This is a genomic window from Mesorhizobium sp. M1050 (assembly GCF_040318715.1).
GTDB lineage: Bacteria > Pseudomonadota > Alphaproteobacteria > Rhizobiales > Rhizobiaceae > Mesorhizobium.
Genome location: NZ_JAMYMV010000029.1, coordinates 1 through 54,316 on the forward strand (window position 1 = coordinate 1; position 54,316 = coordinate 54,316).

58 protein-coding genes, 1 tRNA gene and 2 pseudogenes (1 of these 61 cut by a window edge) are annotated in these 54,316 nt (G+C 60.7%); 35 read left to right on the forward strand and 26 right to left on the reverse strand.

The features are described from left to right. Positions 1–148: 148 nt before the first annotated feature. Positions 149–238: transfer RNA gene (locus NKH57_RS17185), tRNA-Ser, on the reverse strand. Between the two features lie 541 nt (positions 239–779). Here NKH57_RS17185 and NKH57_RS17190 point away from each other — a divergent pair. Further along, entirely contained in the window at positions 780–944 is a 165-nt protein-coding gene (locus NKH57_RS17190) for a hypothetical protein (RefSeq protein ID WP_023757824.1), read from the forward strand. Between the two features lie 498 nt (positions 945–1,442). On the opposite strand, the gene NKH57_RS17195 is transcribed toward NKH57_RS17190, so the two are convergent. After that, a complete protein-coding gene (locus tag NKH57_RS17195) occupies positions 1,443–1,646 on the reverse strand; it encodes a hypothetical protein (RefSeq protein ID WP_352945629.1) in 204 nt (67 codons plus the stop codon). A gap of 466 nt (positions 1,647–2,112) precedes the next feature. Here NKH57_RS17195 and NKH57_RS17200 point away from each other — a divergent pair, with 466 nt between their 5' ends. From NKH57_RS17200 to NKH57_RS17245, 10 genes and pseudogenes are all read left to right on the forward strand, one after another. Next, entirely contained in the window at positions 2,113–3,339 is a 1,227-nt protein-coding gene (locus NKH57_RS17200) for a septal ring lytic transglycosylase RlpA family protein (RefSeq protein ID WP_352945631.1), read from the forward strand. A 103-nt stretch (positions 3,340–3,442) separates the two neighbouring features. Next, complete coding sequence (locus NKH57_RS17205; protein ID WP_352945633.1) at positions 3,443–4,609, forward strand: D-alanyl-D-alanine carboxypeptidase family protein; 1,167 nt, start codon at positions 3,443–3,445, stop codon at positions 4,607–4,609. A gap of 143 nt (positions 4,610–4,752) precedes the next feature. Beyond that, positions 4,753–5,427: a dTMP kinase gene (tmk, locus tag NKH57_RS17210; RefSeq protein ID WP_023757828.1), complete on the forward strand. Its 675-nt coding sequence runs from the start codon at positions 4,753–4,755 to the stop codon at positions 5,425–5,427. Beyond that, a complete protein-coding gene (locus NKH57_RS17215; RefSeq protein ID WP_352487497.1) occupies positions 5,424–6,479 on the forward strand; it encodes a DNA polymerase III subunit delta' in 1,056 nt (351 codons plus the stop codon). The genes tmk and NKH57_RS17215 overlap by 4 nt, the downstream gene beginning before the upstream one ends. Before the next feature lie 140 nt (positions 6,480–6,619). Further along, positions 6,620–8,170 carry a methionine--tRNA ligase gene (metG, locus tag NKH57_RS17220; protein ID WP_352945636.1) on the forward strand — a complete coding sequence of 517 codons (1,551 nt, stop codon included), beginning with the start codon at positions 6,620–6,622 and terminating at the stop codon, positions 8,168–8,170. After that, positions 8,170–8,979 carry a TatD family hydrolase gene (locus tag NKH57_RS17225; protein ID WP_352835787.1) on the forward strand — a complete coding sequence of 270 codons (810 nt, stop codon included), beginning with the start codon at positions 8,170–8,172 and terminating at the stop codon, positions 8,977–8,979. The genes metG and NKH57_RS17225 overlap by 1 nt, the downstream gene beginning before the upstream one ends. Beyond that, a complete protein-coding gene (locus NKH57_RS17230; protein ID WP_352608712.1) occupies positions 8,976–9,797 on the forward strand; it encodes an MBL fold metallo-hydrolase in 822 nt (273 codons plus the stop codon). The genes NKH57_RS17225 and NKH57_RS17230 overlap by 4 nt, the downstream gene beginning before the upstream one ends. Before the next feature lie 387 nt (positions 9,798–10,184). Next, positions 10,185–10,492, forward strand: a pseudogene (locus NKH57_RS17235) (ISNCY family transposase); the annotation flags it as partial. A 96-nt stretch (positions 10,493–10,588) separates the two neighbouring features. Next, positions 10,589–12,613 carry an ABC transporter ATP-binding protein/permease gene (locus NKH57_RS17240; protein ID WP_352945726.1) on the forward strand — a complete coding sequence of 675 codons (2,025 nt, stop codon included), beginning with the start codon at positions 10,589–10,591 and terminating at the stop codon, positions 12,611–12,613. 111 nt (positions 12,614–12,724) lie between these two features. Next, positions 12,725–13,696 (forward strand): SDR family oxidoreductase, encoded by a 972-nt coding sequence (locus NKH57_RS17245; RefSeq protein ID WP_352945639.1) that lies wholly within the window; start codon positions 12,725–12,727, stop codon positions 13,694–13,696. A 246-nt stretch (positions 13,697–13,942) separates the two neighbouring features. Here NKH57_RS17245 and NKH57_RS17250 read toward each other — a convergent pair whose 3' ends face one another. Continuing rightward, a complete protein-coding gene (locus NKH57_RS17250; protein ID WP_352945641.1) occupies positions 13,943–14,449 on the reverse strand; it encodes a YciE/YciF ferroxidase family protein in 507 nt (168 codons plus the stop codon). 239 nt (positions 14,450–14,688) lie between these two features. Between NKH57_RS17250 and NKH57_RS17255 the strand changes: the two genes are divergently transcribed. Next, complete coding sequence (locus NKH57_RS17255; protein WP_352945643.1) at positions 14,689–16,401, forward strand: HAD family hydrolase; 1,713 nt, start codon at positions 14,689–14,691, stop codon at positions 16,399–16,401. 16 nt (positions 16,402–16,417) lie between these two features. On the opposite strand, the gene NKH57_RS17260 is transcribed toward NKH57_RS17255, so the two are convergent. From NKH57_RS17260 to NKH57_RS17270, 3 genes are read right to left on the reverse strand one after another with little or no spacing between them, the layout of a single operon-like run. Then, positions 16,418–18,697 carry a xanthine dehydrogenase family protein molybdopterin-binding subunit gene (locus NKH57_RS17260; protein WP_352945645.1) on the reverse strand — a complete coding sequence of 760 codons (2,280 nt, stop codon included), beginning with the start codon at positions 18,695–18,697 and terminating at the stop codon, positions 16,418–16,420. A gap of 3 nt (positions 18,698–18,700) precedes the next feature. Continuing rightward, positions 18,701–19,723, reverse strand: coding sequence for an FAD binding domain-containing protein (locus tag NKH57_RS17265; RefSeq protein WP_352945647.1), 1,023 nt, complete (start codon positions 19,721–19,723; stop codon positions 18,701–18,703). A gap of 1 nt (position 19,724) precedes the next feature. Beyond that, on the reverse strand, positions 19,725–20,342 hold the full coding sequence (locus tag NKH57_RS17270; RefSeq protein ID WP_352945649.1) for a (2Fe-2S)-binding protein: 618 nt from the start codon (positions 20,340–20,342) through the stop codon (positions 19,725–19,727). Between the two features lie 164 nt (positions 20,343–20,506). Here NKH57_RS17270 and NKH57_RS17275 point away from each other — a divergent pair, with 164 nt between their 5' ends. The 5 genes from NKH57_RS17275 to NKH57_RS17295 all read left to right on the forward strand — a co-directional run bounded on the left by NKH57_RS17275 (position 20,507) and on the right by NKH57_RS17295 (position 24,496). Beyond that, a complete protein-coding gene (locus tag NKH57_RS17275; RefSeq protein WP_023757844.1) occupies positions 20,507–20,683 on the forward strand; it encodes a hypothetical protein in 177 nt (58 codons plus the stop codon). A gap of 372 nt (positions 20,684–21,055) precedes the next feature. Beyond that, the gene (locus NKH57_RS17280) at positions 21,056–22,000 is read left to right on the forward strand and encodes an HlyD family secretion protein (protein WP_352608856.1); all 945 of its coding nucleotides are present in this window, start codon (positions 21,056–21,058) and stop codon (positions 21,998–22,000) included. Continuing rightward, positions 21,997–23,595: a DHA2 family efflux MFS transporter permease subunit gene (locus NKH57_RS17285; protein WP_352945651.1), complete on the forward strand. Its 1,599-nt coding sequence runs from the start codon at positions 21,997–21,999 to the stop codon at positions 23,593–23,595. Before NKH57_RS17280 ends, NKH57_RS17285 begins: the two co-directional genes overlap by 4 nt. An 87-nt stretch (positions 23,596–23,682) precedes the next feature. After that, positions 23,683–24,000 (forward strand): plasmid stabilization protein, encoded by a 318-nt coding sequence (locus tag NKH57_RS17290; RefSeq protein WP_352945728.1) that lies wholly within the window; start codon positions 23,683–23,685, stop codon positions 23,998–24,000. A gap of 52 nt (positions 24,001–24,052) precedes the next feature. Beyond that, the gene (locus NKH57_RS17295) at positions 24,053–24,496 is read left to right on the forward strand and encodes a PPC domain-containing DNA-binding protein (protein WP_352945730.1); all 444 of its coding nucleotides are present in this window, start codon (positions 24,053–24,055) and stop codon (positions 24,494–24,496) included. A gap of 38 nt (positions 24,497–24,534) precedes the next feature. Here the strand turns inward: NKH57_RS17295 and NKH57_RS17300 are convergent, their stop codons facing one another. Both NKH57_RS17300 and NKH57_RS17305 read right to left on the reverse strand, forming a co-directional pair. Then, entirely contained in the window at positions 24,535–25,791 is a 1,257-nt protein-coding gene (locus NKH57_RS17300) for a DUF763 domain-containing protein (RefSeq protein WP_352945653.1), read from the reverse strand. Between the two features lie 95 nt (positions 25,792–25,886). After that, positions 25,887–26,495: a cysteine hydrolase family protein gene (locus tag NKH57_RS17305; protein ID WP_352945655.1), complete on the reverse strand. Its 609-nt coding sequence runs from the start codon at positions 26,493–26,495 to the stop codon at positions 25,887–25,889. A 303-nt stretch (positions 26,496–26,798) separates the two neighbouring features. On the opposite strand from NKH57_RS17305, the gene NKH57_RS17310 reads away from it, so the two are divergent. Then, entirely contained in the window at positions 26,799–27,218 is a 420-nt protein-coding gene (locus NKH57_RS17310) for an HD domain-containing protein (protein WP_352945657.1), read from the forward strand. A gap of 124 nt (positions 27,219–27,342) precedes the next feature. Here the strand turns inward: NKH57_RS17310 and NKH57_RS17315 are convergent, their stop codons facing one another. Continuing rightward, positions 27,343–28,236, reverse strand: coding sequence for a LysR family transcriptional regulator (locus NKH57_RS17315; protein WP_352945659.1), 894 nt, complete (start codon positions 28,234–28,236; stop codon positions 27,343–27,345). 152 nt (positions 28,237–28,388) lie between these two features. Here NKH57_RS17315 and NKH57_RS17320 point away from each other — a divergent pair, with 152 nt between their 5' ends. The 3 genes and pseudogenes from NKH57_RS17320 to NKH57_RS17330 all read left to right on the forward strand — a co-directional run. Beyond that, a complete protein-coding gene (locus NKH57_RS17320) occupies positions 28,389–28,772 on the forward strand; it encodes a DUF1330 domain-containing protein (RefSeq protein WP_352945661.1) in 384 nt (127 codons plus the stop codon). A gap of 103 nt (positions 28,773–28,875) precedes the next feature. Continuing rightward, positions 28,876–29,718 carry an SDR family oxidoreductase gene (locus NKH57_RS17325; protein ID WP_352945732.1) on the forward strand — a complete coding sequence of 281 codons (843 nt, stop codon included), beginning with the start codon at positions 28,876–28,878 and terminating at the stop codon, positions 29,716–29,718. Between the two features lie 102 nt (positions 29,719–29,820). Further along, positions 29,821–29,979 (forward strand): annotated as a pseudogene (locus tag NKH57_RS17330) (transposase); the annotation flags it as partial. Positions 29,980–30,006: 27 nt separating this feature from the next. Here NKH57_RS17330 and NKH57_RS17335 read toward each other — a convergent pair. The 4 genes from NKH57_RS17335 to NKH57_RS17350 form a co-directional block, all read right to left on the reverse strand. Further along, on the reverse strand, positions 30,007–30,411 hold the full coding sequence (locus NKH57_RS17335; RefSeq protein WP_352945663.1) for a DUF427 domain-containing protein: 405 nt from the start codon (positions 30,409–30,411) through the stop codon (positions 30,007–30,009). 130 nt (positions 30,412–30,541) lie between these two features. Next, entirely contained in the window at positions 30,542–31,438 is an 897-nt protein-coding gene (locus tag NKH57_RS17340; RefSeq protein WP_352945665.1) for an alpha/beta fold hydrolase, read from the reverse strand. Continuing rightward, positions 31,435–31,620, reverse strand: coding sequence for a hypothetical protein (locus NKH57_RS17345; RefSeq protein WP_352627213.1), 186 nt, complete (start codon positions 31,618–31,620; stop codon positions 31,435–31,437). The genes NKH57_RS17340 and NKH57_RS17345 overlap by 4 nt, the downstream gene beginning before the upstream one ends. A 76-nt stretch (positions 31,621–31,696) precedes the next feature. Further along, positions 31,697–31,891 carry a DUF2934 domain-containing protein gene (locus tag NKH57_RS17350; protein WP_352945667.1) on the reverse strand — a complete coding sequence of 65 codons (195 nt, stop codon included), beginning with the start codon at positions 31,889–31,891 and terminating at the stop codon, positions 31,697–31,699. Positions 31,892–32,192: 301 nt separating this feature from the next. On the opposite strand from NKH57_RS17350, the gene NKH57_RS17355 reads away from it, so the two are divergent. Next, complete coding sequence (locus NKH57_RS17355) at positions 32,193–32,453, forward strand: hypothetical protein (protein ID WP_352627210.1); 261 nt, start codon at positions 32,193–32,195, stop codon at positions 32,451–32,453. Between the two features lie 142 nt (positions 32,454–32,595). After that, positions 32,596–33,294: an MgtC/SapB family protein gene (locus NKH57_RS17360; protein WP_352945669.1), complete on the forward strand. Its 699-nt coding sequence runs from the start codon at positions 32,596–32,598 to the stop codon at positions 33,292–33,294. A gap of 36 nt (positions 33,295–33,330) precedes the next feature. Here the strand turns inward: NKH57_RS17360 and NKH57_RS17365 are convergent, their stop codons facing one another. The 3 genes from NKH57_RS17365 to NKH57_RS17375 all read right to left on the reverse strand — a co-directional run bounded on the left by NKH57_RS17365 (position 33,331) and on the right by NKH57_RS17375 (position 35,646). Beyond that, positions 33,331–34,617, reverse strand: a complete 1,287-nt coding sequence (locus NKH57_RS17365) for an Nramp family divalent metal transporter (protein ID WP_352945671.1) — start codon at positions 34,615–34,617, stop codon at positions 33,331–33,333. Positions 34,618–34,705: 88 nt separating this feature from the next. Beyond that, positions 34,706–34,870 (reverse strand): DUF3309 family protein, encoded by a 165-nt coding sequence (locus NKH57_RS17370; protein WP_023757858.1) that lies wholly within the window; start codon positions 34,868–34,870, stop codon positions 34,706–34,708. Between the two features lie 158 nt (positions 34,871–35,028). Beyond that, on the reverse strand, positions 35,029–35,646 hold the full coding sequence (locus NKH57_RS17375) for a flavodoxin family protein (RefSeq protein ID WP_352835534.1): 618 nt from the start codon (positions 35,644–35,646) through the stop codon (positions 35,029–35,031). A 135-nt stretch (positions 35,647–35,781) separates the two neighbouring features. Between NKH57_RS17375 and NKH57_RS17380 the strand changes: the two genes are divergently transcribed. Both NKH57_RS17380 and NKH57_RS17385 read left to right on the forward strand, forming a co-directional pair. Next, positions 35,782–36,015, forward strand: a complete 234-nt coding sequence (locus tag NKH57_RS17380; RefSeq protein ID WP_352945673.1) for a hypothetical protein — start codon at positions 35,782–35,784, stop codon at positions 36,013–36,015. A 365-nt stretch (positions 36,016–36,380) separates the two neighbouring features. Beyond that, positions 36,381–36,524: a hypothetical protein gene (locus tag NKH57_RS17385; protein WP_352729592.1), complete on the forward strand. Its 144-nt coding sequence runs from the start codon at positions 36,381–36,383 to the stop codon at positions 36,522–36,524. Between the two features lie 19 nt (positions 36,525–36,543). On the opposite strand, the gene NKH57_RS17390 is transcribed toward NKH57_RS17385, so the two are convergent. Then, positions 36,544–37,152 (reverse strand): alpha-ketoglutarate-dependent dioxygenase AlkB, encoded by a 609-nt coding sequence (locus NKH57_RS17390; RefSeq protein WP_352945675.1) that lies wholly within the window; start codon positions 37,150–37,152, stop codon positions 36,544–36,546. A gap of 344 nt (positions 37,153–37,496) precedes the next feature. On the opposite strand from NKH57_RS17390, the gene NKH57_RS17395 reads away from it, so the two are divergent. Both NKH57_RS17395 and NKH57_RS17400 read left to right on the forward strand, forming a co-directional pair. Next, positions 37,497–37,973, forward strand: coding sequence for a GFA family protein (locus NKH57_RS17395; protein ID WP_352945677.1), 477 nt, complete (start codon positions 37,497–37,499; stop codon positions 37,971–37,973). Between the two features lie 32 nt (positions 37,974–38,005). Continuing rightward, a complete protein-coding gene (locus NKH57_RS17400; RefSeq protein ID WP_352835550.1) occupies positions 38,006–38,227 on the forward strand; it encodes a KTSC domain-containing protein in 222 nt (73 codons plus the stop codon). 25 nt (positions 38,228–38,252) lie between these two features. On the opposite strand, the gene NKH57_RS17405 is transcribed toward NKH57_RS17400, so the two are convergent. Then, positions 38,253–39,140, reverse strand: a complete 888-nt coding sequence (locus NKH57_RS17405) for an isocitrate lyase/PEP mutase family protein (protein ID WP_352945679.1) — start codon at positions 39,138–39,140, stop codon at positions 38,253–38,255. Positions 39,141–39,218: 78 nt separating this feature from the next. Between NKH57_RS17405 and NKH57_RS17410 the strand changes: the two genes are divergently transcribed. After that, positions 39,219–39,455, forward strand: a complete 237-nt coding sequence (locus NKH57_RS17410) for a hypothetical protein (RefSeq protein ID WP_352945681.1) — start codon at positions 39,219–39,221, stop codon at positions 39,453–39,455. A gap of 229 nt (positions 39,456–39,684) precedes the next feature. Next, the gene (locus NKH57_RS17415) at positions 39,685–39,849 is read left to right on the forward strand and encodes a hypothetical protein (RefSeq protein ID WP_352945683.1); all 165 of its coding nucleotides are present in this window, start codon (positions 39,685–39,687) and stop codon (positions 39,847–39,849) included. A 74-nt stretch (positions 39,850–39,923) separates the two neighbouring features. On the opposite strand, the gene NKH57_RS17420 is transcribed toward NKH57_RS17415, so the two are convergent. The 7 genes from NKH57_RS17420 to NKH57_RS17450 all read right to left on the reverse strand — a co-directional run bounded on the left by NKH57_RS17420 (position 39,924) and on the right by NKH57_RS17450 (position 48,600). After that, entirely contained in the window at positions 39,924–40,388 is a 465-nt protein-coding gene (locus tag NKH57_RS17420; RefSeq protein WP_352608239.1) for a DUF2231 domain-containing protein, read from the reverse strand. A gap of 207 nt (positions 40,389–40,595) precedes the next feature. Then, positions 40,596–41,846, reverse strand: coding sequence for an NAD(P)/FAD-dependent oxidoreductase (locus tag NKH57_RS17425; protein ID WP_352945685.1), 1,251 nt, complete (start codon positions 41,844–41,846; stop codon positions 40,596–40,598). 2 nt (positions 41,847–41,848) lie between these two features. Beyond that, positions 41,849–42,559, reverse strand: a complete 711-nt coding sequence (locus tag NKH57_RS17430; protein WP_352945687.1) for a methyltransferase domain-containing protein — start codon at positions 42,557–42,559, stop codon at positions 41,849–41,851. Further along, positions 42,556–43,623 carry a type III polyketide synthase gene (locus NKH57_RS17435; protein ID WP_352945689.1) on the reverse strand — a complete coding sequence of 356 codons (1,068 nt, stop codon included), beginning with the start codon at positions 43,621–43,623 and terminating at the stop codon, positions 42,556–42,558. The genes NKH57_RS17430 and NKH57_RS17435 overlap by 4 nt, the downstream gene beginning before the upstream one ends. 211 nt (positions 43,624–43,834) lie before the next feature. Beyond that, positions 43,835–44,839: a L,D-transpeptidase family protein gene (locus NKH57_RS17440; RefSeq protein ID WP_352945691.1), complete on the reverse strand. Its 1,005-nt coding sequence runs from the start codon at positions 44,837–44,839 to the stop codon at positions 43,835–43,837. Positions 44,840–45,004: 165 nt separating this feature from the next. Next, positions 45,005–46,192 carry an acetate/propionate family kinase gene (locus tag NKH57_RS17445; protein ID WP_352945734.1) on the reverse strand — a complete coding sequence of 396 codons (1,188 nt, stop codon included), beginning with the start codon at positions 46,190–46,192 and terminating at the stop codon, positions 45,005–45,007. Next, a complete protein-coding gene (locus NKH57_RS17450; protein ID WP_352945693.1) occupies positions 46,189–48,600 on the reverse strand; it encodes a phosphoketolase family protein in 2,412 nt (803 codons plus the stop codon). Before NKH57_RS17450 ends, NKH57_RS17445 begins: the two co-directional genes overlap by 4 nt. A 324-nt stretch (positions 48,601–48,924) precedes the next feature. Between NKH57_RS17450 and NKH57_RS17455 the strand changes: the two genes are divergently transcribed. From NKH57_RS17455 to NKH57_RS17475, 5 genes are all read left to right on the forward strand, one after another. Then, positions 48,925–50,916 (forward strand): protein-L-isoaspartate(D-aspartate) O-methyltransferase, encoded by a 1,992-nt coding sequence (locus NKH57_RS17455; RefSeq protein WP_352945695.1) that lies wholly within the window; start codon positions 48,925–48,927, stop codon positions 50,914–50,916. A gap of 80 nt (positions 50,917–50,996) precedes the next feature. Further along, entirely contained in the window at positions 50,997–51,203 is a 207-nt protein-coding gene (locus NKH57_RS17460; protein ID WP_023757876.1) for a hypothetical protein, read from the forward strand. A 32-nt stretch (positions 51,204–51,235) separates the two neighbouring features. Continuing rightward, positions 51,236–51,478 carry a hypothetical protein gene (locus tag NKH57_RS17465; protein ID WP_352945697.1) on the forward strand — a complete coding sequence of 81 codons (243 nt, stop codon included), beginning with the start codon at positions 51,236–51,238 and terminating at the stop codon, positions 51,476–51,478. A 55-nt stretch (positions 51,479–51,533) separates the two neighbouring features. Continuing rightward, entirely contained in the window at positions 51,534–52,001 is a 468-nt protein-coding gene (locus tag NKH57_RS17470) for a YbhB/YbcL family Raf kinase inhibitor-like protein (protein WP_023757878.1), read from the forward strand. A gap of 104 nt (positions 52,002–52,105) precedes the next feature. Further along, entirely contained in the window at positions 52,106–52,267 is a 162-nt protein-coding gene (locus NKH57_RS17475) for a hypothetical protein (protein WP_023757879.1), read from the forward strand. Between the two features lie 61 nt (positions 52,268–52,328). Here the strand turns inward: NKH57_RS17475 and NKH57_RS17480 are convergent, their stop codons facing one another. Continuing rightward, the gene (locus NKH57_RS17480) at positions 52,329–52,760 is read right to left on the reverse strand and encodes a hypothetical protein (protein WP_023757880.1); all 432 of its coding nucleotides are present in this window, start codon (positions 52,758–52,760) and stop codon (positions 52,329–52,331) included. A gap of 181 nt (positions 52,761–52,941) precedes the next feature. Between NKH57_RS17480 and NKH57_RS17485 the strand changes: the two genes are divergently transcribed. Then, positions 52,942–54,316 carry the 5' portion of a multicopper oxidase domain-containing protein gene (locus NKH57_RS17485; RefSeq protein ID WP_352945700.1) on the forward strand. Its footprint extends 500 nt past the window's final position, so only the first 1,375 of its 1,875 coding nucleotides appear in the window; the start codon lies at positions 52,942–52,944; the stop codon falls past the right edge of the window.

Sequence of the window (54,316 nt, forward strand, 5' to 3'; positions counted from 1 at the left end):
TTTCAAGGGTTGTCCATTCGGACCGGACCGAGGAGACTGGAGTTACCAAGCTGCAGCACTCACCGGAGGGTCCGAATGGACAACCCTCTGAAAGCTCACACTTAGGTACAGACTGTTGCCCATGTCTCCGGGCTGGACAAGGGTTGACTGGCGGAGGAAGTGGGATTCGAACCCACGGTGAGCTTGCACCCACGCCGGTTTTCAAGACCGGTGCCTTAAACCGCTCGGCCATTCCTCCATCGTGATTTTTCATCACTTAGGCTTGCTCGTCCGGCCGGTTTTGACCTGTTGGCACCGGATTGGCACCGAAGGCGTTGCCGACTGGTTCGTGCTTCATTCCTGTAGTGCGGCATTGAGGGCTGCGTCAACCACCGCTGCGGTGCCTTCCAACTGCCCGGCATCATGGGCGCATAAATATTCAGCGTACCGACGGATTGCGTGACCGCCACTGGGACGTCCCGGGCGCTGATCGATCGGCTTGGCCCGGATCACGGTTCCATGCATTGGGATCTCGTCGGGCTCTTCGGCTGCTTGGCGTGTAAGGCCGCGGGCCGGCCGGCGTTCTTCACACGCATTCCCGACTGCGAAGGCCAAACAGAGGGTGCGCAATCAGGACTGGAAGCCGACATTCGATCAAACCAAAACGGCCTAACGGAACATTAGCGATCTCTAACGGTTGTGCTTGCGGCAGGCGATGCTCGGCCCATCATTGCTGAAGATCGGGATGCGCAACGTCCGATCGGCTCCGCAAGTGGCGCGGGTTCCGGGGAGGGCATAAGATGAAAGACACGCCGGTAACAACCTACGTTGTCAGCGTGTTCGAGAAGCCGCATTGGCGGACCGTGCTGACCACCAAGGACAAGGCCAAAGCCCTGGCGATGGCCAAGGAGATCGGCGACAAGGTGCGAGTTCAAGAAATTACGCCGAAGCCGAAGAAGCGCTAAGCGGCCCGCCCCCATAGGCGATCCAAAGGGGCCCGCAATCCAGCCCGAAACCCTAATCGATGAAAAGCCCGCCACGGGAGCGACCTGCGGCGGGCTTTTGGAGTGGCTACATCCCTAAGGAATCGACCGCTTGTAGTCGTATTGTGAACTGCGAGATCGCGTTAGCCTATGGTGTGATCGCGGAAGGGAGGCGAGCACTGGTGCGGTTAGTGACCCATAATGGGTCAATCAATTTGGCACCGCAATTGCTTCGGGCGATTGTGGGTGGGGAAGGGCCCGTCGCTTCGCAAATGAGGCGGCGGGCCTTCGCTTAAGCGGTCTCGTCGATGCGGCCTGGACTTGTTACGGCCGCGAGGGTCGCGCGCCGCAGATAGCCACAAGCCACTTTCCGGAAAGCGAGCGGCTTGCAACTTCAGCAAGACGATAATGGCCGGCAACCTACTCACGTTGGAGATGGCGCCGGCCAAACAAATCGAGCCGAGTCGTGGTCGCGGAAGGCTAGCGCGTCGATTGTTTCTTGGCTTGTGCGGCGACTGCACAGAGGAAAGCCAATGCTGCCGCATCGCAGGCCGTTCGTGATGGGCCCTTAGCGAAAAGAACGGCGTCCGCAGCGCGTAACGTCAAGCCATGTTTTTTGGCGAAAGAGCTAACTTCGTAAGGCTGATCTTCTTCAGATCGATGGATGCCGAAATCGTAATTCATGCGCTATATCCTCCCGGTTCGCTACCTTTCCCTCCTCGCCCAGAGGCTAAATTAACAGCCGGTGTGTCCCGCGAGCTAGCAATTAGGGGTTGTGTAAAACGATATAACTCCGCCCCGGCTACATCTTGTTGTTGTCGATGACGCCGGCCTCGCCGTCGAGCAAGGAGGTGGTCACTTTGAGCGACTTCCGAACCATGAGGCCGGCGCCTTCGCCATTCATTGCGTCGACAATGTGGGCTGGGTAGGCAGCGACGCAAAGCCGTTACTTTTCGGGGTGCTCGGCATGGCGGCGGCGCCACATTCTTGACCGGTTCTGGCCACAATCGGTTAATATCGTGATAAACAATTCCTGCGCACAAGGGATCGGGGTTCAAGGCGTCTTTTATATTCGTCGAGTACGTGTTTTGGCATCCTCTGATGCTTGAACGCGGCGTCCTAGGTCGAGACTGAAGGGGACATCAGGAAAATGCAGGCTGTGACGCACACGCGCCTTCGTCGCGCTGCCACAGTTGCGTTGTTTGCCGTTTCGGCCGCCTTGCTGTTGGCGTGCGCGTCGCAGCCTGAGCCGAAAGCGATGGTCTACAAGAAGACCCGCTCCAAGGAATATTTTTCCGAATCCGAATATGGCGTGAAGGCAAGCCCGCGCGTGTTCTCCAAGAACGGTCGCATGCAACGCGGCGGCGGCCGTGATCAGCTTGGCAAACCCTATCAGGTTCGCGGCAAGTGGTATTACCCCCGGGAAGACAAGCGCTACGCCAAGGTCGGCCTGGCCTCCTGGTATGGCGACGCCTTCCACGGCCGGCTTACCGCCAACGGCGAAGTCTACGACATGACCCACCTGACAGCGGCGCATCCGACCATGCCGCTGCCAAGCTATGCGCGCGTCACCAATCTCAAGACCGGCAGTTCGGTCATCGTTCGCGTCAACGATCGCGGCCCGTATCACGAAGGCCGCATCATCGATGTGTCGGAGCGCGCCGCCCAGATGCTTGACTATGCCAACACCGGCACCGCTCAAGTGAAGGTCGAATATGTCGGCCGTGCACCGCTTGACGGTGATGACGATCAGTATTTGATGGCCTCCTACCGCCCCGGCAACAGGGCGCCGGATCCGTCGGATGGATTGCCGAGCGGCGTCATGGTGGCGATGAACGGACCGTCGCCAAGTCTGCCTGCCGGTGCTGCTGCCGTGCCGTTTCCGGGTCAGTTGACCGATTCCGGTGTCGCCCAGCCGGACATGTCGGCGCAGGCGCCGGATTACGTCGATCTGACGCTGCCCGAATTCGGCCCGATCGTGCCGGAGCGCCCGGAAATCAATTTGCCGCGGCAATCTCCGTTTGCCGTGGCCTCGCTGTCCTATGCGGACGAGCGGGTCGAACGCGCCTCCAATGCGTTCGCCGCACTGGGTGGCGATGGTATGTCGCCGGCCGATGTCCTTCAATCATGGAAGCGACAGCCGCAGGGTTCGGCTACCGATTACGTCGCTGCCGGTTCGTTCGAGGATGTAGCGGAGGCCAAGCGCATTGCCGCTCAGCTCGCCGCATTCGGCAAGATCGAGATCCAGCGCTCGGAACTCGATGGCGAGGATTGGTATTCGGTCAATCTCTATCCCGATGGCCACAGCAATCTGGATGATTTGCTGCAGGCAGCATGGTCGCATGGCGCGCCGGATGCGCTGGCTGTGCGCAACTGAGCGGAGGCCATGCCGGATTTCCACTGTGCGGTTGATCCGGCCCGCAAAAGGCCTGATACTTTTTGCTGGCTTGCCGGCCGTGCCGGCCAATGGGTCGAACATCATGCAATTGCGCTTGCTCCAGCCTCTCGCCGGGCTTCTGGTTTTTGGCCTGCTGCTGTTTTCGCAGGCTCCAGTGCGTGCGCAGCTGTTCGAGACCAAGGCCACGCAGGTCTTCATGATCGATGCCGAGACCGGGACGGTGCTGTTTTCGAAGGATGCCGACAAGCCGATACCGCCGGCCTCAATGGCCAAGCTGATGACCATGGAAGTGGTGTTCAACGCCATCAAGTCGGGCCGCCTGAAGCTCGACGATACGTTCGTGGTCAGCGAGAACGCCTGGCGCAAGGGTGGCGCGCCTTCGGGAACATCGACGATGTTCGCCAAGCTCAAGTCGGCGGTCCGGCTCGAGGACCTGATTCAGGGCGTGGTCGTACAGGCGGCCAATGACGGCTGCATCGTCATCGCCGAAGGTATGTCCGGGTCCGAGGATAATTTCGCCGCGCAGATGACCGAACGCGCCCGCCAGATCGGCCTCAAGAGCTCGACCTTCGTCAATTCGACCGGCCTGCCGGCGGATGGCCAGCAGACGACCGTACGTGAGCTGGCGCAGCTGGCCGTGCACCTGTGGCGCGATTATCCGGATTTCTATCGCTACTATGGCCAGAAGGATTTTACCTGGAACAAGATCTCGCAGAGGAACCGCAATCCGCTGCTGGCGATGGACATCGGCGCCGACGGCCTGGCGGTCGGTGCCAGCGAGACGTCGGGTTTCGGCATCGTCGGTTCGGTCAGCCATAACGGCACGCGGGTGATCGCGGCGATGAGCGGCCTGGCCTCCGACAAGGAGCGCGCCGAGGAGGCGCGAAAGTTGCTTGACTGGGGCGTTCGCTCCTTCGAGAAGACTGAAATCTTCGCAAAGGATGAGATCGTTGGAGAAGCCCAGGTTTTCGGCGGCGCCAAATCGGGGGTGACGCTGAAGGCCAAGGGTCCGATCGACATCTTCCTGCCGATCACCAACCGCGACAAGCTGACGGCCAGGATCGTCTACAACGGCCCGGTCGCAGCACCCGTTGAAGAGGGGCAGCCGGTGGGCGCGTTGCGGGTCTGGATCGGCGATACGCTCAGTCAGGAGACACCGCTTTTCGCCGCCGAATCCATCGGCGTCGGTACGCTGCCGCAGCGCGCGCTCGATGCCGTCAAGGAGCTGGCGGTCGGCTGGCTGCGCTAAATGCATGTCGCTCAAAAGTGGCCCCGGTTTTGGGGGCAACGATATGCACAAAAGCAGAAAATCGACGGCATGGACGTTTCGTCGAACGCGGACTATCTAGAGCGCTACAAGCCCATTCAAGCATGGACAAGAAGGCCTCTCGGTTGGCACGCGGATTTTTCATCACCTTCGAAGGCGGCGAAGGGGCAGGCAAGTCGACGCAAATCGAGCGGCTGGCCAGGAAGATGCGCGCCAAGAAATACGATGTCCTCCTTACCCGTGAGCCGGGCGGCTCGCCGGGTGCCGAAGCGGTCAGGCACGTGCTGCTTTCGGGGGCCGCCGAACCGTTTGGGCCGAAGATGGAAGCGCTGCTTTTTGCGGCGGCGCGGTCCGACCATGTCGAACAGGTCATCCGACCGGCGGTCGAGCGTGGCTCCATCGTGCTTTGCGACCGCTTCCTGGATTCCTCCCGCGTCTACCAGGGCGTCACCGGTGGCATCGATCCAGCGTTCATGAATGCGCTGGAGCAGGTCGCCATCAATGGCATGATGCCCGACCTGACGCTGATCTTCGACATCGATCCGGCCGAAGGCCTGAGACGCGCAACACTGCGACGCGGCGCCGACGCAGACGCCGACCGCTTCGAAAAAGAGACGCTGGCGATTCATCAGGCCCGCCGCGAAGCGTTCCTGGCGATCGCCGCGGCCGAGCCGGAGCGCTGTATCGTGATCGACGCGGCCGCCGAGCCGGATGCGGTTGAGAATGTCGTCACCGCTGCCGTGTTCGCGGCGCTGGCGTCAAGAACGCCGGCGCGCAACATGCGGGCGACGCCAGCATGATATTCGAACGTATCGCGCCGGAGCAGCACGACACACTGGACGGCGTGCCCGAACCATCCGAAACGCCACGCCTGGTCGGACACCGGCAGGCCGCCGATATGCTCACCGCCGCCTATCGCGCGGGAAAGCTGCCGCATGCGCTGATCTTCTCCGGACCGATCGGCATCGGCAAGGCGACGCTTGCCTTCCATCTTGCACACCATCTCCTGAAGCACCCTGATTTCGCGCTGGCGCCGGAAAGCCTTGCCACGCCCGATCCGGCGTCGTCGCTGTTTCGCCAGATCGCCACCGGGGCGCATCCTTCCGTCCTGCATCTGACCCGGCCGCTTAACGACAAGACCAAGAGTTTCAAGACAGTCGTCACCGTCGATGAAATCCGCAAGGTGAGCCGCTTCCTGTCGCTGACCTCGCATGACGGCAGCTACAGGGTCGTCATCGTCGATCCGGCCGATGACATGAACACCAATGCCGCCAATGCCTTGCTGAAAAACCTTGAAGAGCCGCCGGCACGAACGCTGTTCATCCTGATCGTCCATGCTCCGGGCAGCCTGCTGCCGACGATCCGGTCGCGCTGTCAGGTGGTGCGATTGACGCCACTCGACGCCGACGACCTGATGGCGGTGCTGGAAACGACTGAGCCATTGCCGCCTGACGATCCGGCTGCGCGGGCGGCTTTGGTCGGCCGGGCAGGGGGTAGCGCGCGCAATGCCATCCTGTTGACGCAGTATGGCGGGCTGGAGATCGCTTCCACGCTCGACGCTCTCGTTACCGGAAGAAAGAGCGATGTCGGCGGCGCCTTCCGCCTTGCCGAAGCCGTCGCCGGCCGCGACCAGGCGATCCAGTTCGATATCTTCAACCGCCGGGCGCTTGACCTTTTGTCGGACGCGGCAAGCCAGGCGGCGCTGGCGGGCGACCTCGCGCGGGCCAAAACCCTGTCGGACACTTGGCATGAGGCGCTGGACGCTATATCTGAGACCGACACCTACAATCTCGACAAGAAGCAACACGCCTTGACCATGATCGACCGCCTGAATTCTGCAATGCGAATGTGACGGCCTTTTTGATGCATGCCGTTGCCCCTGGAAGCGGGGCCACTTTTGGACGGCATGCATGGCAGCGGGATGGCAATCGCCCCCCCGATGCGATATCCACCGCCACGCCTTTCCTTTCAGACATTCATGACGGTTCATTCATGTCACGCGACAAATTCTACATCACCACCCCGATCTTTTATCCGAACGGCAAGCCGCATATCGGTCATGCCTATACGGTCATTGCAACCGACGCACTGGCTCGCTTCCAGCGCCTGGACGGCAGGGACGTCTTTTTCCTGACCGGCACCGACGAACATGGCCTCAAGATGCAGCAAACGGCCGAGAAGGAAGGCATTACGCCTCTGGCGCTCGCCGATCGCAATTCGGCGATTTTCCGCGAGATGACCGAGGCGATGGGCGGCTCGAATGACGAGTACATTCGCACGACAGAACCGCGACACTATGAATCGTGCCAGGCAATCTGGAAAGCGATGGCCGCCAATGGCGACATCTATCTCGACCGCTATAGCGGCTGGTATTCGGTTCGCCAGGAAGCCTATTTCGACGAAGGTGAGACGACGCTCGGCGAGGATGGCGTGCGGCGCGAACCGCTTGGCTCGCCCGTCGAATGGAATGAAGAAGAGAGCTACTTCTTCCGGCTTTCTGCCTATCAGGACAAATTGCTGGCCCTTTATGACAGCCAGCCTGATTTCGTCGGGCCGACCGAACGCCGCAACGAGGTGCTGAGCTTCGTCAAGTCCGGGCTGAAGGATCTGTCGATCTCCCGTACGACCTTCAAATGGGGCGTGCCAGTGCCAGGCGACGACAAGCATGTGATGTATGTCTGGGTGGACGCCTTGACCAATTACATCACCGCCGCCGGCTATCCCGACACAAAGGCCGGGAAATGGCAGTATTGGCCGGCCACGCATATCATCGGCAAGGACATTGTCCGCTTTCATGCGGTCTACTGGCCGGCGTTTCTGATGTCGGCCGGCATCGAGTTGCCAAGCCGCGTTTTCGCGCATGGCTTCCTGTTCAATCGCGGCGAGAAAATGTCGAAATCGGTTGGCAATGTCGTCGATCCATTCGCGATGGTCGAGCACTATGGTCTCGACCAGGTGCGCTACTTCTTCCTGCGCGAGGTGCCGTTCGGCCAGGATGGCAGCTACAGCCATGACGCGATCGTCAACCGCACGAACGCCGACCTAGCCAACGGACTCGGTAATCTGGCGCAGCGCTCGCTGTCGATGATCGCCAAGAACTGCGACGGCGTGGTGCCGCAGCGCGGCGACCTTACGGATGCCGATGGCGCGATGCTGGATCGGACCGTCGCCGCCCTGGATAGCGCGCGCAAGGCGATGGCCGAGCAGGCTATCCATCTGGCGCTGGCGTCAATCTTCGGGGTGGTGGCGGAGGCCGACCGATACTTCGCCGGCGAGGCACCGTGGGCGTTGAAGAAAACCAATCCGGCGCGCATGGAAACCGTGCTGTGGACGACCGCAGAGGTCGTGCGTCGCGTGGCGCTGCTGTGTCAGCCCTTCGTCCCGGGATCGGCCAACAAGCTGCTCGACCTGCTGGCGGTGCCGGCGCAGAGCCGCGATTTCGCACATGTCCACGCAGACTATGCGCTGGTGCCTGGCACCGCATTGCCACCGCCGGAAGGCGTGTTTCCGCGTTATGTCGAACAGCCGGACGCGAACATCTGATGCTCGTCGACAGCCATTGCCATCTGGATTTTCCGGATTTTGCCGAGGAGCGGGAGGCCATTGTCGCCCGCGCCAAGGCGGCCGGAATCGGCCGTATGGTGACGATCTCGACCCGTGTGAAGCGATTCCAGCAAATCATTGAAATCGCCGAAACTTTCGATGACGTCTACTGTTCGGTCGGCACTCATCCGCACAATGCCGCGGAAGAATTGGACGTGACGTCGGTCGAACTCGTACGGCTGGCCGCTCATCCAAAAGTGGTGGCGATCGGCGAGGCCGGGCTCGACTATTTCTACGACAAGGCGCCGCGCGATGTGCAGGCACGGGGCTTTCGCAATCACATCGCCGCGGCGCGTGAGACAGGATTGCCGCTGGTCATCCATTCGCGCGATGCCGATGAAGACATGGCAGCCATCCTCGAAGACGAAACAGGGAAGGGCGCCTTCCCGTTCATCCTGCATTGCTTTTCCTCAGGGCGCCGGCTTGCTGAAATCGGTGTTGCGCTCGGTGGTTACGTGTCGTTCTCAGGCATCCTGACCTTCAAGAATTCGGCTGAGTTGCGCGCCATTGCCGCCGATGTGCCGCATGACCGACTGCTGGTCGAAACCGACGCGCCCTATCTGGCGCCCGTGCCGTTTCGCGGCAAGCGCAACGAGCCGGCCTATGTCGCCCATACCGCCAAGGTGCTGGCCGAAACGATCGGCGTCAGCGAGGCTGAAATCGCCGCGCTGACAACGAACAATTTCTTCCGCCTGTTCGGCAAGATGCCGCGACCTCCCGCTTGGCCGAGCAAAGCACCTGAACGATGACCGACCGGCTGCGCCTCACCATTCTCGGCTGCGGCTCGTCGCCAGGCACGCCGCGCATCACCGGCGACTGGGGCAATTGCGATCCGGACAATCCGAAGAACCGCCGCATGCGCACCGCCGCACTGGTCGAGCGGATCGCGGCCAATGGCAGCCGCACAACCGTCGTTATCGACACCGGGCCGGATTTCCGCCAGCAGATGCTGCTGGCCGGCGTCAGGCGCATCGATGCGGTCGTCTATACGCACCCACATGCCGACCATATTCACGGTATCGACGACCTGCGTGGTTTCGTGCTCGATCAGCGCCAGTTGATCGATATCCACGCCGACAGCGCAACAATGCTTCGGCTGCGGGAGGCGTTTAGCTACTGTTTCGAGACGCCGCAGGGCAGTTCCTATCCGCCGATCGTCAAGCCGCATCTCATCGATCACGCCAGGGCATTGGTCATCGAAGGAGAGGGGGGTGCCCTCACCCTCGAGCCGTTGCCGCAGATCCATGGCGACATCATATCGCTCGGCTTTCGCGTCGGCGCGCTCGCTTATTGCCCTGATATCAGCGGCTTTCCGGAGGCCACAGCCGAACGGCTGCGCGACCTCGACGTGCTGATCATCGACGCGCTGCAGTACCGGACGCACCCAAGCCATTTCTCACTTGGCGAGGCGCTTGAATGGATCGAGCGGCTGGCACCAAGACACGCCGTGCTGACGCATATGCATGTGCCGCTCGACTACGCCGCGGTCATGGCTGAGACCCCAGCCAATGTCGAGCCGGCCTATGATGGAATGGTGATCGAAATCCCTTACGACTCAGCGCGATAGGAACAGCTCTTCACACCGATGCCGTGCAGACAGCAATGTATGCGGCGAAGGCTGCGGCGGTGGATCTTGTCGGCTTGGATCGGCTTCGACGGCGAAAAGCGGCTGTCCGTCAGCGTATGAAAAACATCGGGCTATTTCCAGCCTTACCTCAACGCGAAAGTTCCATAATCTATCTTATGCGACTTTCTGTTGTGGGCTGGCGCCTTCGCAGCAAAGTGTGGCGTGACTGGGAGCATTGTGAATGCCGTCATGCCTCTCGTCACCTTGTCGCAAGTCACCTTTGTCGCAAGATGAGCCGCAGCGCGTCTGACGCAGTCCAGGAGATCGCTACTGCCGGCTGAGTGCCCGTTCTGGGGGCGAAGTCATCTCAGGTTTCATCACCTGCGTCACACCCGCAGTTCAAAGGTGGGCGTTGAACGGGCAAATCAGACGGTGCAGGATCGGCTTGTGAAGGAGCTGCGCTTTGTGCCGAGTTCGTTGCGGATTTCATTCCTGTTCGGCAAGGCGCCCCGCAATCCTAGAGACATGAACCTTCGCCGATCGTGAGAATCTGAACGGCGCGATTTGCCGGAAGGAGTTCCGCGTCCGCGATGATCTGATGGCCGCTTGAGTTCCATGCAGGGCAGCACATCCCTGCCCTGCATGGGACATTCGACAAGCTGCGCTCGGTTCACAGATGGGAGATCGTGGAGAACAACCACACGCAAGGCTGTCGGCCCTTGATGCGGGCGATAGCTGGCATGTCGGCGGACATCATGAAACCTTTTAATTTTTGGCCCGTTATCGCGGTTATGTCCGGGGCCAAATTCAAGCGGAGATCGGTCGAGGGTGCCAAACCGCGCGGTGCTGAAAAGTCGCGCCCGGAAAGGGCCTCGGCGGTCGAAGCCGTGCCCGAGCCCGACGGCCAGGCCGCGCCCGAGGTCAACGGCCAGTCCGCACCGCCGCCGGAGGCTGTCGAACCCAGTCCAGAACTGACGCCCGAAGAGGCGGAGCAGGCGCGCAAGCGATATTTGCTGCGGCGCTTCTGGATCAGCGCGCGCGGCTACTGGGGCCGCAGCGGCGATCGGCTCGCCTTGCCGTTCACGATCGGACTGTTGATATTGATATGCGTCAACGTCGGCTTCCAGTATGGGATCAATCGCTGGAACCGCGCGATTTTCGACGCCCTCGAGCAGCGTGATGCCCACACCGTTTATGTTCTAAGCGCTGTTTTCGTGCCGCTCGTGCTCGGAAGCGGGAGCCTTGTCGTCGCGCAGGTCTACCTGCGCATGACGATCCAGCGCCGTTGGCGTTCCTGGCTAACCACCGCGGTCATCGCGCGCTGGCTGGCCAACGGCCGATACTACCAGTTGAACCTCGTCAGCGGCGACCACCAGAACCCAGAGGCCCGCATGACCGAGGATCTGCGCATCGCCACCGAATCCCCGGTCGATTTCACCGCCGGCGTCCTCAACGCGTTCCTGTCGGCCTCGACCTTTATCGTCGTGCTGTGGACCATCGGCGGCGCGCTCACCCTGCCGATCGGCGGCGAGAGCATCACCATCCCCGGCTTCCTGGTGATCACCGCAATGATCTATGCCGCCATCACCTCCACCTCGATGGTGGTCATCGGCCGCAACTTCGTCCAGCTGTCCGAGCGGAAGAACCAGGCGGAGGCCGAACTGCGCTACACGCTGACTCGCGTGCGCGAAAACGGCGAGAGCATCGCCTTGCTCGGCGGTGAGGAGGAGGAGCGTAGCGGCATCGACAGGAATTTCGGCCATGTGCTGAGGCAATGGGCGCTGCTGACCGGCCAGCACATGCGCACGGCGGCGGTGTCGCAGGGATCGAGCCTGTTCGCGCCGGTCGTGCCGATTTTGCTTTGCGCACCGAAGTTTCTCGAAGGCTCGATGACACTTGGACAAGTCATGCAGGCTGCCTCTGCCTTTGCCATCGTGCAGGGCGCATTCGGGTGGCTGGTCGACAACTATCCCCGTCTCGCCGACTGGAACGCCTGTGCTCGGCGCATCGCCTCGCTGATGATGTCGCTCGACGGGCTCGAGCGCGCCGAGCAGAGCGACGCGCTCGGACGCATCAGCCGCGGTGAAACCGAAGGTGGTGCCATACTGAGCCTGGACGATCTCTCCGTGACGCTCGACGACGGCACCGCAGTGGTCAAGGAAACCGAGGTCGCGATCGAACCGGGCGAGCGGGTGCTGGTGGCCGGCGAATCCGGTTCGGGCAAGAGCACGCTGGTGCGGGCCGTGGCAGGCCTGTGGCCGTGGGGTGGCGGCGGCGTCAATTTCCGTGCCGGCAGGCGCCTGTTCATGTTGCCGCAACGCCCCTACATCCCCTCCGGGACGCTGCGCCGCGCGGTTGCCTATCCCGCTGCCGCAGACAATTGGACGCTGGATAAGATCAACGCTGCCCTCGACAAGGTGGGGCTAAACTATCTCGCCGACAGGATTGAGGAGGACGCGCCATGGGACCAGATCCTGTCGGGCGGCGAGAAGCAGCGGCTCGCCTTCGCGCGTCTACTGCTGCACACGCCCGATATCATCGTGCTCGATGAAGCAACGTCGGCACTCGATGAGAAGAGCCAGGACAAGATGATGGAGATGGTCATCCACGAATTGCCTGACGTCACCATCATCAGTGTGGCACATCGCGCCGAGTTGGAAGCCTTCCATAGCCGCAAGATCACATTGGAGCGGCGCGAGGGCGGCGCAAAGCTTGTCAGCGATATCGATCTTGTCCCGCGCAAGGGCAGACGGAACTTGCTCGGGCGCGCCTTGTGGGGCTCCGGCGCGTCAAATCGAAAGGCGGCACGACCTTAGATAATACGGCCAGATGATACCGCGGGATAAGGTGGCGGTGAGCGCTGTGGCTTTTGCGCAAACCTTTTTGTCCGAAGCGCGTTGTTCCTTCTCGAAACCGAGGAGACAAACATGCAGATGAAGTCGCAGACATCAGGCGAAGCCGCCAAGCAACGGCATATCCAACGCGGCATTGATGCCAAGGACAAAGCCAAGGGCAACGGCAAGGCTCAACGTGCAATGCAAGCCGGCGCCCGCAAATATCCTGAGCCGCCCTTTCCCAAGCAACATCAGCCCAAGCCGGGGCATGAATGGGCGATTGAGCCCCCTCCTCTCTACGATGCGCCCTATTACCTGGGGTCGAAAAAACTCGACGACAAGGTAGCGCTCATCACGGGCGGCGATTCCGGAATCGGCCGTTCGGTGGCCGTGCTGTTTGCCCGCGAGGGCGCGGACATTGCGATCGTTTATCTGGCCGAAGACAAGGACGCCGAAGAGACCAAGGCGGCCGTCGAAAGAGAGGGGCGGCGCTGTATTCTGATAAGGGCCGATGTCAGCGAACGCAAACACTGCCACAACGCGGTGGAGGTCACGGTGCAGAAATTCGGCCGGATCGATGTGCTGGTCAACAACGCTGCTTTCCAGATACATTCCAGCGACTTCAGCGACCTGACCGAGGCACATTTCGACACGACGCTGAAGACCAATCTCTATGGCTATTTTCATATGGCGCAGGAAGTGGTGCCGCATATGAAGCCAGGCTCGGCTATAATCAACACCGGCTCAGTGACCGGCATCGAAGGTTCAAGGCAACTCGTCGACTATTCGATGACAAAGGGCGGTATTCACGCATTTACGCGCGCGCTTTCGGGCAACCTCATCGGCAAGGGAATTCGGGTGAACGCCGTTGCGCCGGGCCCGGTGTGGACACCGCTCAATCCATCGGACAAGGAAGCAGACGACGTCTCGAAATTCGGTGCGGACACGCCGATGAAACGGCCTGCACAGCCGGAAGAGCTCGCACCCGCGTATGTGTTCCTCGCCTCGCCACATTGCTCGAGCTACATTACCGGCGAAATCTTGCCGGTGGTCGGCGGTTACTGACGTGAGGACAAAAGACACTGACGCGTGATGACCAGGAGATGTATGGGCCGCATGCGTTTCACAGTGACGTTCACCTATGTTGCGTACCCGTATCTGCAGGGAAATAGCGAAACCTGCACCCGACGCGGCGGAGCCGGATGAAGATCCGCTTATTCCCCTGCGTTGCCGAGGCGGTGTTCTCCGCAGGATTGGATCATGTTGGATCGGCCGGCCAGCCGCCGCGACGACTGGCCGAACCGAGTAGCCTCACTCGGCTGCCTGCAGGTTTACCTTGCTTTCCGCGATTTCGGTGAGCTTGCGATCGGTCGCTTGTTCTTCCTTCAGGTTCTTGGCCAGCACGTTGGCGCAGTCGCTGCGACCAAGCTGCTTGGCCCAGGCGATGAGCGTGCCATAGCGGGTCATTTCATAGTGCTCGACGGCCTGCGCCGAGGCTATCAGCGCCGCATCGAGTACCTCCTTGTCGTCGACGTCGCCGCTTACGTCGTCGGCTTCCTCGAGAATGCCGTCGATTGCCGGGCAGTTGACCTCCTTGGCCTTAACGCCATGCAACTCGAACACCTGCTCGACGCGCTCGATATGGCCCCTGGTCTGGTCGAGATGTTTTTCGAATCCGGCTTTCAATTGCAGGTCGGTTGCCTTGTCGATCATCTTCGGCAGCGCTTTCTCGATCTGCCTTTCGGCGTAGTAGATGTCGCGCAGCGTGTGTACGAAGAGATCGTCGAGTGTCTTGATGTCCTTCGAAAAGAAGCCCATGGCCTCGCCTTTCATTGTTATCAAGGTTGATTTCGGCTGCGGTTTTTGCCCGCCGCCTGCGAAAGCCGGGACTCGTCCCGGCTTGCTGGTCAACGTGCCGGTACCGGAGGAGTTCCTGGTCTCCGGGGCGAAACCGTTACTCCTTTTTCGAAACGCCGCGATCCGCGTCCGATGGGAGCCTTTGTGTCGATCACACGTTCTAACCGGAATGCAAACCGGAACGGTGAAAGGTCGGCAGAATGTATTTCATTGCGTTGGCGACGGACTACGATGGCACGCTGGCTCATGACGGGACAGTCTCCAGGAAGACCCTCGCTGCCCTTGAACGGTTCAAGAAAAGCGGCCGCAAGCTGCTTCTCGTGACCGGGCGCGAACTGCCCGATTTGAAGCATGTTTTTTCCGAAATCGGCCTTTTCGACAAGGTCGTCGCCGAGAATGGAGCGCTGATCTACACGCCCGCCAGTGAGGAAGAACGGGTGATTTCGCCGCCGCCGGAACCCAAATTCGTTGCCAGGTTGAAGAAGCAGGGCGTCAAGCCGCTTTCGGTCGGGCGGTCGATCGTCGCAACCTGGGAACCCCATCACGCCACCGTGCTCGAGGTCATCAAGGAGCTGGGGCTGGAGCTGGAAATCATCTTCAACAAGGGCGCGGTGATGATCCTGCCGAGCGGCATCAACAAAGCCACCGGACTGGCTGCGGCACTACAGGATCTTCGGCTTTCGCCACACAATGTGGTGGGCGTCGGCGACGCCGAGAATGACCATGCCTTCCTGCAGGCGTGCGGCTGCAGCGTCGCCGTCGATAACGCAATTCCCGCTGTCAAGGCCACAGCCGATCTGGTCATGCGTGGCGCACGTGGGAAGGGCGTGGAGGAACTGACCGACAGACTGATCAAGCGTGATCATGAGATCGTGCCGAGGCGCCATGACGGCATCGTTCTCGGATCGGCCGGCGGCAACGAGATTTATTTGTCGCCGACCGATACTGTCCTCATTGCCGGCAGTTCGGGCATCGGCAAATCCACTTTGGCCACCGCGCTGACTGAACGCTTCATCGAGACCCGGTTTCAGTTCTGCGTCTTCGATCCCGAGGGCGACTATGACGGTCTCGAAGGCGCTGTTCGGCTGGGAGACGGCTCCAGCGCGCCGACAAAGGCGCAAGTGCTGGATCTTATCGCCAAGGCCGAAAGCAATATCGTCGTCAATGGGCTGTCCCTGCGCGTCAATGAGCGACCGGATTTCTTTGCCGACCTGCTGCCTGGCCTCGGCAGTTTCCGCCGTCGCACAGCGAGACCGCATTGGCTCCTGATCGACGAAGCACACCATCTCCTGCCCAAGCGGCGCGACGATACGCGGGCAGTCCTATCATTGGAATTGCCTGGCACGATCTTGATCACCGTTCACCCGGAAGCGATCTCGACCGACGCCTTGCGCCTGGTGACAGCCATCATTGCGCTTGGCCCCAAGGCGAAGGACGTCGTGAAGGTCTTCTGCAAAGTGACCGGCATCGAGCCGCCTAAGGAGATCTCCTCGCCCAAGGGCGAGCGCGTGTTGTTCTGGCGGCCGCAGAAACGCAAGAAATTCGCCATGGTCAAGGTGATCGAGCCACGCCAGTCGCTCAAGCGGCACAGCCGCAAATATGCCGAGGGGCAACTCGATGAGGCGGGCAGTTTCTATTTCCACGGTCCCGACGATGCGATGAATCTCAGGGCCCACAATCTGATGATTTTCGCCCAGATGGCAGAGGGCATAGACGACAAGACCTGGGAGTTTCACCTGCGCGCCGGCGACTATTCCAAATGGTTCCGCCAACAGATCAGAGACAAGGACCTGGCACGCGAAACGGCCGAGGCGGAAAAGGACGAAACGCTTTCAGCCGAGGAAAGCCGCAAGCGCGTACTCGACGCGGTTCGGCGGCGATATACGGCGCCCGCCACGGCGCCGGAGGAATAGCCAGTGTTCAAAAACCTCAAATGATCAGTTGGTCTATTCTGATCGGCAGATCACGAATGCGCTTGCCCGTAGCATGATATACGGCGCTGGCCACGGCCGCCGCCGTCCCGACATTGCCGAGTTCCCCCAATCCTTTGACGCCGGCTGGATTGACGTCCAGATCCACCTCCGGAACAAGGATGACGTCGACTTGTTTGATGTCCGCGTTGACCGGCACCAGATAATCCTGCAGGTCACGATTGACATAGCGGGCGTTGCGCCGGTCGATTTCCGTCGCCTCGTGAAGGGCCTGGCCAATACCCCAGATCATGCCCCCCATCAGTTGGCTGCGCGCGGTGCGCGTGTTCATGATACGCCCCGCGGCAAAGGCACCGACGATGCGCGGCACGCGGATTTCGCGTGTGTAACTGTTGATGCGGACTTCGACGAACTCGGCGCCAAAGGCATATTTCACCGAATCCTTGTCTTGATCGCCGCCGTGGAATTCCGCCTGCCCGGCATAGAGTTTATTCAGCGCTTCCGGCGTCGAACCCTTTGGCGCGAACTCGGCATATTCCTCTATCGCACCGACCTGCATCGCCTTGAAGACATCCGACAGCTTGGCGGATTTGCCGCCGCTTGCCACGATCTTCTCTTGCTCCATCTCCAGCTTGGCATTGCCGGAACCAGCCAACGGCCCGTCTCCAGCAACGGCCGCTGCGAAAAGCTTCTCGCGCACCGCGTCACAGGCCTTCAAAACCGCCGAGCAAACGCTCGCAGTCGAAATCGAGCCGCCCGAGACCGGCGCCGGCGGCAGTGCACTGTCGCCCATCTCGACGCTGACCTTGTCCATTCCTATCCCCAGACGTTCGGCCGCCGCCTGCCCTGCCACGGTACGCACACCGGTGCCGATCTCATGCGAGCCGCACTGAACGCGAACCTGGCCATCGGCGGTCAGGCGGACACGGGCGGCGCATGGTGCGCTGGCCGTTGGATAGATGGCGGTTGCGCAACCCATGCCGACCAGCCAGTCGCCATCGCGCATCGACCCGACCGCGGCATCGCGCTTCGACCAGCCGAAGGCTTCCGCCGCCTGTTCGTAGCATTTGACCAGCGACCGGCTGGAGAACGGCTTGCCGCCGATAGGTTCTTTCCCCGGCTCGTTGACACGCCGAAACTCGACAGGATCCATACCAAGCGCGACGGCCATTTCGTCCATGGCGTTTTCGAGCGCGTAGACATAGGGCGTCTCGGGCGGCGAGCGCATGTAGCCCGGTGTGTTGCGATCGGCATGGACGAGCGAGACGTTGGTGAGCACCGAACCATAGTTGTACATGCGGCCGGTGGCTGACGTGCCGCCGACGACATAAGAGTCAGGGCGTGATGTCACCTCCCAGCCCTCATGTCCGAACGCCATTATGCGGCCGTCCTTGTCGGCGCCTATGCGGATTCGATGCCGCGTCTCGGCGCGATAGGTCTGGGTGTTGAATGCCTGCATACGGCTGACGACGCAGCGCACCGGCCGTCCGACACGACGCGCGGCAATCGCGACAATTGCCGTGCGAGCGGTCATCGGTCCCTTGGAGCCGAAGGCGCCGCCGACATAAGGGCTGACAATCCGCACATTGGCGGGATCGATCTTCAACTGCCGGGCGAGTTCGATTTTCCAGCCGGTGACATTCTGGCTTGGCTCATGGACAGTGAGTTGATCGCCTTGCCACATCGCCGTGGTCGAAAACAGTTCGATCGGATTGTGATGCTGGGTCGGCGTCGAGTATTTCTGGTCGATCTTGACGGCAGCGGATGCATAGGCAGCGTCGAAGTCGCCAGCTTTAACATCCTCCTTGAATATCGGGCTCTTCCCCGCTGCGGCCTCTGTCTCCACCCCTTTGGAATCGAAGCTGGCGCTGGAAGGTTGGTCTTCATAGTCGGCGCGGATCAACATTGCCGCTTCCTCCGCCGCCTCGAATGTCTCGGCAACAACCAGCGCGATGATCTGGCCGTCGTGGAAAATTGTCCTGTCATGCAAGGGTGCTATGGAGCTTGCACCGGTGTTGCCAAATTTCGGCTTATCGGTCTTGTCCATGTCGCCATAGGTTATGATATGCAGCACTCCGGGGACCGCCCTGGCGTCATCCGTGTGGAGTTTGGAAACCTTGCCTCGAGCGATGCTGCTGGTTGCAAGGGCACCATATGCAACATTGGCTGTGGCGATGTCGGCCGGATAGTTGGCCTGCCCGGTAACTTTCAATCTGCCGTCTATGCGGACAACCGGTTCGCCTTGGTTTTCTTTTGGAACTGGCGCGGCTTGGTTCATGGCTCAGACCTTCATGTCGCGAGTTTCGAGCAGCGCGCGCACCAGGGTGCGCTTTCCGAGCGGCACCTTGAACGCATTGTGTTCGCGCGGTTTGGCATCGGCAAAAGCGGCGTCGGCAGCCTTTTCGGCCACATCTTCTTCCATCACCTTGCCTTGAAGCGCGGCCTCCGCCGCCCTCGCCCGCCATGGCACGGTTGCGACCCCGCCTAGCGCTATGCGCGCTTGTCTGACGGTGTCTCCGTCCATGTCCAGCGCAACGGCCGCGGAGGCGAGCGCGAACGCATAGGATTCGCGATCGCGTATCTTCAGGTAGCGCGAGCGGCGGCTCCATGCTTCGAGCGGAACATCGATGGCGACGATGACTTCATCGGCGGCCAGATCCGTCTCGATGTTGGGCGTGTCGCCGGGAAGCCGATGCAGTCTGGCGAACGGGATCTTGCGTGGACCATGCCGTCCCTCCACCTCGACGACCGCATCGAGAGCAATCAGGGCTTGGGCGAAATCGCCGTGATAGGTAGCGATGCAGGCATCGCTGGTGCCGAGCACGGCATGCTGGCGGTTGAGCCCTTCCATCGCGGCGCAGCCGGAACCGGGCTCACGCTTGTTGCACTGCCAGGAGGTTTCGCGAAAATACTCGCAGCGCGTTCGCTGCAGCACGTTGCCGGCAAGGCTCGCCATATTGCGAAGCTGGCCGCTGGCGGCGAATTTCAGACTATCGGCAAGGAGCGGGCAGCGGCGCCTGACGTCGCTGTTATCAGCTGCCTCGCCCATGCGAACCAGCGCCCCGAACCGGATGGTATCATCGCTTACCCTGATCTGCCGCAGGGCAGGCTCGGCAAGATTGTTGAGGTCGAGCAGTCGCTCAGGCTGCGCGACGCCAAGCTTCATGTAGTCGGCCAGATTGGTGCCGCCGGCGATGAACTGGGTATTGGCCTGTGTTGGCGCAACATGCCTGGCGTCGAGGTGGGACGCCATGGCGATCGCCACCGAAACACTCGTTGGTCTTTCATAGACGAAAGGACGCATCCTAGGCCCTCCTGATCTCGTCGCGTGCCTGGACGATCGCCGCGACGATGTTGGGGTAGGCAGCGCATCGGCACAGATTGCCGCTCATATACTCGCGAATGTCATTGTCCGACCCGGCATGGCCTTCGTTGATGCAGCCGATGGCGGACATGATCTGGCCCGGCGTGCAGTAGCCGCATTGAAAGGCGTCATGGTCGACAAAGGCCTGCTGCACCGGATGCAGCTCTCCGTCAGCTGAAGCCAGGCCTTCCACGGTCGTGACCTCGCGGCCTTGGTTCATGACGGCGAAGCTCAGGCAGGAGAGCACCCGCTTCCCATCGACAAGAACGGTGCAGGCACCGCATTGGCCGTGGTCGCAACCTTTCTTTGTTCCGGTCAGGCCAACATGATCACGCAGTGCGTCGAGTAGGCTCGTGCGATTGTCGAGTGCGAGGGTGTAGGCCTGCTTGTTGATCCGCATCGAAATCGTCGACAGATCGCGCGGCTCGGCCGCTTTGGCGGTCGGTGACTCGGCGGCTTTCGTCGACGTGGCTACAAGGGGCATTGCCGCTGCTGCCGAAACAGAGCCCGTCATGAAGGTGCGTCTGCTCAGGCCGCCGGGACTTGTGGAATTAGACATGGCTGGTTTCCAACTGGCTGAGGTCTCAAGCGGACCAAACTGCTCGCGGGAAACAAAGTTCCGTCCTCACATCGCTGTGATCGCTTCTTTTGCGGGGCGGTCACGTGGAACTTCACCAGCAACGCGGTGGTTGTCTTCGTCAGGCTCCAACGAAGGAGACGAGCATGAGCAGTGACCAGAGCGATCGACGCAGCGATCAGAAAGAAGGCCCTGTCTTTTCGGCTGAACAGGCGCGGCAAGGCGAGATCATCTTGCGGACCCGCACACGCCGTATCATCTTCGTCGCAGGCCTCGTCGGTATTGTGATCCTCATAGCTGTGGTGAGATTCGCTGTCGGCTGAATGGCTTCGGCTGCAATCCCCGAAAATGCCAACTGTCACGCTGGCCTGTTCGTCAGGAACTTTTGTGAACAGCTGCCGTTGACCCGAAAAAAGCGGTCGGCGCCTTTGCTTGAGAGTTCTCCCGTGGACGCGAAAACCGAAACCAAAGAACCAGACAAAACCAGAGATCCGCGCGGGGCTTCGAGCAAGGCCAGATCGGATGCGTCGGCAAAACGCAAGGGCGATGCGGCGCAGCCCGGCACTCCGGAGCGCGAAGCGCGGGACAAGGGGGCGGATAATCAAAAGCCCAGCCTCCAAAGCTTCCCCCGGCGGCACCCTTACATATCCATTACAATCCTGATCGTGCTGTCGCTGGCCGCCGGGGGAATGACCATGTGGTGGCTGAACGCACGCCAATATGAATGGACGGACGATGCCTTCATCGACGCCCGCACGATAACCATCGGCGCCGAAATATCGGGACGTATCACCGACCTGGCGGTGACCGACAACCAACCGGTCAAGGCGGGCGACGTCCTGTTGCGCATCGATGACAGCGACTATCAGGCCGGCCTCAAGCAAGCCGATGCCGGCGTAACCTCGGCGCAAGCCGACATTGTCGAGATGAGGGCTCAGATTGAAGCCCAAAACGCAAAGGTCGATGCAGCGCAGAAGCAGATGGCGCAGGCCCAGGCGGCACTCGATTTCGCCAAGGCCGAGGACCAGCGCAACCGTGACCTTCTGGCCAAGGGCACAGCGACCCAACAGCAGGCACAGCAGGCAGCGTCGACGCTGCGCCAGGATCAGGCTGCTCTCGATAGTGCTGTGGCCAATGTGGCTGCCGCGAAGAGCCAGGTCGTTGTCTTGCAGGCACAGGTCAAGAGCGCCGAAGCCAAACTCGGTCAGGCCAAGGCGAGCCAGGACCAAGCGCGCACAACACTGTCCCGCACCACCATCACGGCACCGGTTTCCGGACGAGCAACCAGCATCTCGGTTGCCAACGGTTCCTATGCCCAACCCGGCCAGGTGCTGATGATGTTTGTTCCCGACGAGGTTTGGGTGAAGGCCAATTTCAAGGAAACCCAGCTCGATCTGATGCGGCCGGGGCAGCCGGTCGACATCGACATCGACGCCTATCCGGAAAGATCCTTCCATGGCCGCGTCGACAGCATCCAGGCGGGCAGCGGCACCGCCTTCAGCCTGCTGCCGGCAGAAAACGCCACCGGCAATTTCGTCAAGGTGGTGCAACGCGTGCCGGTGAAGATCGTCTTCGACAAACCACCTGGCGTGCTGCTGGGCCCGGGCCTGTCGGTGGTGCCGGCGGTCAAGGTGCGATGAGCGACGAAATGGTCAGCGACCATAGCGAAAGCCGGTCCGCCGCCGGTGGGCGCAATCCATGGCTGATCGCTATCGTCGTCTCCATCGCGACCTTCATGCTGGTGCTCGATACCTCGATCGCCAACGTAGCGCTACGAAACATCGCCGGCAGCCTGGCGGCCGGGATGGACGAAAGCACGTGGGTGATCACCACCTATCTGGTCGCGAATTCTGTGATCATACCGATCAGCGGCTGGCTGGCCAGCGTGATCGGACGGAAGCGCTACTACATGCTTTGCGTCGCGACCTTCACCATCGCATCGCTGCTATGCGGCCTCGCGCCCAATCTGGAAATGCTCATCCTGTTCAGGATCTTGCAGGGCCTCGGCGGCGGCGGCATGGCGCCGAGTGAACAGTCCATCCTTGCCGACACGTTTCCGCCCGAAAAACGTTCCCAGGCTTTTGCCCTTTATGGCATAGCCGTCATCGTCGCACCGACGGTCGGCCCGACCATCGGCGGCTGGCTGACCGACCATTTCTCCTGGCACTGGATTTTCTTCATCAACGTGCCCTTCGGCATCATGTCGCTGGCTTTGGTGCAGTGGCTGCTCGTCGAGCCGGACGTGATCGAGCGCGAACGCCGGGAACGGCTGAAGGGCGGCCTCAGAATAGATTGGGTTGGGTTCTTCCTGGTCGCCACCGCACTTGGCTCCCTGGAAATCTTCCTCGACGAAGGTCAGCGCAACGATTGGTTCGCATCGGGTTTCATCACGGCTTTTGCAGTGATTTCGGCGATCTCGTTCCTGCTGCTCATCCCCTGGGAATTCCGCCACCGCGATCCAATCGTCGACATCCGTCTGCTGTTCGGCCGCCAGTTCGGTATGTCATTCCTGGTGATGATGGCAGTCGGCGCTGTGCTGTTCAGCACGACGCAGTTGATGCCACAGCTGCAACAGACCGCCTTCGACTACACGGCGACCCTGTCAGGCCTCTCGATGATGCCCGGCGGCATTGCCATGCTGATGCTGATGCCGATTTCCGGATTTGCCGCAGGCATCGTTCAGCCCAAATATTTGATCATGATGGGCATGTCTGTTGTGGTGCTCGCCCTGTGGCACATGACGTCGCTCACCCCGGATGCCAGCTTCCGCTTCTTTGCCTTTGCGCGCATCTTCCTGATGATCGGCCTGCCGTTCCTGTTCATCCCGATTTCGACGGCGGCTTACGTCGGTCTCGCTCCGCAGCAAACGAACCAAGCGTCGGCGCTGATCAACGTTGCCCGCAACATCGGCGGCAGCATCGGCGTGTCGCTGTCCAACACGGTGATCGCCCAGAACGCGCAACTGCATCAGGCAAATCTTGTCGGCCACACCGTGCAATCCTCACCAACCTACCAACAGATGCTGCGTCAGGTAACCGAGCACTTCGTCGCTCAGGGCTCACCGATGGTCGAAGCGAAGCAGCAGGCGATCGGTTGGCTCGGACAATTGATCGCGCGTCAGGCTTCATTGCTCGCCTATATCGACGTGTTTGGGTACTGCGCAATCGTGACGGCCCTGTTCGTTCCCCTCGCCTTGCTGTTGCGGTCGTCAAACCCGAAGCCCGACCGGCGATAGCTATGCCTTGCCTGCATGTCGCGATCTTTCGATTGGAACTCTCTCGCTGGCTCTCCGTTCAGACTTTACAGAACAGGGAGAACAGTCATGCCACGAGGCGAAAAATCGAAATATTCCGACAAGCAGGAACGCAAAGCTGATCATATTGCGGAAGGTTATGAGAAGCGCGGCGTCTCCGGGCAAGAAGCCGAAAGGCGGGCATGGGCGACCGTCAACAAGGACGATGGCGGCGGCAAGAAAGAAGGCGGATCCGGGCGCGGCAAACACACCGGCCATCCTGCGGCGCACAAGGGCGGCAAAAGCGGCGGCACGGCATCCGCATCACGGTCCGCCGCAAGCCGATCGGAATCGGCCAAGAAAGCTGCAGCAACACGTAAGCGGAATGCCGAACACCACGTTCATTGACCTGGACGAAGCCATTCAGGCTGACAAGGCCCAAGCCGATGGGAGTACGTGCATGAAGTCGCAGCTTGTCAACGAGATCAGCGGGCAAAGGACATTTGTCTTGGTGCTCGAGCCCCGCGAAGAAGCGTTCGCCGCACTGACCGGCTTCGCGGTCGACCAGAAAATCGGCAGTGCGTCCTTGACCGCCATCGGAGCTTTCGAAAGCGCGACCGTGGGTTGGTTTGATCCGAATGCGAGGACCTATTGCAGAATCCCGATCGACGAGCAATGCGAGGTCCTTAGCGCGATCGGCGACGTAGCGCTCGGCGACGATGGCGAGCCCAGCCTGCACGTCCACGCGGTGCTCGGATTGAGCGACGGCACCACCCGGGGTGGACATCTGCTTGACGGCATCGTTCGGCCAACGCTTGAAATCACCTTGGTGGAAGCGCCCGGCCACCTTCGCCGCCGCAAGCGTCCTGAACTCGGCGTCGCTTTGATCGATCTGGACTCGTGAAGCCCAAAACCGGCCTGGGCTCGCTCAAGGCGATCTTGTCACGCCTTCTTCTCCGCCGGCACCTTGTCCGGTGCGGCTTCCCAACCAAAAACACTGCGACCGCCAAGCAGATGCGACTGGTCGAATTCTCCGGCGACAATTTCCTTCAGGCTGGGGCCGGTGACGTATCGCTCGACCTGCCGCGACTGGTCGTCCAACCGCTTCAAGGCGCCGATTTCTTCGTCATGACCAAGTTTCGCCTTTTGCACGGCGGACTTCAGCACACCGATGGTCTCGTCATAGACTTTTAGAGGTACAGGGAAAGGATGCCTGTCCTTGCCGCCATGCGCCAGCGAGAAGCGGCCGGGATCGGAAAAACGGCACGGCGCGCCATGCACCACTTCGGCGACAAGGGCCAGCGCGCGCACCGTGCGCGCACCGACACCTGGTACCAGAAGGAGCTCGGAAAAATCCTCAGGGCCACGTTCGGCGGCGGCCGCCATGTTTCCATGCAGCCGACGCATGATGACATCGCTTTCGCGCACATCGTGATGAGATGGCATGATCAGATGCGGCAGCAACAGCTGTTGCGGTGCCAGTGCCGCACCGCGCTCCAATGCGGCGAACTCCTTGAGGATGCGATCCGGCCCAAGGTCCTGCAACAGATCCAACTGTCCCTGGCGCGAAGCTTCGGCGCGACGGTCGGTCAGATTGACGATCTCGCCTTGATTGGCGCCCTCAATGGCGGTGTGCGGCTGATCGACGAAACTCGTCAAACCTTCGGACAGCCAATGATAGCGGCGCGCCACCTTGCTGTCGCCGTTCATGCCTTGCTGGACCACGACCCAGTCGCCGTCATCGGTAACGATGAACCCGTGCAGATAAAGATCGAAGCCATCCTGGACGGCGGCGCTGTCCACTTTGGCGACAAGCCGGCTGACGGTTGCCAGGCCCGCTCCGTCAAAACCAACACGCTCGCCGATGATTGCAAGTTCATGCGGGGTCTTGCGCGAATGCGTGCCGCGGCCGCCGCAGACATGAATGCCAAGTTCGCCGGAGAGCGGCGTCAGACCGCGTTTCAAGGCGCCGACGACGCTGGTCGTGATACCGGACGAGTGCCAGTCCATACCCATGACGGCGCCAAAGGATTGGAACCAGAACGGGTGCGCCAACCGGCGTAGCAACTCGTTGCGACCGTAGTGATGAATGATTGCCTCGCACATCACGGCGCCCAGGCGCGTCATGCGGTCGCCAAGCCATTTCGGCACGCGTCCACCGTGAAGTGGAAGATCAGCACTTCCCGATCGTTGCGCCACGTCTGTTCCTATGCCTGCCGTTCCCTCGATAGATAGGTACCCCAGACCGCACGAAGAAGCACTCGATGCTTCTGGCTGGCTGACGCCCCGCGACATCAAGTCCAGTGCGAGAGAACCATCTCCATCTCGACCGTTTCGACCTGCTGCGCAAATCGCTGGTGATAAACGGTCAGCAGCGCGTCATGGGTCGCGTCGGAAGAACTGCACAGCGCGTCCGTAACGAGAACCACGCGATACCCGAAATCGATTGCTCCGAGCACCGTGGCCAGAACGCATACGTCGGTTTCGCCGCCAGTGATGACCAGCGTATCGATATCGCGCTCGGTCAAAAAAGCCCTGAGCAGGCCCTCAAACCAGGGCGAGTAGATGTGCTTGTCGATGACTGCGGCCGGCGGGCAATAAGCGGCCAAAGCCGGCAACAGTCCGACCATTTCGTCGCCGATACTTTCGATCGTCATCGAGGTCCAGCGTTCATAGTAGCGTTTCCATGTGCCGACACCTTGCCCCGGCTTCTGGGCAGGCAGGAAGCGCGTGAAGACCGTCTGCTGCGCCCTCCTTTCGACCAGGCTCTCGATGCGAGGCAGCACGCGAGTGATCCAGGGGGTTGCCCATTGTGACGGCTCGGCAAACAGCCGCTGCATGTCAACACAGACATGCATGCAGCGGTCGCCCAAAGGCCCGTATGTCAAACCCGGCATCGACATCAGGAAATCCGTACCCGGTCGGATTCTTTCACGAGCTTTTCCTTGCCGTGGGAGGCATCGATCAGAACGTCCCGTGCCGGCACTCGTTCCTCGTCGCTTCAGGAACCGACATCAGCCATCGACGTTTCCGCCTCATGGATCGACGCCATTCGCGGGTAGAGCGCATCCGTGAGGCGAACGGCGCTCCGACGAAATCCTTGAGACAAGGAACAATGGCCTCGGCAGCGATTTGGAGATGAACTCGCAAGAAATTCCGATGGCTGCCATTTATCAGCATTTAGACAAGCGGCCGGGACAGCGACGATGAGCATTTTCTATCGAGCGGCCAAGATTGCGGAAGAGGTTCACGCAGCGCAGCGCGACAAGACCGGGCAACCCTATATCGAGCATTGCCGACGTGTCGTCGACGCTGTCGAGACGATGGATCAGAAGGTCGTCGCCTATCTGCATGATGTCCTGGAAAAAGGCGAAGGCTGGTCTCGGGCCAAGCTGGAAGAGACCGGCTTTGGACCGTCGATTGCTTCTGCGGTCGATGCCATGTCGCGCAGAGACGGCGAGGACTATTTCACGTTCGTGCGGCGGGCTGCATCGAATCCGCTGGCGCTGCCGGTAAAACGCGCTGACCTCGAAGACAACATCTGGCAGTCACGGCAAATTGGAGCCTCGACAGCCAAATACGAAGAAGCCTTGCGCATCCTCGATGAGGAATTCCCCGAGCGCTAGGCCGTGAACTCATAAATTGGAGAAGCCCGGGATCGGTGGGAAACGGACGTCCGGACTTCCTGTACTGGGCGGCTTGGACAGGTGCCATGGTCGCCGAGGCTGACGATCCTTATTTCAACCGTACTCAGTCGCGGTAGCGCAGCGTTTCCAGCACGAGTGCGAAAGCCGGCGAGGGTTGGCGCCGGCTTGGATAATACAGGTGATATCCCGGCCGAAGGGGGCACCAGTCCTCAAGAACACGCACCAGGCGACCCTCTTCAAGGGGGGAGGTCACTAGGTCCTCGGGCAGGTAGGCGAGCCCGAATCCCTCAAGGCTGGCCTGACGGATCATCGCGAGGGTGTTGAACGCGGCGTGTCCTCGAACGCGCACCTTCAGCTCCCGCCCCTCCTTGCGAAACTCCCACGGTGCAAAGCCGCCATGTGTGGGCAGTCGCAGAGGTATGCACGCGTGATCGGCAAGGTCTGCGGGCGTGACCGGACGGGAGCGGCTTATGAAGTATGAAGGCGCTGCCACAACCGCCATGCGGAAGTCTGGCCCGATGCGCGCCGAGATCATGTCTTTGTCCACCTGTTCGCCAAGCCGCACACCCGCGTCGAAGCGATCGGCCGCAATGTCTGCCAGGCCGTAGTCATGGATGATCTCGACGCTGATGTCGGGATAGTCGCGCATGAGCCCGACCATGGCAGGCCAGATGAGCGTCTCGCTGGCATGCTCCACTGTGGTGATCCTGATTGTGCCGGCCGGCTTGTCGCGCAGGGCGCTGAGGGCGGCAATATCGCTTGCGATCTCATCGAACTGGGGAGCGATGCTTCTGAATAGGCGATCCCCCGCTTCGGTGAGCGAGACGCTTCGGGTCGTGCGGGTCAGCAGCCTAACGCCGAGGCGCTCTTCCAGCGTCCGGATCGAATAGCTTAGAGCCGACTGCGACACGCCGAGCTTGGCGGCCGCCTTGGTGAAGCTGCGCTCGCGGGCGACGGCGATGAAGGTCAGGAAGTCATCCAGACTGTCGCGACGCATTCATCAATCCCATTTCTAAGCCCATGCAGATTATACCATCTAATTGCATGCCGCCAAAGAAGCTAACTTCCTGACCTCAAGGCCAGACGGTCCACCGGAGCAACTCTCCGCGCAATGCCTACCGTCCAACTGGCCGACTGAAGGAGAACAAAATGAAGAAGGTAGTCGTCGGCGCGCTCGCCGCCCTCACCATGGTCGTGAGCCCGGCCGCCTTTGCTCAGGAAGCGACGGGCGCCGTTCCCCGCGCCTACATGATCGGCAGCTATGACATCAAGGATCAGGCGGTGTTTCAGCAGTACATCGAAGCCGCCTCGCCGCTCGTCACCCGGTATGGCGGCCGCGTGATCGTCTACAATCCCAATGTCACTGCCATCGAAGGAAGCTCGAGATCGGTGATCGCCATCGCCGAGTTCCCGAGCCTTGCTGATGCCCAGCGCTACTACAACTCGCCGGAATACACGGCGGCCCGGCAGTTTTTCACCAAGTCGACCGAAGGATTTCGCATCATAACCGAAGGCGCCGGCCTTCCGCAGTGACGCAGTCCGCCAACGGATGGATGCCAGCATGGGACGTCAGCCCCTGCCGGCCATCCCGTCCGAATTCGAGGCCGAGCTGCGGCCTAGAGAACAGGAGCCCAATATGAGTGTTTGGTTCATCACCGGCGCAGGCCGGGGCCTCGGTCTGGATATCGCCAAGGCCGCATTGGCGGCGGGCCACAAGGTGGTGGCAACCGGCCGCAACACGGAAAAGGTCGCAAGGGCCGTGGGAGAGTCCGAGAACCTCCTTGTCGTCAAGCTGGACGTGACGAGCGCGGCCGACGCCGAAGCCGCTGCCCAGGCCACGCTTGACCGGTTTGGCCGCATCGACGTGCTGGTCAACAATGCGGCGAGCTTCTTTGCCGGCTACTTCGAAGAGCTGACCGCCGAACAGATGCAACTGCAGCTCAGCACCGGCCTCGTCGGTCCCATGAACGTGACGCGGGCCTTTCTGCCAGCGATGCGCAAGCAACGGTCCGGCAGGGTCATTTCGATCTCCTCGACGGCCGGGCTGATGGGTTTCGAGTTCTGCACGGCCTATTCAGCCTCGAAGTTCGGCCTCGACGGCTGGATGGAGGCGCTGCAGACCGAAGTCGTGCCGTTCGGCATCGAGACGATGATCGTGAACCCGGGCTTCTTCCGCACCGAGCTTCTCACGGAAGAGTCGACCAACTATGCCGCGCCTTCCGTCGAGGACTACCATGAGCGGCGGACGGCGCAGATCGCCTTCTGGCGTTCTCAAAACGGCAAGCAAGGGGGTGACCCCGCAAAGCTTGCGCGCGCCCTGATCACGCTCACGGCTGGGGACGTGCTGCCCCACCGTTTCCTTGCCGGTGCCGATGCCATTGCCACGGCAGAGCAGAAGATTGCCATTCTGCAGCAGCAGATCGATGCCTATCGCGAGCTGTCGAGTTCCCTCGCCATCGACGAGAACGGCCGCAAATAATGCTCTTGTCGACGCCAAAGGCAGGCCGATCAAACTGATGCTCACGGCAGATCAGATGAGTGATATTGCCTCGGCAGGACCCGATCTGCTTCAGCCCGTTTCTTGTATAAGACCTGCAACTTGGTTGAGCGCTTCTTCAACAAAGCCAAGCAATCCCGCCGCATCGCAACCCGCTACGACAAGCTGGCTGAGAACTATCTTACCGCGCTCAAACTCGTCGCAATCCGCATCTGGCTACGCGGCAATGAGTCTACGTCCTAGCAACTGCCCGCCAGAGGTCCAACGATACTATTCCATGACATGCGGCGTGTGACGTTTGTCCTCCATCGGGTCGATATCGATGCGCGCCTTTTCCGGATCGAAAGCGCCATGACGTGCAATGGCCCGCGCTGCCGTATCCGGCGTCTCGTATGTCCACATGAAGTCATCGGCCGAACCACCGACAGCATGGACACGCCAATAGCTCGCGGTTCCCTTCAGCGGTGAGCTGCTTGTCGTGTTTGTCTTTTCGAAAAGCTCGAAATAGATGTCTTCGAAAGGGATATAGAACACCGGCTCACGTCCCTCTTCCCTGAGTATCTTCGCATGCTCCGTAGCCGCGACTATGGCATCGGAAAATCGCACCGTCACCGCGCCGGCAAACGGTTCTATGGTCAGTTGGTGGTGTTCAGCAGTTGCGACTGGAGTTTGCATCCGAATTCTCCCTGGCTACCGATTGATCGCGAGACGGCGTTCCGGTCCGCCATCCATGGAGACGAAATGCGCGGCGATGCATCAGGTTCCAGCTGTCCGATGAAGCCGAATGACTGCCGAGCCAAGCGCTTTATTGCCTGCCGTAACTGTCGAGAAAGCTCGCCAACAGTCGTGAAACCTCGTGTGGGGCCTCACGTGTTGGGAAGTGCCCGACTGCATTCAGGACCACTCGTTTGTAGGGCGCAGTGAAATGCTCCTCCAGCCCTTCCGACGATGCGGTCAGCACAACACGGTCGTCGCCACCATGCAGCGTCAAGGTCGGCACCGTGATGATCTTGACCGATGTTTGCCGGCGGGCCAGCTCCGCGTAGCGGGGATCGGGCTCCGCCTCACCCCAGCGAACCCGGTAGGAATGCAGCGTCACATCAGGCCAATCCGGATTTTCGAAGGATGCAGCCACTTCATCGAAAATGGCATCGTCGAACCAGCCCAATGGGCTCCAGCTGTCCCATTGGAATCTGGCGAATTCCTTGCGATTCTTTCGCACGAACTCGGCGCCGCGCGCTGTTGCCATGAACCATTGATACCAAAATGCTTTCGCCTGTTCAGGCGCCGGCGTTACCGGCTTGCCGGGTTGCCAGCCGAGCGATAGCGCGGCACAGCAACTGATGCGATCGGGAAAAATCGAGGCCAGGAGGTAGGAAATCCGTGCTCCCCAGTCGTGCCCGACGACCGCAAAGCGGCTGAGGCCAAGCGCGTCGGCAAAGTCCAGCACATCCTGCGCCATTGCAGCAATTTCGCCGGATCGCATGGTTTCTTCCGACAGGAACGATGTCCGTCCAAAACCTCGCAGCCACGGCGAAAACGTCCGAAAGCCGGCCTCATGCAGGACCGGCGAAATGCGCGCGTAAGTGGTCGCGTCGTCCGGCCAACCATGCAGCAGCACAACGGGCGCACCGCTTTCTGGCCCGCCACCGACATAGGCGATACGCAGCAGTGGCGTATCACAAGATGAGACGGGATTCATTTGCTCTCCGGCGCTGTAACCGGCTGGTCGCCACCAGTCGTCGACTTGGGTCTGGCGTCCTGGTCGACCTGCGGGTTCTTGTTGACGGCGTCGGTGTTGGCTTTCGTCGGTTCGATGCTGTTATCACAGGCGCCGAGCGCAAGAGCCGCAGCCAACACCAGAAGCGACAAGGATCTCTTCATCGAAACCTCCTCTGGCTGATATCCGACAAACGAGGCTCCGCGAATTTGGTTGCCTGGGTGGCGCTCGGGCCAGCCTTCAATCCTTCGAGCTTTTTGAGCCGGCACTGACTGTCGGGTCAGGAACGATAGGGCCGCGTTCGACCTCCGGACCTTCTCCCTCTATCTCCTGCACGGCTTGATCCCAGTGCTCCTGCTCGCGCCCAGTCGGACGGCCCTCCCGCTCCCAGATTTCGTAGGCACGCCGTTTGATGCGCTCTTCCCTGCTGTCCATGACATTCGATCCTCCGATCCATCAATCTCAATTCCGGACGATATTTTTTGTTCCTCTCTGCCGGGAGAGGGCCGCCGCGGGCGCTGCGTTTCAAACAAGGCGCATATGGATTGGCGAGCTCAAACCGCTTGGTTATTGCCGTACCGACGTTTTTTCGTGACATGCCAGCGCTGGCGGATCAATGTATCTGACTGTTGATCTGCGCCCTGCACGCCTGGCCTCCACCATCGCCCGATGGGCAGTGCCCTGATCGCCCCGGATCGAAAGACATGACGGGCATTTCGAGACCAAGGTGACGCCCATGCGGGAATTGCCGAAAGACATCGACGCCGATGTAGTGATCGAAATCAGCAAGCTGCTGGATGACAGTCCGCTTTTCGTTCCCGTGCGGGTTCATGAGCTTGCAGCCAGGGTGAGGCAGAAGGTGAAGACAGGTTTGCCGGACCTCTCGATCGAAGAACTGATCGTGGAAATGGCCTCCGTTCGCCAGTTGGCCATGGCGTTCGATCTGCCTGGATCGGAGAATGTGGTGCAGATTCCGATTCGTTATCCGCGCCGCTAAATCCATTGCTCGCTGGGCTGACGCCATGCGCCGTTATCTCTTCTGCCAATCGATCGCACGGCTTACCGTCAAGACGTCGTTGGGAACCTAACGTGCGACTGCGGATTGAGTGCCCGCGAGGGTTCGAATCCAGGTCATTGCGATGCCCCTTAGTCCGGATTGGCAAGATATAGCGGCACGGTTGGTTTTGACCGTGCTTGCCGGTGCGCTGATAGGATTGGATCGCGAAGCGCGCGGCCATTCGGCAGGATTGAGGACGACCATTCTGGTAGGATTGGCCGCCGCTCTCACAATGGCACAGGCAAATCTGCTGCTGGGAGTCGGCGGCAAAAATCCCGATTCCTTTGCCTCCATGGACGTGTTGCGCTTTCCGCTTGGCGTGCTGACCGGTGTCGGCTTTATCGGCGGGGGCGCCATCCTTCGCCGCGGCAACCTTGTCAGCGGAGTCACAACGGCTGCCACATTATGGGTGATGACGGCGATCGGACTGGCGTTCGGCGGCGGTCAGTACGGTTTGGGGGTGGCTGGGACGGCGCTAACCTTGTTGACACTTCTCGTGCTGAAATGGATCGACGTGCGCATTCCCCGCGACCATCACGCCGAACTGGATATCGCCTGGAAGGCGGGAAAGACCGGCGATCTCGGCGAAATCGTCAAGCCGCTGGGTTACCGGGCACGCTTGGTTGGCATGGAGCGCCCGGATCACCAGGATCCCGTCTTCTCATTTGAAATCGCCTGGACGCGACCGGACCGTGGCGGCCCGCCGACAGATTTGCTTTCGCTCTTGGACCAGCACTGCGAAGTCAAGAAATTCAGTCTCGTCAGCGAGCCGGCGCACTGACCACATTGCGATTGTCCTGCCTAACATGAACGCCTGCTAATAGAACAATTGGAAAATCATGACCGCGGCCGCCAGCGCCATGATGCCTGTCGCTGCCCAGCCCACCAGGCGCATGGCCAATGGGACAACGGCATTCCCCATCACATCGCGTCGCGCCGTCATCAGCATCATCACCACCATCACCGGGACCGCGACCACGCCGTTGACCACCGCGCTCCAGTAGAGGGCTTTGATCGGGTTGACAGGTGTAAAGTCGAGACACGCACCAAGGAGCGTCGCCAGAGCGATCGCCGCGTAGAACGCTTTTGCCTGCAGCGGCTTGCGCTCCAACCCGATCGGCCATTTGCGCGCCTCGCCAAGCGCATAACCAGCCGACCCGGCAAGGACCGGAATTGCCAGGAGCCCGGTTCCGATTATGCCGAGGGCAAAAATCATCGACGCGAACTGGCCGGCGACGGGCTTCAGCGCTTCCGCGGCCTGGCTCGAGGATGTTATGTCGGTGATGCCCCTGACATGCAGAGTGGCGCCTGCGGTTATTATGATGGCAAGGGCAACCAGATTCGAGAATGCCATTCCAACATAAGTATCCAGCCGGATGCGCTTGATGGCGTGGGTTGACCGCCGCGGTGCCTTTTTCAGAGGCTTGCGTCGACTGGCTTTTTCTTCTTCAACCTCCTGCGAGGCTTGCCAGAAGAACAGATAAGGGCTGATGGTGGTGCCGAAAATGGCCACGACCGTGGTCCAGAATTGCGGGTCTGGCGACAATGTCGGGATGAATAGTCCGCGCGCGACTTCTGCCCATGGCACGTGCACGAACAGGATCGTGCCGAAATAGGCAAACAGCGAAACGGTCAGCCATTTCAGGATCGAGACGTAGCTGCTGTACTTTAGAAATATCTCAAGAACCACGGATATGCCCGCAAAAAGCGCGACGTAGAGGAGTTGCGGGCCGCCAACGATTAGCCGCAACGCATCGGCCATGGCACCAAGGTCGGCGCCGATGTTGATGGTGTTGGCGATGAGAAGAAGACAAACAATCGTCTGCAGAAGCCAGTCTGGATAGTAGACCCGCATGTTGCCGGCAATGCCCCGGCCGGTGGTCCGGCCAATGCGCGCACTGATTTCCTGAACGACGGACATCAGCGGATAACTGAACAACATCGTCCACGCCAGTCCGTAGCCAAGTTGCGCGCCGGCCTGTGAATAGGTGGCAATGCCGCTCGGATCATCGTCGGAGGCTCCGGTTATCAAGCCCGGCCCGAAGACGGTGAGAAGCCGCGATTTTGGCGCCCTCACTCCACCGGAAGCATTGGCGTTCAGCACTCTCTCCTTCGCTGTCGTTTTACGTCAGGCATTACAAAGCCCGCCGCCCGCTCAAAAGCGACGAGCCGAACATTCGGGTCAGGTGACGCTAAATGCGCCCGAGCACGACCAGAATAATAACAATAAGCAGCACCAGACCGAGGCCGCCGCCACCATAATAGCCGGTGCCATAGAATGGCCCGCCGCCAAGTCCACTAAAGCCGCCAAGCAATGCAAGAATTAGAATGATGATGAGGATGGTGCCGAGACTCATGACGTTTCCTCTCCTCTCCTGTTTGCAGCTTCCCGCCGTCCGAAGCCACCGGCGGCCGCCTGCTGAGGATATGAACTCGCCACCAGCCTTCCAGTTCCCGGGGGTCCACTGGCCCTGACATGTCGGTCATCGGCAGTTTCAACATGCCGTGACCAAACTCATCCCGTGACGCCTGGATAGCCTTGGCCTTTCAACAATCCAGCAAGGTGGGCGGCGTTGGAAGCAGCCATTTCGATAGTGCCAGAGACCTTTTCCGGTGTTTCCGGCAAGTCGACATAGTTGACATCTTCCATGGCTTCGCCGACCCAATAGACCCCGCTGTTGGCGGGAATGGTGAAGCCGACGTCGTTCAATGCTTGAAAACATTCCGCGTGGCAGTGGTGCGCCCCATCCTCGTTGCCGACGATGGCCACCAAAGCTACCTTTCCTGCTGCCGGCATGCGCCCTTTGTCATCGGTCTCCTCCAAAAACGCATCCATTCGCTCCAGAACGCGCTTGGCGATGCTCGAGGGCTGGCCGAGCCAGATTGGCAGGCCGAGCACGAAGATGTCGGCCGCCATAATTTTCTTCCTGAGTTCCGGCCAATCATCGCCCTTGCCCAGATCGGAAAGCACACCTGGCTTGATATCCTGGTCGACAGAACGGACGATTTCGCCTTTGACGCCGTATGGCACCAGCGCCGCCAGAACATCGGCAAGCAGCCGGTCCGTCGAGGATTTCTCTCTGTCATTCGAAGCTTTAAGCGAGCAATTGAGGGCGAAGGCTGTAAGTGGCATGTGAGATCTCCTGCATTGTCCCAGCCAGCTGCAATCGCCGCGACTGCCACGCGGCGGCGCGTTTATGCAACTCGTTGCGGGATCGCTTGGCATTTAACGCCAAGGGTAAATCCTTGTTCCGCGGACGGACACGGCATGCAGACCGTTGGCCGGCTGCGGAGCCATGTCTTTTCCCGTCGCGCGAATTCCTCTTTTTTCGCCATCCGGGGTGACGCGGACTTCGGGTCGATCGACGACTATCTCGAGGGTTTGAGGCTGTCAGGCGCGAAGAACCTGCATGGCCAGTTGATCGCCAATTGCGGTGAGTTTCTGCCTATCGAGGCGCCCGAGCCATTCGTGAAAGCGCCGACGGATTTTGCACCGAGCTAGATGAAGCAATCGGGCTTCACGCGATGATATATTAGCAAACAATGGAACTTAGGCTTTCCTTGAGTGTTGAGGTCGCAGTCGCCTTACTCCAGCGACGGGAAAGCCATCGCGTCGGCTTTTCGGACTATGCCCCACCGGCCCAGCGCCGGTGGGGCTTTTCGTAGGGGAACACAAGACCAGAATGACTTGGTGCTTTAGCGCGGTACGGTGCGAAGCGCCGACATGAAAAGCATCAGCAACGCCAAGGCATTGAGCCCGGCGGCGATTGCATGCGAATATTCCCACTGGCGCCGGAGCAGCTTCCAGTTTTCGGGCAAGATGGTCCAATTCCGCGTTGCCTGGTTGGCTGGATAGGTCAGCGTCCGATGAAACAGGCGTTAGCAACCGCCATCGGCGTCTGGTGGATCGGGCGCCTGGCGACCACCATCATTGACTGTGAACTGGCCATCGGATTCTTCACCTTGCTGAAAGCTGGACTTCTGCTTCAAACAAACCTCCCGCGATTCTGAAAAGCCAGTGCGCGAGGCATCAGGGATTTCGAGGGCGCAATGTCCGCAAGGTGATTGAATAACGGTGCTCCGCAAGCGGTGGGATGCTGTGCTCCCATTCCGTGCGCGATGGACCGGTCATGAGATAGGCCGACCTTGGCTCGACGACGATGGTCCGTCGATCCCATCTGGTGCCATTCTTTCGCCGGAGGCGGAAACTGCACGGCGCCAGCAGCGAAACGCCGGCCACATCTTCGAAGTGTGGCTTGTCGCGATGCCAGCCGATACCAGCGCCATGCTGGTACTCGTTGACCAACACCTGCTCGAAAGCTTCGGCAGGCCGGCCTGCAAAGGCCGCGACCTTCTTGCGCAGAGGCAGTAGAAAATCAGGTATCGCGGGCGCCTCCACGACTTCACGCCGGTCGTAATCGTAGCGCATGCCGAAACCGATGACGCGCCGGTTTGCCAGATGGCCATGAAAATCAAATGCCTGGAATGGCAGGATTTGCAGTTGCCGGGCGAGTTCGGTTTCTTCTTCCGGCGTGATCAAGTCCGGGCGGTAGAAAAATCCCTGCGGCAGATCGTCGGCAGCACCGAAGAGATCGGTTTGGCGCGCGGAAGCGGTAGTCCTGGTTTTCAGCGACGACATGGTCCTTAGATGGTGAAACGAATCCATCCCGCAACCTCAAGGTTTGTTTCCAACACCATTCATCCGGGTGGTCAGCGGTTTGGGCTACCGCCGATTTTCGCGGTTCCCGGCGGCGTCGGCGCGCGCACTTCGATCGCCGACGCCTGTGTTGTTTTCTACCAGGCTGGAGTTGGCGTGCTTGGAACCAACTTCGGGTTCACCGGTTCGAAGACCGTCCATCGGAGTTTCCTTGACCATGCCCAATGCAACAGAACGCCCAATCGATGCGCTGAGCACTGGCGCCCGAGGATTCGCAGTATCACCACCGCCCTCCTGTCTGAATCCAGCAGCGACCAGGTCTCCCAATGCCGCGACTTGAGACCGGCGCCTGTTTCTGCGGAGGGGTTGTCGCCGTCATGCACGGTGAGCCTTTCTGGATATGCTACGATCATGATGATGATTGCCGGCGGGCCATTGGAAGTCCGCTTACGGTCTGGGTTGGCTATCGGCCCGAGCAATTCCGGCTGCTCAAGGGAACGCCGAAAACCTTTTCGAGGACTCGCGGCGTCGTAAGGACATTCTGCCCGGACTGCGGGACCTCGATAGGCTACAGCGATGACGGCCTGCCGAATGAGCTTTATCTGGCAATCGGCTTCTTCGATAATCCCGAGCGTTTCCGGCCCCAGGCACATGCCTATTGGGACCTGCGACTGCCTTGGGTCGACGTTGACGACGACCTGCCGCGCATCGATCAGTATTCGAGAAAGCGCAATGCGGAATTCGGCAATCCGCGTGACAGATACCAGAGTATCATCTCCCGCCGTGGAACCGGACAATCCTGAGGGGGTTTGTCCGAGTGACAACGGGTGACGACATGCCGTCGACTGTGATCCGCGAAACGAGCTACGACCCCACGACCAGGATCCTTTCCGTCTGGTTTGTGCCGAGCGGTATTCGCTATGATTACGAGGACGTGCCCCCGGCAACCTACGCCGCTTTCAGAAAGGCGTCGTCCAAAGGCCGCTTCTTCAATGAATTCATTCGCGACCGGCACAAACATCACCGCTTTGTGAAACGGGAGGCAGGCGGGAAATGAAGTGCTTTAAGGCGGCTTTGCGGGGTCATTGCCCTGACAGCTTCTGCTTGATCTTCTTTATCATGCCGTCGTGAGGTTGATCCATGAAACGGTTCTCGATCCCGGCCCATTCAGACATGCGCACGATGTCCTCGAAGCTCGCGAGGTCGACGCTTGCTTCCGGTACCAGCGGCTTGCCTTGCCGCAAATCGTCGAGCGCCTGCTGCAGGGCATGGACAGCACGGAACAAAAGCGTCGTCGGATAAAGGATCATGTCGTAGCCCATTTCATGCAACTCGGCAGGCGATTGCCAGGGCGTCTTGCCGCCGCGCTCCAGGATGCTCGTGGCCAGTGGAACGTTTCTGAACGCCTCGCCGACCTGGTTCAGCTCCTCCACGCTGGTCGGCCCCTCGACGTAGACACCGTCGGCGCCGGCGTCGAGATAGCGCTTGCCGCGGTCGATCGCATCGCGCAGCCCGTGCGGCTGCCGCGCATCGGTGCGGGCAAGCAGGAAGAAATCCGGGTCGGTGCGTGCCGCGACGGCGGCGCGAATCTTTTGCTCCATGAATTCCGGCGCAACGACCTCCTTGCCAGCCATGTGGCCGCAGCGTTTGGGTGGCTTCTGGTCCTCGATGAACAGGGCCGAGGCACCGATCGCCTCGTAGCTCCTGACAGTGCGCGTCACATTCTTGACATCGCCATAGCCGTCGTCGCCGTCGATCAGCACCGGCAGGTCGGAAGCTTCGACGATTTCGCGCGCCCTGGCATGCTTTTCGCCAAATTGTTCGAGATCGATGTCGGGCACCGCGTGCATGGCAGCGACCATGGCGAAGCCACCGATCTGATAGGCCGGGAACCCGGCGCGCTCGATCAACCGGGCCGTCAGCGCGTCACCGGCCGACGGCAACACCAGCGGCGCGTTATGATCAATCATCGATTTCCAGGACGGACGCCGGACCATTTTCGAACCTCCGGTCGGAAACGCGATCGATAGATCGAGGTTCCAGGAGCTTTGGCGAACAAAGGACTTCAGCCGGAGTTGGCAGTTCTCAAGGCGCCCGATTTCATTGGGCTCGTGCATGCGGTAGGCGGCAAAGGGCGGCGCTTCACGTCAGTGAACGACATTGCAGCCTTGCCGGATGCGCTTACCGGCGCCGTTGCGGTTGGCGGTTTGCGTCTGTTTGAGATCACCATCAACGCTAACGTAGAATTGGCGGTCTCCAGCGAAATCGCTGAGCACCTTCGCTGACGTTCGACTGACCTTCGAGACCTTGCGAGCGCTCTTGGCGGCGTAAACGGTCGGTGCAATTAAATCCGCAACCGACTTGTGAGAAGTCTCGGGGGAACCTCCCCCGTCGTCCCGCCGTTGTGCCCGTATCGAGGCCAACGGAATGCTGGCAAAGCCGATTGGGCGGGAATCGCGAGTGCAGCCCTCGCATCTGACGCAGTCGCGATCAGCAATGGGAGTTCAAGAATCTATGCCTACCAAGAAACCGAAGACCGAAAGCAAGGACAAGAAGGCATTGCGCCTGGCGGAGACGACCGACATTTCGCCGAAACAGGCCAAGGACCTCATGCAAAAGCATGGCAAGGACAGTTCGAAGGTTGAAAAGGAAGCCAAGAACTTCAAGGCGGAAGGATAGCCGCCTCAGAAGGAAGTAACGCACTCCCAACGGCGCCTTCGAGAGTTCGAACAGGCACTTGGCTACGCGCCGGTTCAGCGCAACTCGTTCGACCCGTCAGCGACGCCCACGCGATGCCGATAGACCATCTCCCATCCCTTCCAGCCTGTGAACAGCAGGATGAGAGCCACTATCAACGAGAGGATCAGGCCGGTGGGAACCACAGCCGCCGCGCCATGCTCGTATCGGGAGTACCAGTTGTAAAGTTCGATCAGGACGACAAGTACATTTCCACCTGCATGAAGCCATGCCGTTGTAAGATTGCGAATTTGAACATCGCCCAAGACATCCGTGAGGCCGGCAAGGGCTGCCAGGGCGGCCATTATCAGGCCCGCTCCAAGGAGCCAAAGCGTACCGGTGACCCAGCCCGGGTTAGCGGTTCGCCAGAAGATCAGGTCGCAAACCAAGGTGGCAACAAAAAACGCGATCGGGAAAGGAATCAACATGGGATGGATTGGATGGCCGGAGACGCTGGCTGTGCTGCGCGGGTTGTGGGTCATTATGATGCCTCCAACAGACGTCGCGCCGACGCGTCCACGCCGGCGGCAGTGCATGTCCAAGATGGCGCGCATAGAGGACCAAGATGCCCGTCTATGCCGGCTAGGGGGCCTAACCCGAAACCACAGGCAGAACGCTGGCTGCTACGGAATGTTCCATAACCCGGCTCGCTCAATGCCACGAACGCAAGCGAAGCGCCGCAGCGCCGATCATGCAAGACCGGGGATCGCTCTGGTCTTGCCGCTCATGTGGGCGCCCAGTGTCAGCGCTTGCGGGAAACTGCGGACAGCCGCACCCATCAATGCTGCGCCGCCGGGACAGAGGGCCGTTCGGGCAATGGCTGCAGCTGCGTAGACCCGTGTCGAAAACAGTTTCCTCCAGGCCGCTTGATAGCGTCTGCCTGCAGCTTCGCGGCCCGCCTGGCCGCTTGACGCGCCGGCGAGTTCGGCGGCCAGCAGCCAGCTGGACTGAAGTGCCATCGAGATGCCTTCGGCGATGATCGGATGAGACTCGCCTGCGGCATTGCCGACGCGAAAGATATCCTTTTCATAGCAGGCGCGGATGCCAGGCCGGATCGGGCCGGCTGCAAGCCACGGACCGTCGAGGCACGCCCGGTCAAGAGCATCGCTCACACCTCGGCAAGAAGCCATGAGATGGCGAAAGACCGCCTCAGCCGCCGACGGATGGCCGTCCTGCCGGGGCCTATCAGGTTCGGAGACATGGTTCATGCGCAGCCGCGCGAGCATGTCACGCCTTATGCAGCAAGAGATCGACATGCGGCCATGATCGGCAAGGACCATGCCGCCATAGCCGCCGGGAAATATCAGCAGAGGCATCAGATCAGACGCGAGCGACGCCCCGGTGAAATGCGCCTTGAAGCCGAGCAGGTCAGACGGGTGGCTGGCCTTGTTGAGCTGGCTTGGCAGCGGTCCCGGTTCCCAGGAACCATGCGCGGCGACGACCACCTGGGCCCGCAAGACTGTCGTTCCGTCCCCGGAATTCTCGTCTTTTGCCTGAATTCGCACGGCTTGCATCTCGCCATCCTGATCAATGGCGACGGGGCGAAAAGGCTGAAAGATTTCGGCGCCCGCCGATCGCGCCGCTTGCAGCAGCAAATGGTCCAGCATGTCCCGGCCGAGCGCCCGGCCGAAGGCGCCTTCTACAGGAGGCCCATATTTTGCACCCGGCATCGGCGCCTCGACGCAAGTCGCTCCGGAAAAGAAGCCGACGCGGCGGATTTCGGGGCCGGCATTGGCGCGCCAGGCATCGCCGACCTCCAGTCGGTCGAGAAGCGCCAGATTGCTTGCCGAGATGTATTCGCCACACACCTTGCGGCGCGGGAACATTTTCTTTTCCACGATCGCGACGGACCACCCGCGCCGGGCGAGCAGCAAAGCCAGCGAAGTGCCTGCCGGGCCGGCCCCGATGACAATCGCATCGTGGGTGGATGGTCGCCTCATGATCATCTCGATCGTGCACTGGCGCCGGCGAAGACGTGCGAGAACGGACCGGCACGCCGCTCCTCGAGTGGCCTGCCGCCGGCCGCAAGCCAGAGGTCGGAAAGCTCCTTACCACGAAAGCCGGCACGCACGCTCTGAGCCGCGTCATGTCGCGTGACGTCGTTGGCGCCGATCGCCGGGAGAAGGAGGGTCGCGGCCAGAGGGAACCTTGCCCTCAGCGGTTCCGTCGCCAGGAGCAGCGGGGCTTTCCACGCCAGCAGTAAAAACAGACGCACGAGCTCGACGTCATCGAAATGATGCAGGAAGAGATTGACGGTGATCGCGTCGAACCATTCGCCCCCGTTCCCTTCGGCCCAGTCGAAGACGTCGGCGGTGACGACTTCAGCGCTCCATCCCAGCCTGTTGAATTCGGCGAGGATTCCAGGACCGGCGAGACTGACGCGGTCGAGCAGCGTCAGCTCTACCTCGGGCCAGTGCCGTGCCATTCGCTGCGCGAGCTTGAGCATGAAGGTGCCGTCGCCGGCGCCGATCTCCAATATGCGGCGCGGTGGTCGTGGCACGAATTTCCTGAGCAAAGACGCCATGATCGGCGCTTGAAACATCAACGCATTGATCCAACGGAGGTCGCGGCGCGAGGCCAGCGCCCGCGGATCGTCGGCCGCAAGTCCGTCGAGGATTTCCGGGACGAGGCTGCGGTGATTGAGCGCGTTCATGACACGGTCCGAAAAAGCATGGTTTCGGCCGTCAGTCCGGGTCCGAACGACATTCCGCAGCCGAGCAGTCCGGATGGGGCCTTCAGCATTTCTTCCATCACGAACATCACCGTTGCCGACGACATGTTGCCATATCGGCGCAGCACCTCGCGCGATGGCGTCAGCGCGGCGGGCTCGAGTTTCAGCGCCCTCTCGACGGCATCGAGAACCGAACGTCCGCCCGGGTGCACGGCCCAGAGGTCGATCGCCTCCGGTGGCCGGTCGCCGAGAAAGGCATCATGGTTGCTCCGCAATACCTCTTGGATCGCCGTCGGCACCTGGCCGGAAAGAACCATGTCGAAGCCATGGTCGCGAATATCCCATCTCATCAGGTCGCGCCGCTCATCCGCTACCATGCAATGAAAGCTGTCGAGTGCAAGGCCGGGCGGTTCGGCGGTGACAAGAGTTGCCGCGCAGCCATCGCCCCAGAGGCAGAAGGACAGCAGCTTTTCCAGTTCGGGGCTTTCCCTGAGATGCAAGGTACAGAGCTCGATATTGACCAGCAGGACCCTGGCCCGGGGATCTGACCTGACGATGTGGCGGGCAAGCTTGAGACCGTTGATCGCCGCGTAACAGCCCATGAACCCGATTATCGTGCGTTCGATGCCGTCCGGGAGGCCGCAGCGTTTGACTAGATCCAAGTCGATGCCGGGCGCGGAGAATCCGGTGCAGGTTGTGACGATGAGATGGGTGATACGCGACGCGTCGTCGCCAAGGTGCAGCCCGTCGACGGCTTTTTGCGCCAGCACAGGAGCGGCTTCGCCAAACATCGCCATTCTCATGGCGGTTCCCGGGAACGCGCCGCGAACGAATGTTCCGCCAAGGTCGGCGGATGGCCCTTCCGGGTCGAGAGCAGGTGCAAAGCAGGAATAGCGGCTCTCTATGCCGGCAAGGCCGGCCATCCGTTCGAAAATTCTGCGGTGACGGACGGCGATCATGGAGGCCGCGAACCGCAGATAGAACCTATGAACCTCAAATTCGGGAACCGCTGTCGCAATCCGGTTGATATAGGCGTTAGCGGGCATTTCCGTCTCCCAGGGCGCCGCACGCTGCATGGCGCGGATGCCCGAGTGATCTTTGCTGAATGGCGCCAGTTAGGGCGCATGGTTTGAGCGTTGTTCCATGAACGCTTCATAGAGCCGATTTCATCCCGGGCGGCCGCACTGCCACGGGACATCATATTGGTCTCGCAATCGGAAACGCGCGCTTCCATGTCGGTGTCGCGGCTGGCGACCGCTACTGCGGCCGCGTATCGCCAGCGTCCGCCATCTCGTCCTTGAAGTTAACTTTCGTGCCCGTCGGCACCATGGCGGCGAGGTCTTCGGCATCCCAGTTGGTCAGCCGGATACAGCCATGCGAGAAGGTCGTGCCGATCTTGCCGGGTTCGGGCGTGCCGTGAATGCCGTAGCTTTCGATTGAGAGATCGATCCAGACCGATCCCACCGGATTGTTGGGCCCCGCAGCGATGGTAAAGGGCAGCTTGCTCCTCACTCCCTTGAAGGCGAAGTCCGGATCGTAGTGATAGGTGGGGTGATGCACCACGCGTTTGACTTCCGCCGCGCCGCTCGGCGCCGGCTTTTCGTCGCTGCCGATCGACGCGGGATAGACTGCGAGCCATTTGCCGGACGGATCGAGCACACGCACCAAGCGAGCGCCCTTGTCGACCTCGATAGCGGCAACGGCGTCAGGACGATCGCCCCGGCCAACATCCGGTACCGCCAACGTCGCGCCTGCCCTCTTGAAGCCGACACCCGGATTGAGCTCTCTGAGCAATTGTTCGCTGATATGGAAGCGCTCCGCCAGCTTCTCCACCGCGTTGTGATAGCCGAGCCGCCGCAGGTGGGCCATCTTCTCCATGCGAGCCGGAATACGCTTGGTGAAGGGTCCGCGTATATCCTTGGGCGTTACCTCATAAGGTACCAGGACCGGGCCGGCGGAATTTGCCACGAGCTTGTCCCAGGTTTCCGGGGTGAGCTTGCCGTCGGCCCGGAATCCGTTCGCCGTCTGAAAGGCGCTAATGGCCTTGGCGAAATTCTCTGATAGCCGGCCGTCGATCAGGCCCGGCGAGAAACGGGCGCGATCCAGGAGAATCTGCGCCTTCAGAACTGTCGGATCGATGCCCGTCGGCTCGCCGGCGGCGAATTGGGCCTGATTGACAGCGGATGGGTCCAGCTTGGCCGCCTCCGTCCCACCGCATGCGAGGACGAGCGCCGCCGCGGCGACAAGAAGGAGCCTGATCATCGATGTCACTCCCTGGACAGCAACAGAACTCTACTTCTATGACGCGGCACGCCCTATCTGGTTCCCTTTCTGACAGATGCATGACGGCGGGCTTGCTTGCCAAGGACCTCGTGCGAAGGACACGGCAAGGCTAGTGCCAAGTGAGTGGAAGCCAGCTTGCTCGCCCTAAGTTGCGGACCCAACCTCTACTACCGCGCGGCTGTGACGCGCGATGACGCTTTCCTCGTCAGTCGCAATCACACGCACGTCCACCTTGCTGTCCGGACGACTGATGAGCTCAGCGTGGGCGTCATTGGCCGGCTCGTCGAGCGCCACGCCGAGCCAGGTCAATCTTTCGGATATCGCCTTGCGGATGGACGATGACCGCTCGCCGATGCCGGCGGTGAACACGAGGCATTCGAGACCACCCATCGTGTTCGCGAGCGCTGCTGCTTCCCTCGCGGCGCGGAAGGCGAAGAGCTCGATCGCCTCGCGGGCACGAGGGTCGCTGCTTGCCTCCAACGTGCGCATGTCGCCCGAAACGCCGGACACGCCGAGCAGTCCGGATTTCTCATAAAGCATTGTCTGCAGCTCGTCCGCTGCCATGCCCCTCTCCAGCAGGAAGTACAACAGCACGCCGGGATCGATGGCGCCGCAACGCGTACCCATGACAAGACCATCCAGTGCCGAAAAGCCCATCGTCGTATCGACGCTCTTGCCGTCGTGCAGAGCGCAAAGGCTTGCCCCATTGCCGAGATGAGCAACGATTGTCCGTTTTGCCGCGAGCGCGGGCGATATCTCGCTCAGCCGCCTAGCAATATATTCGTAGGAGAGGCCATGAAATCCGTAGCGTCGCAGTCCCTCCCCTTCATATTTTTGCGGCAGGGCAAAGCGCCGCACGAGCGGATCGATCGTCTGGTGGAACGCGGTATCGAAACATCCGATCTGTGGCAGATCCGGTTGCAATGCAGCTATCGCGCGAACTGGCGCGAGACTGCGAGGCTGATGCAAAGGCGCGAGTGCGGTCAGCCTGTCCAGGGCCTCAATGGTAGCGGGCGTCAGGCGGACTGGTTTGCTGAACTCGTTACCGCCATGCACGATGCGATGGCCGACACAGATCAGTTCTCTTCCACCAAGTTCGCTCTGCACCAGGGTCAGTAGTTCGCCAATCCCCGCGCCATGAGGATCGTCCGCGTTAAACTCCTTATCACACTGCACTGTCCCATCGGCCGCCTTTGCGGTGAGCCTGGGCGCATCGCCCAGATCCAGAGTGCCGCGCGAAACGAGCTGCTGGCCGTCCGACGAGCCAAGATCGTATAGCGCGAACTTGACGCTGGACGAACCGGCATTCAGCGCCAGGATCCACTGACTCATCGACTGGCCTTTGCCCCGTTCGCAGCCGGCCAACTCCATTTCTGGATCTCGGGCATGTCTTCGCCGTGCTCGCGGACATAGGCCTTGTGCTTGGCCAGTCGATCGTGAAGTTCGCCAGCGAGGCTTTCCGCCCTTTCGGCCAAGCCCGGCACGCGTGCGATCGCGGCAAGTGCAAGGTGGTAGCGATCGAGTTGGTTGAGCACCACCATGTCGAATGGCGTTGTCGTCGTGCCCTCCTCGCGAAAGCCGTGCACGTGCATGTTGTCATGATTGGCACGACGGTAGGTCAAGCGATGGATGAGATAGGGATAGCCGTGATAGGCGAAGATGACCGGCCTTGTCTTGGTGAACAGCGCATCGAAAGCCTGGTCGGTGAGCCCATGCGGGTGTTCGGTGTTCGACTGCAATGTCATCAGGTCGACGACGTTGACGACGCGGATTTTCAGATCGGGGATTGCAGAGCGAAGAATGTCCGTCGCAGCCAGCGTCTCCAGCGTCGGCACATCGCCGGCACAGGCGAGGACCACATCCGGTTCCTCGCCTTCTGAAATCGTGCCAGCCCATTCCCAAATGCCCGCGCCGGCCTTGCAGTGCGCTTCAGCATCTTCGATAGACAGCCACTGCGGCGTCGGCTGCTTGCCGGCGGTGATGACGTTGATGCGGTTGTAGGTTCTCAGGCAATGGTCGGTGATCCACAGCAGCGTGTTGGCATCCGGCGGGAAATAGAGCCTGACCGTGTCGGCCTTCTTGTTGGCGACAAGGTCAGCGAAGCCCGGGTCCTGATGACTGAAGCCATTGTGATCCTGGCGCCAGACATGAGAGGTCAGCAGGTAATTGAGTGAAGCGATCGGTTTGCGCCAGGCAAGCTCGCCAGAGGTCTTCAACCATTTTGCATGTTGGTTGACCATGGAGTCGACGATGTGAATGAACGCCTCGTAGCACGAGAACAAGCCGTGGCGGCCTGTAAGCAGATAACCTTCCAGCCAGCCCTGGCAGAGATGCTCGCTCAGCACTTCCATCACCCGGCCGTCGCGGGAAAGATGGACGTCGTAGGGTTCGATGCGCTCCATCCAGATCCGATCCGTGACCTCGAATACATCGTCAAGGCGATTGGAAGACGTCTCGTCCGGTCCCATAAGCCGGAAATTTCGCGCTTTGGCGTTAAGGCGAAAGACTTCGCGAAGATAGCCACCACAAATCCGTGTCGCCTCGGCAATGACGCCTCCGGGCCGAGGTACTTCGAGCGCCAGGCTCTTCCAGTCCGGCAGCGCCAGGTCGCGCTTCAACAACCCGCCATTCGCATACGGAGTTGCGCCCATGCGCTTTGTTCCTGTCGGGGCAAGGGCCGCGAGTTCCGGCAGCAGATGTCCGTCCTTATCGAACAGTTTTTCCGGTTCGTAGCTTCGCATCCAGGTTTCGAGGATCTTGCGGTGCTCGTCATTGCCGCGGGCGTTCGATACCGGCACTTGATGCGAACGCCAGAAGCCCTCGACTTTTTCGCCATCGACCTCTTTCGGTCCAGTCCAGCCCTTGGGGCTGCGCAGGACGATCATCGGCCACTGCGGACGTTCGCCACGCCGTCCCGGCCCTCGTGCCTGTTCCTGAATGGAATGGATTCGATCGAGCACACTGTCGAGCGTCCTGGCCATCGCTTGGTGCATGGCGACCGGCTCATGGCCTTCGACAAAGAACGGTTCGTAGCCGTAGCCGGTGAAGAGGTTGCGCAACTCCTGGTCATCCATGCGGCCGAGGATCGTCGGGTTGGCGATCTTGTAGCCATTGAGATGAAGGATTGGCAGCACTGCACCGTCCGAGGCCGGGTTCAGGAATTTATTGGAATGCCACGCTGCCGCGAGCGGACCGGTTTCGGCCTCGCCGTCGCCAACGACGCAGGCAACCACCAGATCCGGATTGTCGAAGGCCGCGCCGAAAGCATGGACCAGGGCATATCCGAGTTCGCCGCCCTCATGAATGGAGCCGGGCGTTTCGGGCGCCACATGGCTTGGCACCCCGCCCGGAAAGGAAAATTGCCGGAATAGTTTTCTCAGGCCGTCTTCGCCTTGGCCGATATCGGGGTAGATCTCGCTATACGTGCCCTCGAGCCAGGTGTTGGCGACCATTGCCGGACCGCCATGTCCTGGACCGCAGATAAACAGCACATCAAGATCACGCTCACGGATAATTCGGTTGAGATGCAAGTAGAGGAAATTGAGGCCCGGCGTTGTACCCCAATGGCCGAGCAGCCGCGGCTTGACATGCTCGGCTTTCAAGGGTTGGCGCAGCAGCGGATTGTCGAGCAGATAAATCTGGCCAACCGAGATGTAATTCGCGGCGCTCCAGTAGCGGTTCATGAGATCGATCCGTTCCAGGCTGATCGCCTGCGTCGTCGCGGCAGCCTTGTCGTTCATCGCCCAGTCTCCAGCATCGGTTTTCCAGCATCGTTTCGCTGGAGATAACTGGAGCGACTTCGCGCCTGAGCAAGCCCAAATTGGCGATGGCGTTCGAAGGAATGTCCAGGCGACGTTGGGCAAGCAAGAAACCGTCGGTGTCTCCAGCCGGGTCAGTGGACTTGTCCTGCAACACACCTGCAACAAAGAAGGAACTTTGGGGCCCTCCAACGGTTAGAGGCATGAGCCGGGAGAGCCACCGAAGGCAGAGGAAGTGGCCCACCCGCCAATGTCGAAGGATATCCTTGAACAATTGCGGACAAGCGGCCGCCAAGGGAGCTGAAAATGCTCGATCTTCCCAGTGCTCGCGACCGGATGGTCAATGTGCATATCGCCCGGCGTGGCATCCGCAATCGCGAGATCCTGCAGGCCATGCGGGAAGTTCCGCGCGAGGCTTTCGTCGATCCCGGCTTCGAAGAATTCGCTTATGAAGACGGACCACTGCCCATCGCTGACGGGCAGACGATTTCGCAACCCTACATCGTCGCGCTCATGATCGAGTTGGCGGACGTCAAGGCTGGTGACCATGTACTGGAGATTGGCACCGGCTCGGGCTATGCGGCGGCCGTGATGAGCCGGATCGTCGAACAGGTCTACACGATCGAGCGCCATCCCGGATTGGCTGAAACCGCGAGGCGTCGGTTTGAGAGACTTGGCTACGAGAACATCGAGGTCAGGACCGGCGACGGCACCAAGGGCTGGCCAGAAGCAGCGCCCTACGACGCCATCGTGGTGACGGCCAGCGGACCAGGCGCGCCGCTCGCCCTGCAGGAACAACTCGATGTCGGCGGCAGGCTTGTCATTCCGGTCGGTGACGATCTGGATTCGCAACGCCTGCTCAAGGTCACCCGAACGGGCGCTGCAAGCTACAGCGAGGAGGATTTTGGCGGCGTGCGGTTCGTCCCTCTCATCGGCGAGCAAGGCTGGCCCGAAGGTGGCGAGATCGCCGAGATCCGTCGTCCGCTCCGACATCCGCATCCCGCCAGTCTGCCCGATATGATCGCAATGGCCGCCGAACCGCTTCCGGATTTCGACGATCCCGCCTTTGGCGAAGTGTTCGATCGGTTCGCCGACCGGCGCGTCGTTCTGCTTGGCGAAGCAAGCCACGGCACGTCGGAGTTTTACAAGGCGCGCGCGGCGATCACACGCCGGCTCGTCGACAAGCACGGTTTCACGATCGTTGCGGTCGAAGCTGATTGGCCCGATGCCGCGGCCATCGACCGCTATGTTCGTCATCGCGAGCCACGAGCCGGAGTCAGCGCGCCATTCCAGCGGTTCCCGACCTGGATGTGGCGCAACACCGACGTCGCGGGCTTCACCGGCTGGATGCGCGACCACAACGAGAAGCTCGAGCCATCCAGGCAGGCGGGATTCTACGGTCTCGACATCTACAACATGAGCGGGTCCATAGCTGCGGTTCTCGAATATCTTGACCGGGTTGATCCGCAGGCAGCAAAGATCGCGCGCGAGCGCTATGGCTGCCTGACCCCATGGCAAAATGAGCCGTCCACCTACGGCCGTGCGGCGCTGACCTCGGGCTACCGGGCATGCGAGCAGGCAGTTCTCGAGCAATGTCGAGACCTGCTCGCCAGTCAACTGGACTATGCCCGACGGGACGGCAGCGACTTTCTCGATGCCGCTCAGAACGCCCGGTTGATTGCCTCCGCCGAACGTTACTACCGGATCATGTACTATGGGGGCGCGGAATCCTGGAACCTGCGCGACACGCATATGTTCGAAACGCTGGAACATCTGCTGGACGCCAACGGACCGAATTCCAAGGCGGTTGTTTGGGCGCACAATTCGCATATCGGCGATGCTCGCTATACCGAAATGGGCGTTGTCCGGGACGAACTGAATATCGGCCAGCTTTGCCGGCAACGGTTCGGCGACAGGGCAGCCCTGATCGGTCTGGGCACGCATTCCGGCACCGTGGCCGCCGCTTCCGACTGGGACGGCGAGATGAAGGTGAAGCAGGTGCGGCCCTCACACGCAGACAGCTACGAGCGGCTTTGCCATGACTGCCGCATTCCGCGTTTTCTGCTCGACCTGAAGCGCGACGAGGCGCTGCGCGAGCGGCTCCTGGAACGCAGGCTGGAGCGCTTCATCGGGGTGATCTATCGGCCGGAAACCGAACTGCGAAGCCACTATGCGGATGTTTCGCTGCCCCAGCAATTCGACGCCTTCTTGTGGTTCGACAAAACCACCGCGGTAACGCCGCTTGGCCCGGAGCATGCAAGAGCTGGTGTTCCCGACACCTATCCGTTCGGACTTTAGCCGCCGGCGAAAGGCGAATGGCCCGGAACATTTCGGCTGGCCTCGGGTTTTGAAACCGAACCCCTCGAAGGAGTTGTCTCATGAGCACGAGCAGACATCCAAAGTGGAAAAAGCCGAGCGATGCCGACTTGGTGAACAATCCGGGCATCGGAACCTCCAAGGGCACGATCAAGGAAGGCGATGACCTCGACCTTGAAGGCGAAAACACGATCGAAGGCGACGTCGAGAATGACACGACGGCCGCCGGCGGGATCAATCCAAGGCAGAAAATGCGGACGAACAAGTAGCGTGCCGAATTGCACGAGAAAGGAGGCTATCGATGGCCGGAAACAAAACCCACGAGCAAAGCCTTCGCGTAATCGAAAAGCGCGAGAATACGAAGAATGCCGGCAAGGACTTCGACGCGAAGACGGAGCTGAGAAAGTCCGACGCTGAGCGCGCAGCCTCGCGGCAGGACAACCTCAGGCCCAAGCTGAGGGATATTGCCGACCCCGATAATCGGAACATCATCCGCGGAGAGAACCAGGAAAGCTCTCACAACAAGCATCGGGGAGGTCGTTGAGGTCGGCCCCATACACCGATATCCGCGCAGCAATTGTCTTCCGCAGGAGCAAGTCATGCCACTCACGCTCAGCAGTTCCGCCTTTGCCGAAGGCGCAAAAATCCCTGAAAGATATACGCGGGACGGCAAGAACGTGTCTCCGCCGCTGAAGTGGTCGGGGGTACCTGATGATACGAGGAGCCTTGTTCTCGTCGTCCAGGATCCGGATGCACCAAGCGGAACGTTCGGCCATTGGGCGGTGTTCAACATATCCCCCGACACCCGGGAACTTCCCGAGGCGGCAAGCGGCAAGCCGGGTCCGCAGGCCCTAAGGCAGGCGACGAACGATTTCGGCAACGCCTATTATGACGGCCCTGAACCGCCGGTCGGACACGGCGTCCATCATTATCATTTCCGGCTGGCCGCGCTCGACACGCCAAACCTTGCTATCCCGGCAAGCGCCGGCGTCCAGCGTATCTGGCAGGAAGCACAAAAACATCTGATCGAGCAGGCAGAACTCGTCGGAACATACGAACGGATTTGATGGGTTGCTTGCAGCCGGCGGAAGGAACCCGGATCGCGTGGCCGATGTCAGCGTGAACGGAACAGTTCTTCTCCTTAACGGTTGTTCGGGAAAGGAGACGCGTCATGTTTGAAAGCGTCATGTGGTTGATTGTCGTGGCCGGCGGGCCACTGTTGCTGATCATACTGATGGCCTATGTCTTGCTGACACGCCGCCGCCTTGGCCCCGCCGAAAGCAAAGAGCGTGACCGCGCAACCGACCGGCTGTATCGCCAGGACAGGCGATGATTGGGGAGGTGGGCGGGCGGGAATCGCACGGCTACGGGCACGCGACGATTCCCAACCCTGATCAGTGCATGATCCTTTGCCTCAACCAAGCGAGAAACCTGTTGCCGCCGATCGTTGCGCGGACCCGGGCTGCCGCCCACCGCGCCTTCATGGAAGCGCCTACGTGACAGTCGCAGACGATGTCATGCAGTTGCCAGTCATTCAGCTCGAAGAAGCGCTTGGCTTCGCCATAGGTGTCATTCCTTAGGCCCGACGCGCGCAGCACCGAGTCTTCGAACGCGACGGCAATTGCCGAACCCTCGCCACGCACCGTGGCACGTGCTTCTGGGTGCAGATGCTCGGTGCCGGAAAACGCTGCGAGGAGCCGCTCGGGATTCTGCTCGAGAAGTTCAGCCCAGCGCTCGATGCGCTGGTTTCGTGTCATTGCCGAATATGCAGCCGAGGACTCGATGGCGGCGACGGCATGCAGTTGGTCGAGTGTCTGATGTTTCATGGTCGGCTCCTGTTTCAAAGGGAGATGCACCCACGCCTTCAGAGGAATTATCGCGCAGCGATGCTGCGACAAGAGCAAAAGCCTGACAGAATTCGTCACCGCCAAGTTCAACCGGCTGGATCGTAAACGCGCCGGACGCGTTCATCGAAGAGATGGGGTCATCACTGCCCGCGGTTTGCCCATGCTCGTCCAGCCGATCGACTATTTTCTTGTTGCCTGGTTCATTCTTGCTGCTGCCTCGACGGTCTATGTCGGGATAGATCAGCACCGCAACAATCCCGAACCGGCGGTGATGAAATGGGGGTTCATCCTGGTCACCCTCTATATGGGCCCCGTCGGCCTGCTGCTCTATGTGTTGGCCGACAAGGAGCCGCGACCGGGCGAGCACGAGGACTTCACGAGGCCGCTGTGGAAGCAGGGCGTCGGCTCGACCATTCACTGCGTTGCCGGAGATGCTACAGGCATCATCCTCGCCGCCGTCGTCACGGCGACGCTCGGCCTTCCTATGTGGCTCGACCTCATTGTCGAATATGTTTCCGGCTTCGCCTTCGGTCTGTTCATCTTTCAGTCGCTGTTCATGAAGTCGATGATGGGCGGCAGCTATTGGGAAAACGTGCGCAAAAGCTTCCTGCCCGAATTCATTTCGATGAACTTCATGATGGCGGGTATGGCGCCTGTCATGAGCTTCCTGATGATGGGGCGCGACATGCGCGCGATGGAGCCGACGGAACTGCTGTTCTGGGGCGTGATGTCGATCGGCGTCATCGCCGGCTTCACACTCGCCTACCCTGCCAATGTCTGGCTGGTGGCGCGCGGACTGAAGCATGGATTGATGACGCAGCGCCGGCAGACCACCGGAACGAGCAGTCGAGAGAAATCTGCTCACCAACCGCACGGAACAGGCCACAACGAGACCTCCCACAGCGGCAAAAGCAGTGGCCACCAGATGAAGACGGACGCCACGACGCCGCAGGTTTCGGCACTCGGCATTGTATCCGTAATTGCGCTGGCGATCGGCATGGCCGCACCGGCTAACTGGCTGAACCTGACGCTGTCGGCCCGTGATGTCGGCGGGGTAATCATGCCGCGAGGCATGATCATGGGCCGCGATACCCCGGCCGAGGCGATGCGTGACATGGCGGCAGCCGATCCGCGTCGGGTGACAGCATCCTACGATCTGTCCGCCAAGGGCGGCCAGGAATTGCCGTTCCGCCTGGAGAACGGCGTCAAGGTGTTCGAACTCAGGCCGTCAGTGATCCGTTGGCAGATACTGCCCAACGTCGCGGTCGATGCCTACGCCTATAACGGACAGATTCCCGGGCCGCGCATCCACATTCGCCAAGGTGACAGGGTCCGCATCAATGTCACCAACGACCTGCCTGAGGAAACGACGGTGCATTGGCACGGCATGATCCTGCCGAACCAGATGGACGGACCCGCCGAGATTACCCAAGCGCCGATTGAGCCCGGGCAAACCTACTCCTATGAATTCACCGCCACACAGCACGGGACCTATTTCTATCATCCGCACGCCAAGCCCGACCGCACCCAGGCAC

What these genes read in the sequence shown, in the direction of transcription:
- NKH57_RS17190 (WP_023757824.1), top strand. Translation starts at nt 780, where the DNA reads ATGAAAGACACGCCGGTAACAACCTACGTTGTCAGCGTGTTCGAGAAG.
- NKH57_RS17195 (WP_352945629.1), bottom strand. Translation starts at nt 1,646, where the DNA reads ATGAATTACGATTTCGGCATCCATCGATCTGAAGAAGATCAGCCTTAC.
- NKH57_RS17200 (WP_352945631.1), top strand. Translation starts at nt 2,113, where the DNA reads ATGCAGGCTGTGACGCACACGCGCCTTCGTCGCGCTGCCACAGTTGCG.
- NKH57_RS17205 (WP_352945633.1), top strand. Translation starts at nt 3,443, where the DNA reads ATGCAATTGCGCTTGCTCCAGCCTCTCGCCGGGCTTCTGGTTTTTGGC.
- NKH57_RS17215 (WP_352487497.1), top strand. Translation starts at nt 5,424, where the DNA reads ATGATATTCGAACGTATCGCGCCGGAGCAGCACGACACACTGGACGGC.
- metG (WP_352945636.1), top strand. Translation starts at nt 6,620, where the DNA reads ATGTCACGCGACAAATTCTACATCACCACCCCGATCTTTTATCCGAAC.
- NKH57_RS17225 (WP_352835787.1), top strand. Translation starts at nt 8,170, where the DNA reads ATGCTCGTCGACAGCCATTGCCATCTGGATTTTCCGGATTTTGCCGAG.
- NKH57_RS17230 (WP_352608712.1), top strand. Translation starts at nt 8,976, where the DNA reads ATGACCGACCGGCTGCGCCTCACCATTCTCGGCTGCGGCTCGTCGCCA.
- NKH57_RS17240 (WP_352945726.1), top strand. Translation starts at nt 10,589, where the DNA reads ATGTCCGGGGCCAAATTCAAGCGGAGATCGGTCGAGGGTGCCAAACCG.
- NKH57_RS17245 (WP_352945639.1), top strand. Translation starts at nt 12,725, where the DNA reads ATGCAGATGAAGTCGCAGACATCAGGCGAAGCCGCCAAGCAACGGCAT.
- NKH57_RS17250 (WP_352945641.1), bottom strand. Translation starts at nt 14,449, where the DNA reads ATGGGCTTCTTTTCGAAGGACATCAAGACACTCGACGATCTCTTCGTA.
- NKH57_RS17255 (WP_352945643.1), top strand. Translation starts at nt 14,689, where the DNA reads ATGTATTTCATTGCGTTGGCGACGGACTACGATGGCACGCTGGCTCAT.
- NKH57_RS17260 (WP_352945645.1), bottom strand. Translation starts at nt 18,697, where the DNA reads ATGAACCAAGCCGCGCCAGTTCCAAAAGAAAACCAAGGCGAACCGGTT.
- NKH57_RS17265 (WP_352945647.1), bottom strand. Translation starts at nt 19,723, where the DNA reads ATGCGTCCTTTCGTCTATGAAAGACCAACGAGTGTTTCGGTGGCGATC.
- NKH57_RS17270 (WP_352945649.1), bottom strand. Translation starts at nt 20,342, where the DNA reads ATGTCTAATTCCACAAGTCCCGGCGGCCTGAGCAGACGCACCTTCATG.
- NKH57_RS17275 (WP_023757844.1), top strand. Translation starts at nt 20,507, where the DNA reads ATGAGCAGTGACCAGAGCGATCGACGCAGCGATCAGAAAGAAGGCCCT.
- NKH57_RS17280 (WP_352608856.1), top strand. Translation starts at nt 21,056, where the DNA reads ATGTGGTGGCTGAACGCACGCCAATATGAATGGACGGACGATGCCTTC.
- NKH57_RS17285 (WP_352945651.1), top strand. Translation starts at nt 21,997, where the DNA reads ATGAGCGACGAAATGGTCAGCGACCATAGCGAAAGCCGGTCCGCCGCC.
- NKH57_RS17290 (WP_352945728.1), top strand. Translation starts at nt 23,683, where the DNA reads ATGCCACGAGGCGAAAAATCGAAATATTCCGACAAGCAGGAACGCAAA.
- NKH57_RS17295 (WP_352945730.1), top strand. Translation starts at nt 24,053, where the DNA reads ATGAAGTCGCAGCTTGTCAACGAGATCAGCGGGCAAAGGACATTTGTC.
- NKH57_RS17305 (WP_352945655.1), bottom strand. Translation starts at nt 26,495, where the DNA reads ATGTCGATGCCGGGTTTGACATACGGGCCTTTGGGCGACCGCTGCATG.
- NKH57_RS17310 (WP_352945657.1), top strand. Translation starts at nt 26,799, where the DNA reads ATGAGCATTTTCTATCGAGCGGCCAAGATTGCGGAAGAGGTTCACGCA.
- NKH57_RS17315 (WP_352945659.1), bottom strand. Translation starts at nt 28,236, where the DNA reads ATGCGTCGCGACAGTCTGGATGACTTCCTGACCTTCATCGCCGTCGCC.
- NKH57_RS17320 (WP_352945661.1), top strand. Translation starts at nt 28,389, where the DNA reads ATGAAGAAGGTAGTCGTCGGCGCGCTCGCCGCCCTCACCATGGTCGTG.
- NKH57_RS17325 (WP_352945732.1), top strand. Translation starts at nt 28,876, where the DNA reads ATGAGTGTTTGGTTCATCACCGGCGCAGGCCGGGGCCTCGGTCTGGAT.
- NKH57_RS17335 (WP_352945663.1), bottom strand. Translation starts at nt 30,411, where the DNA reads ATGCAAACTCCAGTCGCAACTGCTGAACACCACCAACTGACCATAGAA.
- NKH57_RS17340 (WP_352945665.1), bottom strand. Translation starts at nt 31,438, where the DNA reads ATGAATCCCGTCTCATCTTGTGATACGCCACTGCTGCGTATCGCCTAT.
- NKH57_RS17345 (WP_352627213.1), bottom strand. Translation starts at nt 31,620, where the DNA reads ATGAAGAGATCCTTGTCGCTTCTGGTGTTGGCTGCGGCTCTTGCGCTC.
- NKH57_RS17350 (WP_352945667.1), bottom strand. Translation starts at nt 31,891, where the DNA reads ATGGACAGCAGGGAAGAGCGCATCAAACGGCGTGCCTACGAAATCTGG.
- NKH57_RS17355 (WP_352627210.1), top strand. Translation starts at nt 32,193, where the DNA reads ATGCGGGAATTGCCGAAAGACATCGACGCCGATGTAGTGATCGAAATC.
- NKH57_RS17360 (WP_352945669.1), top strand. Translation starts at nt 32,596, where the DNA reads ATGCCCCTTAGTCCGGATTGGCAAGATATAGCGGCACGGTTGGTTTTG.
- NKH57_RS17370 (WP_023757858.1), bottom strand. Translation starts at nt 34,870, where the DNA reads ATGAGTCTCGGCACCATCCTCATCATCATTCTAATTCTTGCATTGCTT.
- NKH57_RS17375 (WP_352835534.1), bottom strand. Translation starts at nt 35,646, where the DNA reads ATGCCACTTACAGCCTTCGCCCTCAATTGCTCGCTTAAAGCTTCGAAT.
- NKH57_RS17380 (WP_352945673.1), top strand. Translation starts at nt 35,782, where the DNA reads ATGCAGACCGTTGGCCGGCTGCGGAGCCATGTCTTTTCCCGTCGCGCG.
- NKH57_RS17385 (WP_352729592.1), top strand. Translation starts at nt 36,381, where the DNA reads ATGAAACAGGCGTTAGCAACCGCCATCGGCGTCTGGTGGATCGGGCGC.
- NKH57_RS17390 (WP_352945675.1), bottom strand. Translation starts at nt 37,152, where the DNA reads ATGTCGTCGCTGAAAACCAGGACTACCGCTTCCGCGCGCCAAACCGAT.
- NKH57_RS17395 (WP_352945677.1), top strand. Translation starts at nt 37,497, where the DNA reads ATGCCGCGACTTGAGACCGGCGCCTGTTTCTGCGGAGGGGTTGTCGCC.
- NKH57_RS17400 (WP_352835550.1), top strand. Translation starts at nt 38,006, where the DNA reads ATGCCGTCGACTGTGATCCGCGAAACGAGCTACGACCCCACGACCAGG.
- NKH57_RS17405 (WP_352945679.1), bottom strand. Translation starts at nt 39,140, where the DNA reads ATGATTGATCATAACGCGCCGCTGGTGTTGCCGTCGGCCGGTGACGCG.
- NKH57_RS17415 (WP_352945683.1), top strand. Translation starts at nt 39,685, where the DNA reads ATGCCTACCAAGAAACCGAAGACCGAAAGCAAGGACAAGAAGGCATTG.
- NKH57_RS17420 (WP_352608239.1), bottom strand. Translation starts at nt 40,388, where the DNA reads ATGACCCACAACCCGCGCAGCACAGCCAGCGTCTCCGGCCATCCAATC.
- NKH57_RS17425 (WP_352945685.1), bottom strand. Translation starts at nt 41,846, where the DNA reads ATGAGGCGACCATCCACCCACGATGCGATTGTCATCGGGGCCGGCCCG.
- NKH57_RS17430 (WP_352945687.1), bottom strand. Translation starts at nt 42,559, where the DNA reads ATGAACGCGCTCAATCACCGCAGCCTCGTCCCGGAAATCCTCGACGGA.
- NKH57_RS17435 (WP_352945689.1), bottom strand. Translation starts at nt 43,623, where the DNA reads ATGCCCGCTAACGCCTATATCAACCGGATTGCGACAGCGGTTCCCGAA.
- NKH57_RS17440 (WP_352945691.1), bottom strand. Translation starts at nt 44,839, where the DNA reads ATGATCAGGCTCCTTCTTGTCGCCGCGGCGGCGCTCGTCCTCGCATGC.
- NKH57_RS17445 (WP_352945734.1), bottom strand. Translation starts at nt 46,192, where the DNA reads ATGAGTCAGTGGATCCTGGCGCTGAATGCCGGTTCGTCCAGCGTCAAG.
- NKH57_RS17450 (WP_352945693.1), bottom strand. Translation starts at nt 48,600, where the DNA reads ATGAACGACAAGGCTGCCGCGACGACGCAGGCGATCAGCCTGGAACGG.
- NKH57_RS17455 (WP_352945695.1), top strand. Translation starts at nt 48,925, where the DNA reads ATGCTCGATCTTCCCAGTGCTCGCGACCGGATGGTCAATGTGCATATC.
- NKH57_RS17460 (WP_023757876.1), top strand. Translation starts at nt 50,997, where the DNA reads ATGAGCACGAGCAGACATCCAAAGTGGAAAAAGCCGAGCGATGCCGAC.
- NKH57_RS17465 (WP_352945697.1), top strand. Translation starts at nt 51,236, where the DNA reads ATGGCCGGAAACAAAACCCACGAGCAAAGCCTTCGCGTAATCGAAAAG.
- NKH57_RS17470 (WP_023757878.1), top strand. Translation starts at nt 51,534, where the DNA reads ATGCCACTCACGCTCAGCAGTTCCGCCTTTGCCGAAGGCGCAAAAATC.
- NKH57_RS17475 (WP_023757879.1), top strand. Translation starts at nt 52,106, where the DNA reads ATGTTTGAAAGCGTCATGTGGTTGATTGTCGTGGCCGGCGGGCCACTG.
- NKH57_RS17480 (WP_023757880.1), bottom strand. Translation starts at nt 52,760, where the DNA reads ATGAAACATCAGACACTCGACCAACTGCATGCCGTCGCCGCCATCGAG.